This is a genomic window from Aquabacter cavernae, from assembly GCF_003993795.1.
Taxonomy (GTDB): Bacteria; Pseudomonadota; Alphaproteobacteria; order Rhizobiales; family Xanthobacteraceae; genus Aquabacter; species Aquabacter cavernae.
In genome coordinates, this window is sequence record NZ_RWKV01000010.1 from 1 (window position 1) to 57,671 (window position 57,671).

Sequence of the window (57,671 nt, forward strand, 5' to 3'; positions counted from 1 at the left end):
CGTCCTCGATCACCATCAGGCCATCGGGATGGAACCGGGCCGCATCCTGCTCACGGCCGACATGCTTCCACGGGTCGTCGATGAAATCGAAGAAGGAACCGCGGATACCGATGGTGCTCATGGGGAGCTTTCCCTTTTGGGATGAGGGGAGGGCGGGCCGGATGGCGGAGCAAAGCGGGACGGCATTCACCGGGCCCCTGCCCGCACGAAGCGCGGATCAGGACACGTTGCCATAGACTTACGTCGCAAGCCAGGAGGTAGCAGACCAAGGTGGATGCCGCCTATTCCCTCATTTGAGGGATAGGCCCCATGCCGACGCAGGCGGGGCAATGGGCGGCCCGGCCAAGCCGCAGCTTGATTGAATCCACACTTTTCAGGCTTGGACACATTTTTCCAAACCCATGGCTGGGCATGTTCCGGCCATCCACGCTGCCGCACCACTTCTCCCTCTCCTCCGAACTCGGCTGTTGCCAAGTTCGGATGGCTAACGTGCCGAAGTCGGAAACATCCGACTTCGGTGTGGGAGAGGGCAAGAACGCCTCGCGCTGCAATCAACCAAGGGCGCGCTCTAGCGGTCGCCGCCATCACCCATCTGGAAGCGCCGCAGCAGGGCCGTGTGGGAGTTGACGCCGAAATGGCCGTAAACGGCCCGCTGATATTGGGCGATGGTGTATTCCGAGAGCGCGAGGCTCTTGGCCATTTCCTTGCGCGTGCGCCCATCCAGCAGAAGGTTCAGGACAAGACGCAGCCGGGGCGACAGGCGCGGCACGGTCACGCCCCTGTCGGTGGGCCAGCCCTGTTCATGGAGCCAGGGCAGTTCGCTGAGCAGGATATGCGCGATGCGGGCCTCCCGATCCGAGAAGTCCGGCTGGTCCTTGCGGCGATAGATGCAGATGGTGCTCACGGCGCGCGTGTCGATGGGCCGGAGCGAGAAGATGAAGGGTCCGATATCCGCATTGCAGAGATAGGCATTCACGCCGGACGTGGAGAATGTCGCCTCGTCCACGATCTGCTGCCGCGCGCGCGTGACGTGGGCGGCCCTCTGCCGCATCTCGTCCAGGAGCTTCCGGGAGGTCCAGGCCATGTCGGGATGGGAGGCGGCAAGGACCAGTTGCTGGTAGCGCGCATCGTCGAAGCCGCCATGGGCCATGCCCAGATAGATGGGCTGCTCGCCCGGCTCCGCCACGCAGCCCAGGCTCCATGTCCAGGCATCGGCCTGCACGAGATGGCAGATGCCCTCAACCAGATGCCGCTTCGCCGTGGAGAAGTCGCTCCGCGCGACGATCACGTCGCCCAGCAGCTTCACGATATCGCGGACATCCGCTTCGGCCAGAGCGGCGGAGGAGGGGACGTGGATGTCCGTCATGGGGTGCCCACGGATTGAGATGCGGCCCGTGGCGCCTCGTACCGCGAGCCACCCGCACAGCTTCAGCGTGAGCGGCGAAACTGTGCGACAAACACGGGTCGGTCAAGCAGCGGAGCCTCTTTGAGGGCGCATTATCCCTCAAATGGGGGAATAGGCGCCGTTTGCGCTGCTCTGCTACCTGATCTGCACGCCCGCCGGGTGTTTCCCGGCTTCAATCGCTGCTTCGCACGGGATTGGCCAGGATATGCACATCGAGACCTTGAAGAACGCCTGCAAGGGGCCGGTTCACGCGGCTGGGGACGCGGATTTTCTGGACGCGCTCCATGGCCCGCTCTGGAACCGGCTGGTGCCCACCCGCGCGCCCTTGGCCATCGTGAAGGCGACGGACGAGGACGACATCATCGCGGCGGTGAAATTCGCCCGCGCCAACAGGCTGAAGGTGGCGGTGCGCGGGGGCGGCCACAATTGGTGCCAGCCTTCCCTGCGCAATGGCGGCCTGCTCATCGACATCGGTGCCTTCACGAAGGTCCTCTCCATCGACGTGGACAACCGCCGGGCGGTCATCCAGCCCATTATCAGCAACCGGGATGTGCAGGCGGCCCTCAATCCCCTGGGCCTCGCCTTTCCCACCGGCCATTGCCCGCAGGTGAAGGCCAGCGGCTATTTCCTGGGCGGCGGCATGGCCTGGAACCCCACCGTCTGGGGATCCGGCGCGGAAAGCCTGGAGGCCATCGAACTGGTGACCGCGCAGGGCGAACTGATCACGGCCAGCGAAACCGAGAACCCGGACTATTTCTGGGCCGCGCGCGGCGCGGGCTCGGGCTTCTTCGGCATCGTCACCAAATATTATCTGAAGCTCTATGCGCTGCCGAAGGCCATTCACGGCAGCACCTCTTATTATCGCCTGGAAGATGCGCCGGTCATCGGCACATGGCTCGGGCGCGCGGCTCCGGGCATGTCGCCGAGCGTGGAACTGAGCCAGTTCATCGTCCAGGCCCCGCCGCATCTGCGCGAGGCCACAGCCGACCGGAATGGCTGGCTCTGCATGGTGACGGGCGCGGCGTTCGACGACACGCCGGAGGCGGCGCGTGCTGCGCTCCAGCCGCTGGAAACCCCTCCCGTGGCGCCGCTGTCCCGCGAGGTCGCGACCCCGCTGAATTTCGAGATGCTCTTCGACGGCTCCGGCGCGCTCTGGCCCGAGGGCGTGCGCGCCCGCGTGGAGGCGACCTTCTCGAACCATGATCCCGGCGAGATGATGCAGGCGGTGCTGCCGCTTCTCTCGCAGGCACCTTCGCCCACTACGGTCTTCCTGTTCACCATTTTCTGCGGCCCGAACGTCCCCGCCCCGCAGAAAGACATGGCCCTGTCCATGCACGCCAAGGTCTATGGCGGCCCCTGGACCATGTGGTGGGACGCCAAGGATGACGCCGCCAATGCCGCCTGGCATCGCGACCTGATCACCACCTTGCGGCCCTTCAACCTCGGCTATTACCTGGGCGAATCCAACACGGTCGAGCGGCCCGCCAACGCCATCGAGGCCTTCACCCCGGAGAAGTGGCGCAAGCTGTGCGACCTGCGGGCCACGCACGATCCCGAGGGCGTTTTCTTCGATTATTTCGAGGGTTTGTCGGAGCCCTAGGGGGGCGGGCTCACGGGCCCGTCACACGCGGCGGCGCAAGGCGCGTCGAAGCGACCGTCGTATCCCAAGGGGAACGAAGGCTCGTCCAACTCTTTGATTTCAAAGGGATGAATGGTGCCCAGGGCCGGAATCGAACCAGCGACACTGCGATTTTCAGTCGCATGCTCTACCAACTGAGCTACCTGGGCGCCGGGCCGCTCCGAAAGAGCGTCCGGAGCGGCGTGTATAGAGAACTCGTTTCGGCCTGTCCAGACCCCGGAACAGCTTTCAACAGGGCAGGCGCATACCGCGTCCGTCGCCCGCTCAGCCGGTGCGGCGCAATCCCTGCGGGCCGTCCCGCAGGCGGGCGAGGGTGGCGGTCCAGGCGGTGCGGGCCGCCGCGTCCGGCCCCACCAAGGGCAGGCGGACGTCCGGGTGGGGCAGCAGGCCCATCCGGGAGAGGGCGAACTTCACCCCTGCCGGATCGGCCTCGCCGCCATGGTCCGCCAGGGCCCATGCGAGTTTTTCCTGGGCGGTGCGCAGATCGCACAGGCGCCAGGCGCGCCAGGCGTCCAAAAGGGCCAGGACGAGGTCCGCCGCGATCAGGCCGTAGGGGCTGACGATGCCCTGGCCGCCCGAGGCGAGATGCGCCGCCAGCAAGCGCGGGTCCGCGCACAGCCGCAGGAAGCACGGCCCGCAGCGCGCGGCCAGCAGGGTGGAGGCGCCCGGTTCGAACCGCACCTCCCGCAGGCCCACGATGCGCGGATGGCGCGCCAGCGCCTCCAAGGTCGCGGGGGCATAGGCGATGCCCGAGCGGTCGGGGTCCTGGTCGAGGAGAACCGGCAGGCCGCAACTCTCGGCCACCCGCTCCGCATGGGCGGCAAGGCCGCTCTGGGTGGGGCGGTTATAATAGGGCGTGCGCAGCAGCAGCATGTCCGCGCCCGCCTCCGCCACGCGCAGCGCCTCCGCCAATGTGGGCTCGGTGGCATTGGTGCCCATGGCGGCGATGACGCGCATCGAGGCGGGCAGGAGGCGACGGGCGAGATGCACGATCTGGATGCGTTCCTCGCGCCGCAGCGTCGCCGATTCGCCCATTTCGGAGGTGACCAGCACCCCGTCCGCCGGCAAGGCGGCATGGGCGGCCAGAAGACGGGAGAGAGCGGGCACATCCAGCTCTCCGTCCCGGAAGGGCGTGACGAGGCTGAGGACCGCCCAGGGCGCGCCCTTCTGCCCCCATGGGGAGGTGTCGGTGGCGGTCATCAGCGGGCCGCCGCGGCATTGTCGTTGGCGCTCGGGCGGTACCAGCTCGGGTCGAGCGTGTCGGAAATGAAGCGGATGGTCTGCGCGCTGCCGCCTTCGCTGAGCGCGAAGCGCACGGCGTCGCGCTGGGTGCGGAATACGCCTTCCGTGCTGCCGTCCTCCTCGCGCACCACCCAGAGCCCCTTGCGGGACGGGCCGACAAGGAAGCTGTGGAGCCGGGCGGTGGAGGTGGGACGCGATTGGGCGAGCATGGTCGTCTCCTGGGATGATCCGCGAGAACCGGCGGGTCGGCCGGTTCAGGACCGGCCCGCCATTCATCGCGTTCCTCACGCTAGGAGACGTGCCCGCAACGGGGCCATGTGAAAGGCGCGCTCACGCATAAACGCCGCGTAACGCGCAAGGGATCTCGCCTCAGGACGCCGTCCCCGCCAGGGTGAGCACCGTGTGCAGCAGCACGTTGGCGCCCGCCGCGCAGTCGGATTTTTCGGCGGATTCGGCCTCGTTGTGGCTCACCCCGTCCTTGCAGGGCACGAAGATCATGGCGGTGGGCACGATGCCCGCCATGGCGAAGGCGTCATGCCCCGCGCCGGAGACCATGGGACGGTTGGGCAAGCCCAGCCCCTCGGCCGCGCCGCGCACGGCCGCGATGACGGAGGGGGCGAAATGGGTGGGTTCCTTGCGCCAGTTGAGGTCGAGGGCGATCTCCACCTTCCGCCGCGCGGCAATCTCCGTCACCTTCGCCAGAAGTCCCTGGTGCAGGGCCTCCAGCGTGCCGGCGTCCGGGCTGCGGAATTCGGCGGTGAAGGCGATGGCGCCGGGGATCACGTTGCGCGAGGGATTGGCGATCACGCTCTCGCCCACCGTGCCCACCGCGTCGGGGCCATGGGCGGTGGCGAGCGCCTCGATGGCCAGCACCACTTCCGACAGGGTGGCGAGGGCGTCGCGGCGCAGCGGCATGGGCGTGGAGCCCGCATGGCTCTCGAAGCCCGTGATGCGCCCGTCATACCAGATGATGCCCTGGCCATGCTCCACCACGCCGATGGTCTTGCCCTCGGCCTCCAGGATCGGCCCCTGCTCGATATGCAGCTCCACGAAGCCGGAGAAGGGCTGCGCGCCCACTTTGGCGGGCCCGCGATAACCGATGGCGTCCAGGGCTTCGGCGACGCTCACGCCATCGATGTCCGTGCGGGAGAGGATGTCGGCCACCGTGAAGTCGCCCACGAAGGCCAGCGAGCCCATGAGGGCGGGGGCGAAGCGGGAGCCTTCCTCATTGGTCCAGTTGCACACGCACAAAGGCGTCTCGGTCTCGATGCCCGCATCGTTCAGCGTGCGCACCACTTCGAGCGCGGCCAGCGTGCCCACGATGCCGTCGAACTTGCCGCCCGTGGGCTGGGTGTCCAGATGGGAGCCGAAGCCCAGCGGCGCCTTGCTCATGTCCTTGCCGGGCCGGATGGCGAACATGTTGCCCAGTTCGTCCACCTGAACGGTCAGCCCCGCATCCTCGCAGGCGGCGCGGAACCAGTCGCGCACCTTTTTGTCTTCCTGGGACAACGTGAGGCGGCGCACGCCGCCCTTTTCCGTCGCCCCGAAGCGGGCGGTTTCCATCAGCGTGTCCCAGAAGCGGTCGGCGTCGATGCGAAGGTTCGGCAAGGCGGTCATGCGGGCTCCGGGACACTCTGTTCGGCGAGAATGCAGCGCGAGAAGCGGCCCGGCCCCAGGTCGATCCGGGGCGGCAGGGCTTCGCGGCATCGCGGCTGCACGGACGCGCAGCGGGGGGAAAAGGAGCAGTTCACGGGCGCCACGTCCAGGGAGGGCGGCGTGCCGGGAATGGTCTCCAGCCGCGCGCCGCGCTTGGCGCCGTGCACGGTGGCGGCCAGCAGGCCGCGCGGATAGGGGTGGATGGGGCGCCGCACGATGTCGGCCAGCGACCCGGTCTCCACGATCTGGCCCGCATACATGACGGCGACGCGGTCGCAGATCTCGATGGCGACGCCGATATCGTGGGTCACGAAGATCACCGACATGCCCATCTCGCGCTGAAGCTCGCGCAGCAGCAGCAGGATCTGGATCTGCACGGTGGCGTCCAGCGCGGTGGTGGGCTCGTCCGCCAGCAGCACCTTGGGCTTGCAGGCGAGCGCGAGCGCGATCATGGCGCGCTGGCGCATGCCGCCGGACATTTCGTGCGGATAGGCGGCAAGCCGCCGCTTGGCGGAGGGAATGCGCACGAGGTCCAGCATCTCCAGCGCGCGGGCCATGCCCTCCGTGCGGGACTTGCCCTCGTGGCGCATGACGCTCTCGGCGATCTGGTCGCCGATCGTATAGACCGGGTCGAGCGCGAGGGCCGGCTCCTGGAAGATCATGGAGACCACCTTGCCCCGGAAGTCGGACAAGGCGGTGTCGGAGAGGGCGAGCACATCCTGCCCGGCCACGCTCACGCGGCCGGAAATCTGCGCCTTCTTGCGGGGCAGCAAGCGCATGAGCGCGCGCATGGTCACGCTCTTGCCGGAGCCGGATTCCCCGAGAAGCCCCAGCACCTCGCCCTGGCCGAGCGAGAGGGAGACATTGTTCACCGCATGCACCGTGCGTTCGCCGGTGAAGCGGATGGTGAGGTCCTCCACGCTGACGACAGGCGCGGCGGCTGAGGGGAGACGCTCCGTCATGGCAGCTCCGGCATCTTGGTGTGGAAGTCGGTTTCGCGCTGGAAGGCGGCGCCCAGCGCGAGCAGGGTCGCTTCGTCGAACGGCTTGCCCATGAGCTGCAGGCCCACGGGCAGGCCGGTTTTGGTAAAGCCGGCGGGGATGCTCACGGCGGGCAGGCCCAGATAGTTCACCGGCCGCGTGAAGCGGGTGAGCCGCTGGATCATGGCTTCCGCGTTGGGGGCGCCGCCGAGATCGGTCTCGGCGAGCGTGGGCGCGGGCATGGGCGCGCCGGGGGCGAGCACGGCGTCGAGCCCCTTGATCGCCTCCAGATGGGCGGCCAGCGCCGGCCCGCGCCAGCGCAGCGCTTCCAGATAGGTGACGGCGGGAAGGACGAAGCCGTTCTCGATGCGCGCGCGCACCTGGTCGCCATAGTCCTGCGGCCGCCGTGCCAGCCCTTCAGCATGGAAGGCGGCCGCCTCGGACAGGAGGATCACCGTGGAGGCGGCGGACAGGCGCGACTGGTCCGGCAGGTCCACCGGCACAAGGCGGGCCCCGGCGCGGGCGAAGGTGACGATGGCCTCGTCCAGGGCCTCCGCCACGTCGGCGTCGAGATCGTCCACATAGAAGCGGGTGGGAATGCCGATGACGCGGCCTGCCAAAGGCTGGGCGGTGGCCGCCAGATAGTCCGGCACCGGCCGGTCGGCGCAGGTGGGGTCGGCCGGGTCCGCCCCCGCCATGAGGCCGGCGAGCAGCGCGCAGTCCTCCACCGTGCGGGCCATGGGCCCCACCGTGTCCAGCGACTGGGAAAGCGGCATGGCCCCGGCGCGGCTGATGAGGCCCACCGTGGTCTTCAGGCCCGATATGCCGCAGAAATGCGCGGGCAGGCGAATGGAGCCGCCCGTGTCGGAACCCAGGGCCGCATAGGTGAGGCGCGCGGCCACCGCCGTGCCGGAGCCGGAGGAGGAGCCGCCCGTCACATGGTCCGGGTTCCAGGCGTTGCGGGCGGGGCCATAGTGCGGATTGTGCCCGGTGGGGCCGAAGGCGAACTCCACCATGTGCAGGGCGCCAAGGCGCACCGTGCCCGCATCCTTCAGCCGCTGGAGGGCGGTGGCGGTGAGGGGCGCGACCCAATCCCGCCGCACCTTGGAGCCGCAGGTCACCACATGGCCGGCGTCGTAATACATGTCCTTGTGGGCGAGGGGCACGCCGTGCAGCGGCCCCTTCACGTCGCCCCGCGCCAGGGCGGCATCGGCCGCGTCGGCGGCCTTGAGCGCCGCCTCGGCCTCGATGGAGATGAAGGCGTTGAGGCGCGGCTGGGCGATCTCGATGCGCGCGAGGCAGGCCAGCGTCGCCTCGCGGGAGGAGAGGCGGCCCGAACGGATGGCGGCGGCGGCCTGCGTGAGGGTGAGGAGCGCGGGGTCGTCGATCCGCGCGGAGGCGGGCGTTGCGGCATGGGCGTTCATTCGCCGTCTCCCTGCCGCTGCACACGCAGGAAGGTGGCGGGCTCCAGATCCAGCGGCAGCGTGCCGGAAACCGGCGCGAACGCATCCAGCGCGGGCGCCACGGCGGTGGCGATGCGCAAGGCGGTCTCCGGCGTGAGGTCGAGACCGGCGGTGCGGGCCGTGACGATGACGGCCTCGGCGGTGAGGGATGAGGTCATGGCGTGAGGTTCCGATTCCCGCACCGACGAGGAAAGTGTTGCGATGTGAGGCTCATCCAGGCCCGGTTGAGCGCGCGCCTCGCCCCCCGTTGGGGTGTTGCGATGTTTGGAGACGGCATGGCCATCGGTGCGGCCTGCCCCCTCTCCCCTCGCGGGAGAGGGGTGGGGTGAGGGGGCTTTTCCAATTGCGCCGGTGCGTGAATGCCTGCCCCAAGCGGTGCCCAACCCCTCACCCGCCTCGCTGTCGCTCGGCACCCTCTCCCGCAAGGGGAGAGGGGCGCGAACGGCTGGGGCAGAAAGAACTGGATATCGCAACACCTCCGGGGCGGGAGTGTCGCGCTGTCCGGGCGGCACATGGTCCCTGGTGCCCCCTGTCCCCTCTCCCGCTTGCGGGGGAGGGCGAGGGAGGGGGCCATCAAGCAGGGGGACGATGGCGCATCCAGGACCGAACGCCCTTTCCCCCTCCCAACCCTCCCCCGCAAGCGGGGGAGGGCTTTTTGAACTGCGGGTGTTCTCATGCGGCCTGGGATGACCTGATGGCAGGCGGCCGGTGTGACCGGACAGGCAGCTTCGCCCGGTGCTGCTTCCATATGGCGGGCGTTGCCCTGTCCCCTCTCCCGCTTGCGGGGGAGGGCTAGGGAGGGGGCCATCAAGCAGGGCGACGATGGCGCATCCAGACCCGAACGCCCTTTCCCCCTCCCAACCCTCCCCCGCAAGCGGGAGAGGGCTTTATTGACTGAGGCCGTTCTCATGCGGCCTCCAGAACGGGCGCGCGGCTGTGGCCGGAGCCGGGGATGACCTGATGGCAGGCGGCGAGATGGCCGCTTTCGTCCACGGGCGACAGCGCGGGCACCACCTTGCTGCACACCTCCTCTGCGAACGGGCAGCGGGTGTGGAAGCGGCAGCCGGAGGGCGGGTCGATGGGATTGGGCGGGTCGCCGGAAATGGGCGGGGTCATGGTGCGCTCGTCCGGGTCCATGGCGGGCATGGCGGCCAGGAGCGCGCGCGTATAGGGGTGGGCGGGGCCGTCATAGACCGCATCAACCGGCCCCAGCTCCACCACCTGGCCCAGATACATCACGAGCACCCGGTCTGAGATGTAGCGGACCACGTTGAGGTCGTGGCTGATGAACAGATAGGTGAGGCCGAGGTCGCGCTTCAGGTCGGTGAGCAGGTTCAGCACCTGCGCCTCCACCGACTTGTCCAGCGCGGACACAGCCTCGTCCAGGATGACGAGGCGCGGCTTCAAGGCGAGGGCGCGGGCGATGTTCACGCGCTGGCGCTGGCCGCCGGAGACCTCGTGGGGATAGCGGTTGGCGAACACTTCCGGCCGCAGGCCCACCTTGGTGAGCAGGTCGCGGGCCAGTTCCCGGGCGGCCTTGTCGGAGATGCCGTGCACCTTCGGGCCGAAGGCGATGCTGTCCTCGATGGTGAGGCGGGGATTGAGCGAGGCGTAGCTGTCCTGGAACACCATCTGCATGCCGCGCCGCAGCTCGCGCAGGGAGAAGGTGGCCCCCACCAATTGGCCGTCGAAGAGGATCTCGCCGGAATTGCGCTCCATGAGATGCATGAGCAGGCGCGCGGTGGTGGACTTGCCGCACCCGCTCTCGCCAACGATGCCCACGGTCTCGCCCTTGCCCACCTGGAAGGAGACGTCGTCCACGGCACGGACGATCTTCTTCTCGGCGAACAGGCCGCCGCCGATGGGGAAGTGCTTGGTCAGCCCCTTCACGTCGAGCAAAGGCTGTGCGGCGCCGCCGATATCGGCGATGGGTTCCAGGGGCGTCGTCAATTGCGGATATCCATGGCGCTGCGCAGCCCGTCGCTGAGCATGTTGAAGCAGATGGAGACGGCGAAGATCATCACGCCCGGCAGGGCCGCGACGCCGGGATTGACGTAGATGGCGGTGCGCAGCGTGTTGAGCATGAGGCCCCATTCGGGCTCCGGCGGCTTGGTGCCGAGGCCGAGGAAGGACAGGCCCGCCGCCAGGATCATGGAGACCGAGATGAGGCCGGTCGCATAGACGAAGATGGGGCCGAGCACGTTGCCCAGCATGTGCACGCGCATGATGGTGAGCGGCCCCGCTCCCGAGGCGCGGGCGGCGTCCACGAAGTCGAGATTGCGCACGCTGGTGGTGACACTCTCTGCCACGCGGGTGATCTGCGGGATGAAGACCACGGTCAGCGAGACGATGGAATTCACGATGCCCGCGCCCAGCACGCCGGAAATGGCGATGGCCAGCAGCACGGAAGGGAAGGCGTAGAACACATCCACCGTGCGCATGATGGCGGTGTTCACCTTGCCCCCCGCATAGCCCGCCACGAGGCCGAGCGAGGTGCCGATGCAGAAGGCGAGGATGACCGGCAAAATGCCGATGAGCAGCGACAGGCGCCCGCCATAGACGAGCCGCGAGAGCATGTCGCGACCCAGCTCGTCCGTGCCCAGGGGATAGCCCGGCGTGCCGATGGGGCGCAGGCGGCGGATCATGGAGCCCTGGTAGGGATCCGCCAGATGCAGGAAGGGCGCGAAGATGGCGGCGAGGACGATGAGGAGCAGGATGAACCCGCACACCACCGCCACCTTGTCGCGCAGGAGGCGGCGGCCCACCGTGGCCCAATAGCCGCGGGCCTTGTGGACGGGGGCGGCCTGGAGGGCGGCGTCGCTGGCTGCGGTCATGGCCTCAGCTCCGCTTGATGCGCGGATCGATGGCCGCCTGGGCCACGTCCACGATGAGGTTGAGGAACACGAAGAACAGCGCCAGAACAAGAATAGTACCCTGGAGCAAAGGCAGGTCTCGCTGAAAGATCGCGGAGTTCAGGAGGAACCCGGTACCGGGCCAGGAGAAAACCGTCTCGATGAGGATGGATCCGCCCAGCAAATAGCCCAGCTGCAGGCCCATGACGGCGATGGCGGTGGGGGCGGCGTTCTTGACGATGTGCCGGAACACCTGCCGCTCCTTCAAACCCTTGGAACGCAAGGCTTCCACGAAGTCCTGGGAGAGGATGTCGCCGGTGAGCGCCCGCACCGTGCGGGTGACGATGCCCATGGGGATCACCGACATGGTGACGGCGGGCAGGATGAGGAAGCGGATATGCTCCCAGTCCCACGCCCATCCCCCCGGACCCGCCCCGACTGCCGGTAACCAATTGAGGGTAACGGAGAAAATGATCACCAGCACCATGCCGAGCCAGTAGTGCGGCACGGACACGCCGGTGACCGCGATGCCGGTGGCGACCTTGTCCACCCAGGTGTTGCGGAAGTATCCGGCGATCAGGCCGAAGAAGACCCCGAGCACGAAGCCGATGATGGAGGCGGTAACGGCCAGGATGAAGGTGTTTCCCACCGCCCGCATCACCTCGGTGAAGACCGGGCGGCCGGTGGCGATGGACGTGCCGAGGTTTCCGTGCAGCGCGTTCCAGAACCAGATCGCGAACTGCACCGGCAATGGCCGGTCGAAACCATAGGCAGCCCGCAATTGCGCGGCCAGTTCCTGGGAAGCATCGGGCGGGAGCACCGCCACCAGGGGATCACCGGGCGTCATGTGCACCAGCAGGAAGCACACGAGCGCCACCGAGATCACGATGGGGATCACATAGATGATGCGGCGGAGCACATAGAGCAGCACGGCGCGGAACCTCGGCGCGGAAGAGGCACGGGGCGCGCACGCCCCGTGCCGTCAGGGTCAGGGCGTGATGGTGATGGGGGAGAAGTCGATGAACCAGCTCTTGGGCTGGATCACGCCCTTCACCTTCGGCGACATGGCGCGCGGCCCCACGTCGTGGGCCACATAGAGGAAGGCGGCATCGTTCACCGAGGCCGCATGAAGCGCGGCCAGGGCCTTGTCACGCTCGGCGGGATCGAAGGTGGAACGGGCGGTCTTCACCAGGGTGTCGAACTCGGGATTGTTGTTGAACCCCCAGTTGTTGGAGACCGGCGGCGCCATGCCCGACTGGAGGAAGCGCACCAGGGCGAAGAACGGGTCCATCGCCGCATAGGTCACGTTGATGGAATTGGAGCCGTTGGCGGTGGGATCCTTCGCGCCGCGTCGCCAATTGGTGAACAGCGTGTTCCACTCCACCACGTCCAGCGCCACGTCGAAATAGCATTCGGCGAGGGCCTGCTGGAGATACTCGTTCATGGGCAGGGGCATCATCTGCCCGGAGCCGGAAGCCGAGGTCTGGTTCTTCACCTTCAGCTTCTTGTCGGGGCCGTAGCCGGCCTCCTTCATCAGCTTCTGGGCTTCCTTCACGTCGTGCTTGATCTTGAACGTCACGTCGCCGCGCCAGGGATGGCCGGGCTCGAACGTACCGGTGGCGGGCACCATGAGGCCGCCCAGCAGGCCGTCCTTCATGCCTTCCCGGTCGATGCACAGGTTCGCGGCCTTGCGCACCCGGATGTCGTTCCAGGGCGAGCCCTCGACGCGCGAGAACTGCCAGGGCCACACATGCGGCTGCTCGTTCTTGTAGATCTGGAAGCCGCGCGACTGGAGCTGGGGCAGGGCGTCCGGCGCGGGCGCCTCGATCCAGTCCACCTGGCCGGCGAGGAGCGCAGCGGTGCGGGCATTGGCCTCCGGCATGGGCAGGAGGACCATCCTGTCGGTCTTGGGAACGCGCGCCTTGTCCCAATAGGCGTCGTTCTTCGCCAGTTCCAGGCGCTCGCGCGGCACGAACTTGGTCATCTTCCACGGGCCGGTGCCGGAGGCGTCGGCGGCGAAGGCGGTCCAGGCCGCGGCGGCCTTGGCCTTGGCGTCGGCGCCTTCGGCCTTGTCATAGAGCGCCTGCCACTTGGCGGGGCTCACCACGAACAGGTTGGTGAGGTTGTAGGGCAGGAAGCTGTCCGGCTCCTTGGTGGTGAATTCCACCGTCAGGTCGTCGATCTTCTTGGCCGAGACCAAAGTGGGCATGCGCGAGGCGGTGACGCCCACCTGGCTGGCGTCGAACTGGGGGGCCTCCTTGTTGAGGACCTTGTTCACGTTCCACACCACGGCGTCGGCGGTGAAGGGCGAGCCGTCATGGAAGGTCACGCCGGGGCGCAGCTTGAAGACCCATTTGGTCTTGTCGGCGTCATCCACCTTCCATTCGGTGGCGAGGCCAGGAGTGAGGGTGCTGGCCTTCTCGGCGGAGGACAGGTCCCAGTTCACCAGCCCGTCATACATGGTGAGGCCGGTGAAGCGGTTGCCCTCGAAGCCCTGGTCGGGCTGGCCCAGCGTGCGCGGGATGTCGGCGGCGGTCATGCCGATGCGCAGGGTGGTTTGCGCGGCGGCGATGGACGGAGCCGCGATAGCGGCGGCGGTGGCCAGGAGCAGCGCCGCGCCGATCTGGCGTCCACTGCGGCGGGAAAGAGCAAGAATGGGCATCACTTGGGTCCCCTCGGTGAGCACGGGGGGTGAACTAGCAACCGGCGTGCCATGTGCGCCGGTTGAGCGGGCGCGGGGCTCGCCGGGCATGACCTAAGGGGAATGGAGCGATGAAATGTTGCCGTTTCGTCGGTGAAATGTCGGGCATGCTCAATTTGTATGCAAATGATTTGGGCCGCCGCTCCTGCAAGCGCTTTCCTTGCCGGGGCCGGGCATGCTTCCCTTGCCGTCCGCGCCCCGCCGCAGGAGGTTCGACGCGCCGTGAAGATCTTGCTGCTGAATGGAAACACTACAGAGAGCGTCACCGCGCGCATGCTGTCCGCCGTCGCGAAGCGGTGCCCGCAGGATGTGCAACTTGTCGGCGCGACCGCCCCGTTCGGCGCGCCCTACGTCTCCAGCCGCGCGGCCGCAGCGGTGGCGGCGCACGGCGCGCTGGAAGCCGTGCGGGCGGCGGTGGCGGTGGAGGCGGCGGCCGGGCGGGCGCCCTTTGATGCCTGCTATTACGCCTGTTTCGGCGAGCCGGGCATCGAGGCGATCCGGGCGGAGACCGGGCTTCCCGTGGCGGGAATGGCGGAAGGCGCGGTGCTCACCGCGCTGCAACTGGGCGAGCGTTTCGCCATCCTCACCATGGGGGCCGCGTGGCCGGGCATGATCCGCGAGCTTTTGCGCAGGCTGGCCCTGCAGGAGCGGTGCGCGGGCATCGGCGTGGTGGAGGGGGACGGGCTCGCTTTGTCCGGCGATCATGAAGCCGGGCGGCCGGTGGTGGCGGCGGCGGCGCGGGATCTTCTGGCGCGCACGCCCGCCGATGTGCTCATCGTCGCGGGCGCAGCCCTGGCGGGCTATGCGGGGGAGATCAGGGGCGAGGTGCCGGTCCCGGCTCTGGATTCCCTGGCGGCGGGTTTCGAGCAGACATTGGCGCTGGCGCGGCTTTCCGCAGGTTCGCGCGCTTCGGCCTGAGGGCGTACTCTGCCCATCTGGAGATCAAGCCTGCGCTTCCGCTTTCATTTGGGCTTTCCGCCGTGTCCGGGCGGGAGGCGAGGGCGGCTCCATGAATTCGGCGATGACGTCTTCCAATGGCGGCCCGGCATCCACGCAGGCGAGGGGGCGCAGGCGCGTCTCGATGAGCGCCAGATGGGCGGACATGGCCTTGCCCGCCCGCGCCCGCTCGCCGGAGGCCAGCGCCCGGAAGATGGTGCGATGCTCGGCGCAGCCGCATTGGGCGCCCGCATTGTTCTCGTAGAAAGCCACCAGCATGGTGGTGCGCCCCACCAGTTCACGGGCCTGCTGCACGATGACGGGATTCCCCGTCATGGCCGCCAGCAGGAAATGGAACTCGGCGGAGAGGCGCAGCCAGGTGCGGCGGTCGCCGGTCTTCAGGGCCTCGCTCTCGCGGTCCACATGGGCGCGCAGTGTCTCCACCTGGTCGGGGGAGAGGGTGTCCGCCAGATGGGCCGCGATGCCGCCCTCCAGGATGCGGCGGGCCTCGAACACCACATGAACCTCGGACGGGTCCGGAGCGAGCGTGAAGGCGCCCCGGTTCTTCACCACCTCGATCAGCCGCTCATGTCCCAGGCGGTGCAGCACCTTGCGGATACGCTCCCGGCTGACGCCGAAAATATCGGCGAGCCGGTGCTCGCCCAGCTTCGTTCCGCCCGGCAGGCGCCCGGCCAGAAGCATGCGGGAGAGGGTGGCGTGGATCTGGTCTTCATCCATGGGCAGGCTCATGCGCGGTCACGCCCGCGTCGTGGTGCAACCATCCCCCATGCGGGGCGGGTCCGTCAAAGGGGGTGACGATCGTGCATAAAATTGGATCAATTGTGCACAATTTTAGCGGACTGGTTTCAAGCTGGAATTTCGACGCGAGGGTGTGGCTGTTTCAGTAGTCATATGATTTTTAATGAAATTTCATGAATTTTCGATGTTGGAGCGGCCTTGGCACGCTCGTTGCGAGACGGGGCACACGGCTCGCGCCGGAACCCATCGGAAAGAGGTTCGGTCATGTCCTTCTCGAACTCGGGCGTCCCCTCGCGGCGCACCATCCTCAAGGCCGGCATCGCGCTCACCGGCCTTGTCGCGGCGCCTTCGGTCCTGCGCGCCCAGACCAAGGAACTGGTGGTGGGCGGCGCCGCCAGTCACAAGCCCTGGGTGGAGAGCATCGTCGCTCCGGCCTTCGAGAAGAAATACAAGTGCAAGATCATCTTCGAGGGCACCAAGTCGCTGGTGAACCTGGAGAAGATGCAGAAGAACAAGGGCTCGCAATATCTCTCGGTGGTCCAGATGGACGACCCGGTGATGATCCTCGCCGTGCGCGAGGGCCTGCTGGAGCCGCTCACCACCGCAGCCGTGCCGAACCTCGCCGACCTCGTTCCCGGCGCCGTGCACATGGACGGCGCATGGGCCAACTATCTCCAGCCCTGGCTCGGCATCGCCTATGCCAATTCCATGAAGGCCCCGCCGACCTCCTGGGCGGATCTGTTCGACCCCAAATATAAGGGCCGGATCATCATCCCCTCGCCGCAGAATACCGAGGGGCTGCCGCTGATCTTCGCCGCCGCCGCTTTGGCCAAGGGGGCGCCCCTCGCGGCCGGGCAGAAGGACGTGGATGCGGGCTTCGCCAAGCTCGCGACGCTCAAGCCCAACCTGCTCACCATCTACACCCAGATGCCCCAGGCCTATAATCTGCTGGAGCAGGGCGAGGCGCTGATGATCGGCCCGGCCATGTCCTCCTATGCCAGCGAGCGCAAGGCGGCAGGCGCGCCCATCAGCCTCGCGGCACCGAAGGAAGGCGTGTTCGCCATGCCCTCCGGCATCGCGGTGGTGAAGGGCGCCCCGCAGGCGGAACTGGCCTTCGCCTATGTGAACGAGCTGTTGAGCGCCCCGCTTCAGGCCGAACTGGTGGGCCCCACCAATTCGCTGGGCGCCAACAAGGCGACGCCCAAGCCCGCCGGCCTGCCCGCGGACCTCAAGGTGGTGCAGATCGACTGGGCGGACGTGGCGGCCGAGCGGACCAAATGGGTGTCCCGCTGGGACCGCGACATGGCGCTGTGAGCCATGGGCGAGGCACCCACCGGCGCGGCCGGCTTCCTGAACGTCTCGGCGGCGGAGAAGACCTTCGGCGCCGCGCGGGTCCTCGACGGAGTGGATCTCAGCGTGGCGCGGGGCGAGTTCATCTCGCTCCTCGGTCCCTCCGGCTGCGGGAAGACCACGCTTCTGCGCATCGTCGCGGGGCTCATGCGGCCCGACCGGGGCCGGGTGGTGCTGGACGGGCAGGACATCACCACCCGCCCGCCCCACAAGAGGGACGTGGGCGTGGTGTTCCAGAACTACGCCCTGTTCCCCCATCTCGACGTGCGCGCCAATGTGGCCTTCGGCCTGAAGGCGCGCGGCGCCCCCGCCGACACCATCGCCTCCGCCGTGTCGCGCCAGCTGGAGCTGGTGCGCATGAGCGCCTTGGCGGATCGCTCCATCAAGGCGCTCTCCGGCGGGCAGCAGCAGCGCGTGGCGGTGGCGCGGGCGCTTGCCGTGGAGCCGAAGCTCCTGTTGCTGGACGAGCCCTTCTCGGCGCTGGATCGCAAGCTGCGCGAGGCCATGCAGGTGGATTTGAAGCGCATCCTGCGCGACGTGGGCACCACCGCCATTTTCGTCACCCACGACCAGGATGAGGCGCTCGCCATGTCCGATCGCATCGCGGTCATGTCCGGCGGGCGCATCGAGCAATTGGGCACGCCGGCGGAGATCTATGACCGGCCCGCCACCGCCTTCGCGCTGGGTTTCGTCGGCCTCTCCACCCGCCTGCCGGGCCGGGTGACGCAGGCGGACGGGGATGAGGTGGTGGTCTCCACCGCTTTCGGCCCGGTGCGCGGGCTCGGCCGCTTCCTGCCGGGCAGTCCCGTTCTCGTGGGTGTGCGGCCCGAGCGCATGGCGCTGGACGGGCGCGGAGAGAATGTGGTGCGCGCGACCCTCGTCGATGCGGTGTTCAAGGGCGCGCGCGTTCAGCTCCATTTCCACGCCCCCGAGGGCGCGGAGGTGCAGGTGGAGGCGCCGAGCCTTCCGGCCGGCGTCGCGCCGGGAGGGGAAATGACCCTCTCCTTCGCCGCGGCGGACACCCGCGTCTATCCCCTGCCGGGCGACATGGAGGCCGCCTTGGCGGCGCAGGTGGCGGCATGACGCGCTTCGCTCGCCTCGATCCCGTGGCGCTTCTGGCGCTGCCCGCCATTCTCTATCTGGCGGTCGTCTATGGCGTGCCGCTCGCGGGCCTGCTGGCCCGCAGCTTTGTGGTGGACGGGGCCTTTTCGCTGTCCGCCTTCGTGGCTTTCTTCTCGGACGGCTTCAGCTGGACGGTGATCGGCAACACCATCCGCATCGCCGCCGGTGTCACTCTGGTGTGCCTGCTCATCGGCTATCCCACGGCGCTCGCTTTGGCGCGAGCCAAGGGGGCGGCGCAGGCGCTGATCCTGGTGGCCATCATCCTGCCGCTCTCGGTGGGCGTGGTGGTGAAGGCCTTCGCCTGGCAGATCGTGCTGCGGCGGGACGGCGTCATCTCCCAGGCCCTCATCTTCCTCGGCATCTGGGACGAGCCCCAGCGCCTGCTCTTCACGGAGGCGGGCCTCGTTCTGGGCGCGGCCAACGTGTTCGTGCCCTTCATGATCCTGCCCATCTATTCGGTGCTGAAGCTCATCGATCCGCGCCTGACGGAGGCCGCCGCCACGCTGGGTGCCTCTCCGCTCCAGCGCTTCTTCACGGTGGCGCTGCCCCTCACTTTGCCGGGCCTCGTCACGGGCGTCGCGTTCGTCTTCTCCATGGCCACGTCCATGTATGTGGTGCCCAGCCTGCTCATCGGCGACCGCTTCCAGACGCTGGCGACCCTCACCGGCCGCTCCTTCCTGTTCATGCGCAATGAGCAACTGGGCTCCACCACGGCGGTGGTGCTGCTGGTCCTTTCGGTGGCGGTGGTGGTGGCAAGCGCCGCGCTCTCGCGCCGGTTCGGAGGCGAGACATGACGCTGATCGAGCGCTTCGCCTCCGTTCTCGTCTGGACGCTCGCCGCCTTCACCGTGGTGTTCCTGCTCACGCCCTTGGCGGTGACGGTGGCGGTGTCGTTCGGCTCCAGCGCGGTCTTCACGCTCCCGGCGCCGTCCTTCTCGCTGCGCTGGTACGAGGCCATGGGCCGCTCGCGGGATTTGTGGCCGGCGGTGGCCACCTCGCTTCAGCTGGCGGTGGTCTCCACTCTCATCGCGCTGGTGCTGGGCACGCTGGCGGCCATCGGCCTGCTGCGCGGGCGCTTTCCGGGGCGGGGCGCGGCGGTGACTTTCCTGGTGTCGCCGCTCATGCTGCCCGGCCTCGTTCTGGGCATCGCCATGCTGGAGGCGTTCCGGGGGGCGGGGCTGCGCTCGGTGTGGGCGAGCCTCATCCTCGCCCATGTGGTGATCACGCTGCCTTATGTGGTGCGCACCGTCTATGCGTCCCTCAGCCTGTTCGACTTCACGCTGATCGATGCCGCGCGCATCCTCGGCCTGTCCTATCCCAAAGCGGTGGTGAAGGTGATGGTGCCGTCTTTGGCGCCTGCCTTCGTCACCTCCGGCATGTTCGCCTTCCTGGCGTCCATGGACAATTACCCCATCTCCATCTTCTTCACGAACGCCTGGACCAAGACCTTGCCCATCCAGATGCTGCAATATGTGGAGGAGAGCCCCGATCCCATGATCGCCGCCGTCTCCTCCCTGCTCATCCTCCTCGCCATGCTGGTGCTGCTCGTGGGCGACCGGCTGGTGGGCCTGCGCCGGATGGCGGACCTGTGATGCCCGCCTCCCTTTCGAGCGATCGGGATTTCCTGGGCTATGGCGGCAAGCCCCCCAATGTGCGCTGGCCGGGCGGGGCGCGGCTGGCCGTGTCCCTGGTGGTGAATGTGGAGGAGGGGGCGGAACTGTCCCTCGGCCAGGGCGATGAGCGCAACGAGGCTGTCTATGAGGTGCGCGAGGAGGTAGTGGGCGCCCGTGACCTGTGCATGGAATCCCACTTCGAATACGGCCCCCGCGCAGGCTGGCCACGGGTGCGGGCGCTTCTCGTAAAGTACGGGGTCGAGGCGACGCTGAACGCCAATGGCCGCGCTTTGGCGCACACGCCCTGGATCGCCCGCGAGGCGGTGGCGGACGGGCACGAAGTGGCCGCCCATGGCTGGCGCTGGGAGACCCATGCCCATATGGCCGAGGCCGAGGAGCGCACGGCCATCGCCCGCGCGGTGGAGGCCATCACCACGGCGGCGGGCCGCGCGCCACGCGGCTGGCATACGCGCTCGGCCACCTCGCCCAACACCCGCCGCCTGCTGCTGGAGCAAGGCGGGTTCCTCTATGATTCCAACGCCTATAATGACGATCTGCCCTATCTGGTGCGCGAGGCCGGGCACGATTGTCTCGTCCTGCCTTATGCCTTCGACACCAACGACATGCGCTTCCAGCCGGGCGGTGGGTTCGTGTTCGCGGAGGATTTCTCGCGCTATTGCATCGAGGCGTTCGACCGCCTCTATGAGGAGGGCGCGCAGGCGCCGCGCATGCTGTCCGTGGGGCTGCATCTACGCCTCATCGGGCGGCCCGGCCGCATCGGCGGGCTGGAGCGTTTCCTGCGCCACGCCACCTCCCGGCCGGGCGTCTGGTTCGCCCGCCGCGACGCCATCGCGCTCCACTGGCTGGAGGCGGTGGGACGGGGCGACCTGATCCGCCGCGCGCTCGGCCCGGATGCGGCATGAGGCGGCTGGTCCTCCTCAATCCCAACACCAATGCGGCGACCACCGAAAGCATGTGCGCCATCGCCCGGCAGGCGGTGCCCGGCGTCGGGGTGGACGGGCTGACCGCCCCGCGCGGGGTCTCGATGATCACGACGCCCGGCGCCCTGGTCGAGGCGGGGGACGTGGTGGCCGGGATGGCGCTGGAGATGTCGTCCTCGCCGCCGGACGGCCTCATCATCGGCGCCTTCGGTGATCCGGGACTGGAGCGGGCGGCGCGGGTGCTGGCCTGTCCCGTCACGGGGCTTGGCGAAGCCGCCATGCGGGAGGCGGGGGCAGGGGGGCGCAGCTTTGCCGTGGTGACGGTAACGCCGGACCTCGTCGCCTCCATCACCCACATGGCGCACCGGCTGGGCCTTGCCGCACAGTTTCGGGGCGTGGTGCTGACGGACGGCGATCTTGGCCCCTTGATGGGGAATGCAGATGCCCTGCTGGCCGCATTGCAGGCGGCGTGCGAACGGGCGCTGGCGCCGGGCGGCTTGGCGGCGCTGGTGATCGGCGGCGGGCCGCTCGGGGCGGCGGCGGATGCGCTGGCGGCGCGCTTCCGTGTGCCGCTCATCAATCCGGTGGCCGCTGCGGCGCGCCTCGCCGTTGCGCGCATGGCAAGCCTTGGCGCGACCTGTCATTCCTAGGCGCGCGCCAGCCCGATATCCATCGCAGGAGCCATGCAGGGACGAGGTGGCCCCCCGGTTGCGTCTCGTGTATAAGCGCCCGTTCCGGCGCAAGGAATGACGCCGCCAGGATATCCCTTTGGCCGCCCCTTGCGGTCCCGGAAGGACCGATGGAGAGAGTTATGCCGACCCGTCCCGTATCCGATCGCATCCCGAGCGCCGAGACCGTTTCTCGCCGCGCCGAAGGCTGGCGTCCGGATTCGTGGCGATTTTATCCCTCCGTCCAGATGCCGTCCTATCCGGACGCCGCCGAACTGACGGAAGTGGAGCGCAAGCTCGGCACCTATCCTCCGCTCGTGTTTGCAGGTGAGGCGCGCCGCCTGAAGGCGGACCTCGCCAAGGTCGCGCGCGGCGAAGCCTTCCTGCTCCAGGGCGGCGACTGCGCCGAGAGCTTCGACGAGCACAGCGCCGACAATATTCGCGATTTCTTCCGCGTCTTCCTGCAGATGGCGGTGGTCCTCACCTTCTCCGGCGGTTCGCCGGTGGTGAAGGTGGGCCGCATTGCGGGCCAGTTCGCCAAGCCCCGCTCGGCGGACTTCGAGACCGTGGACGGCGTGGAGCTGCCCAGCTATCGCGGCGACATCGTCAACGACATCGCCTTCACGCCGGAAGCCCGCGTGCCCGATCCGCGCCGCCAGATCGAGGCGTACCGCCAGTCGGCGGCGACGCTCAACCTGCTGCGCGCGTTCGCGAACGGCGGCTATGCCAACCTGTCCAACGCGCACCAGTGGATGCTGGGCTTCGTGAAGGACAGTCCGCAGTCGCATCGCTACCAGGAACTGGCGAACCGCATCACCGAGGCGCTCGACTTCATGCGCGCCTGCGGCATCGATCCCCAGTCCCATCCCGAGATGCGGATCACGGATTTCTTCACCAGCCACGAGGCGCTGCTGCTCGGCTACGAGCAGGCGCTGACGCGGGTGGATTCCACGTCCGGCGATTGGTACGCCACCTCCGGCCACCTGCTGTGGATCGGCGACCGCACCCGCCAGCCGGACCACGGGCATGTGGAATATTTCCGCGGCATCCGTAATCCCATCGGCATCAAGTGCGGCCCCTCGCTCTCGGGCGACGGCCTCATCCGCCTGCTGGACACGCTCCAGCCGGACAATGAGGCCGGCCGCATCACCCTCATCTGCCGCTTCGGTGCCGACAAGGTGGGCGACCACCTGCCGGGCCTCATCCGGGCGGTGGAGCGGGAAGGCCGCACCGTCGTGTGGTCGTGCGATCCCATGCACGGCAATACCGTCAAGGCGGGCTCCGGCTACAAGACGCGCCCGTTCGAGCGCATCCAGTTGGAGATCCAGTCCTTCTTCGACATCCATGCGGCCGAGGGCACCTATGCCGGCGGCGTGCATCTGGAGATGACCGGCAAGAACGTCACCGAATGCACCGGCGGCGCGCGGGCCATCACGGACGAAGACCTGCGGGACCGCTACCACACCTATTGCGACCCGCGCCTCAATGCGGACCAGGCCATCGAGATCGCTTTCCTGGTGGCCGAACTGCTGAAGCGCGAGCGTCTCGCCCGTGGCCGCACCGTGGTTGCCGCCGCCGAGTGAGGTCTCCCCTTCCCGAAAGGGAGTGGGTTCAAGGATTGAAATACCCCGGCTTCCCGCCGGGGTATTTTTTTGGCCAACGGCCTCCGGGGCAGTGGACAGCAGGGACAAGCCGCCCATGACGCGCGGCGGGCCGGGCATGGCGGGCCGCTCTGGCCTATAATCGCGGCGCCCATTCCCGAGTCGCGCCTTCATGACCATTCGCCGCCTGCCTCCCGTGCTCATCGACCGCATCGCCGCCGGCGAAGTGGTGGAGCGGCCGGCTGCCGTGGTGAAGGAACTGGTGGAGAACGCCATCGACGCGGGCGCGCGCGCCGTGGAGGTGGTCATCGACGGCGGCGGGCGGCGGCTCATCCGGGTGTCGGACGATGGCGGCGGCATGGGGCCGGACGATCTCGCTCTGGCCGTGGAGCGCCACGCCACTTCCAAGCTGCCGGACGAGGATCTGCTGGCCATTTCCACTCTGGGCTTCCGGGGGGAGGCGCTGCCTTCCATCGGCTCGGTGGCGCGGCTCGCCATCACCAGCCGCCCCGAGGGTGCGGACCATGCCTTCGAGATTCGCGTGGAGGGCGGAACGGTGTTCGAGCCCCGCCCGGCGGCGCTGAAGGGCGGCACGCGGGTGGAGGTACGCGACCTGTTCTTCGCCACCCCCGCGCGGCTGAAATTTCTGAAATCCGACCGGGCCGAGGGCACCGCCGCCTTGGATGTGGTGCGCCGCCTCGCTCTGGCGCGGCCCGACATCGCCTTCACTTTGGTGCATGAGGAGCGCGGCCCGCTCACCTATCCCGCGCAGGAGCCAACCCCGGAAGGCCGCGCCCGGCGCATCGCGGACGTGCTGGGCGCCGAGGCGGGGCGCAATCTGGTGCCCGTGGACGGCGAGCGGGGCGGCGTGCGCCTCACGGGGCTGGCGGGCCTGCCCACCTTCTCCAAGGCCAATTCGCTCTCCCAATATCTGTTCGTGAACGGCCGCCCGGTGCGCGACAAGCTGCTCATGGGCGCCATCCGGGCCGCCTATTCGGACCTTCTGCCCTCCGATCGCCATCCGCTGCTGGCCCTGTTCCTCACGCTGGACCCGCGCGAGGTGGATGTGAACGTGCATCCGGCCAAGACCGAGGTACGCTTCCGCGACGGGGGCAATGTGCGAGCCCTCATCGTGCGGACCCTCACCGACACGCTGGCCGAGCGCGTGCCCCGCACCGCCGCTTCCATCGCCGACCGGCTGGTGGCGCTGGCGCGCCCTGAGGGCGCTGTCCTCGCCCCGCCCGCCGCCGCGCCCTTCATGGCGCCGTCCTCCGGCGGCGGATACCGCGCGGCGGAGGCGCGGCCTGCCGGCTTCTATGACTGGAGGGCCTCGCCCGCGCGTCCGCTGGGCCTCGATGCCCTGGCCGTGGACGAGGCGGCGGACGGGGACTTTCTCCCCGCCACGGGCCTCGCCCAGTCCCGCTTCGATCTGGGCGCCCCCGCCGCCGATTCGCGGGCGGGGGAGGCGGCACCGAGCGCGGTGGACCTCGACCGGCCGCTTGGCGCCGCGCGGGCGCAATTGCACGAGACCTATATCGTCGCGCAGACCCGCGATGGCCTTGTCCTGGTGGACCAGCACGCGGCCCATGAGCGGCTGGTCTATGAGAAGCTCAAGGCGGCGTTGGAACGGGACGGAATCGCCCGCCAGGGCCTTCTGGTGCCCGCCGTGGTGGATCTCGACCCCGCCGAGGCGGACCGGCTGGCGGAGCGCGCGGGCGATTTCGCACAGCTCGGCCTCGTGCTGGAGCCGTTCGGCCACGGCGCGGTGCTGGTGCGCGAGGTGCCCGCTTTGCTGAAGGACGCGGACGTGACCAAGCTGGTGCGCGACGTGGCCGAGCATGCGGCGGAATGGGACGATGCCCTGCCGCTGGAGCGTCGCCTGCTGCATGTGGCCGCCACCATGGCCTGCCACGGCTCCGTGCGCGCCGGGCGGCGTCTGCGGGTGGAGGAGATGAACGCCCTGCTGCGCGAGATGGAGGCGACCCCCAATGCGGGGGAGTGCAATCACGGCCGCCCCACCTTCATTTCTCTCTCTCTGGGTGATGTGGAGAAACTGTTCGCGCGGCGGTAGTGCCGCCTGTGTGCATCTGTGGATGACGTGCATAAGTCGGTTTGCCGCCTCAGCGTCGCGCAAGTCCGCCATGGGCGGGAAATCCGTTCAGCCGCAACGCGGTTAAGGGATTGTTCACCTCCGTGGCGCCACTATATGTAGTGGGCTGACGGCTTGAGAGCCCCAAATCTGTGCAAATCTGCGTTTGACGGGACTGCCAGACTCACACTAGCGTTCGGGTCATAGGCGGTGGGCACGGCTTGGTCCTGAGGACCGGGCATGCCTTCGTCCTTTCCAAACACAGCAGCCCAGGTCCCGGGGCGGCGCGAGCCGCTGTACCCGTCGCGTTGCGTCGCGGCTGCCGCCATTTTGAGCCATCATTGCCCTTGGGGGGCTGAGGAGTTTCGGAACATGCGCGTCGAACGCCGCTACACCACGGCCGGCCAGTCGCCCTATGCCGCCATCGCCTTCCGCGAGACGGTGAGCGAAATCCGCAACCCCGACGGCTCGGTGGTCTTCCGCCAGGAGGGTATCGAGGTCCCCGCGCACTTCTCGCAGGTGGCCAGCGATATCCTCGCCCAGAAGTATTTCCGCCGCGCGGGCGTTCCCGCGCGCCTGAAGAAGGTGGAGGAGAATTCCGTCCCCTCCTTCCTGTGGCGCTCCGTGCCTGACGAGGCGGCCCTTGCCGACCTCTCCAAGGAGCAGCGCTCCGGCGGCGAGATGTCCGCCAAGCAGGTGTTTGATCGTCTGGCCGGCACCTGGACCTATTGGGGCTGGAAGGGCGGCTATTTCGACACGGAAGAGGACGCGCAGGCCTTCTTCGACGAGCACCGCTACATGCTCGCCATGCAGATGGTGGCGCCCAATTCCCCCCAGTGGTTCAACACCGGCCTGCACTGGGCCTACGGCATCGACGGGCCCGGCCAGGGCCATTTCTATGTGGACTACAAGACCGGCGAGCTGACATCCTCCACGTCCGCCTATGAGCATCCCCAGCCCCACGCCTGCTTCATCCAGTCGGTGGCCGACGACCTCGTGAACGAGGGCGGCATCATGGATCTGTGGGTGCGCGAGGCGCGCCTGTTCAAGTACGGCTCCGGCACCGGCTCCAATTTCTCGTCCCTGCGCGGCGAGGGCGAGAAGCTCTCCGGCGGCGGGCGCTCCTCCGGCCTCATGAGCTTCCTGAAGATCGGCGACCGCGCGGCGGGCGCCATCAAGTCCGGCGGCACCACCCGCCGCGCCGCCAAGATGGTGGTGGTGGATGCCGACCATCCGGATATCGAGGCCTATGTGGACTGGAAGGTGACCGAGGAGCAGAAGGTCGCTTCCCTCGTCACCGGCTCCAAGATCAATGCCCGCCACCTCAAGGCGGTGCTCAAGGCCTGCGTGAATTGCGAGGGCGACGGCGATTCCTGCTTCGACCCGGAGAAGAACCCGGCGCTCAAGCGCGAGATCAAGGCCGCCCGCAAGGCGGGTGTGGTGGATGCCGCCATCCGCCGCGTCATCCAGTATGGCCGCCAGGGCTATAGCGACATCGACGTCGCCATCTACGACACCGACTGGGACGGCGAGGCCTACATCACGGTCGCGGGCCAGAACTCCAACAATTCCGTGCGCGTCACCGACGACTTCCTGCGCGCGGTGGAGGCGGATGCCGACTGGAACTTGATGCGCCGCATCGACGGCAAGGTGCACAAGACCATCAAGGCCCGTGACCTGTGGGAGAAGATCGGCTCGGCCGCCTGGCACTGCGCCGATCCCGGCATCCAGTTCCACACGGCGGTCAATGACTGGCACACCTGCCCGGCGGGTGGCGAGATCCGGGCGTCCAACCCGTGCTCGGAATACATGTTCCTGGACGACACGGCCTGCAACCTCGCCTCGCTCAACCTGCTGCAGTTCCGCGACGCCGAGAAGCGCTTCGACGTGGAGAGCTTCGAGCATGCGGTGCGGCTGTGGACCGTGGTGCTGGAAATCTCCGTGCTCATGGCGCAGTTCCCCTCGCGCCAGATTGCCGAGCTGTCCTTCCAGTACCGCACGCTCGGTCTCGGCTACGCCAATATCGGCGGCCTGCTCATGTCGTCGGGCATTCCCTATGACTCGGAGGAAGGCCGCGCCATCTGCGGCGCCATCTCCTCGATCATGACCGGCATCTGCTACGCCACCTCCGCCGAGATGGCGAAGGAGCTGGGCACTTTCCCTGAATATTCCAAGAACACGGACTCCATGCTGCGGGTCATCCGCAACCATCGCCGCGCGGCCTATGGCGAGGCGGCGGGCTATGAGGACCTGTCCGTGGCGCCCGTGCCGCTGGACCTCGCCTCCCTGAAGGACGCGCGCCTCGCGGCCCATGCCAAGAGCGCCTGGGACAAGGCGCTGGAGGGCGGCATCGCCCACGGCTACCGCAACGCCCAGGTCTCGGTGATCGCCCCCACGGGCACCATCGGCCTCGTGATGGATTGCGACACCACCGGCATCGAGCCCGACTTCGCGCTGGTGAAGTTCAAGAAGCTGGCCGGCGGCGGCTATTTCAAGATCATCAACCGCGCCGTTCCCGAGGCGCTGCGCGCGCTCGGCTATGGCGAGGCGCAGATCGCCGAGATCGAGGCCTATGCGGTGGGTCACGGCTCGCTCGCCCAGGCGCCCGGCATCAACCACACCACGCTGCGCGCCAAGGGCTTTGACGACGCGGCCATCCAGAAGGCGGAAGCGGCGGTGAAGACCGCCTTCGACATCAAGTTCGCCTTTAATCGCTGGACCTTCGGCGAGGAGTTCCTGGTGAGGACGCTCCACGTCTCCGTCGCCCAGCTCGCCGACCCGAAGTTCGACCTGCTCGCGCATCTCGGCTTCTCCAAGGCTGAGATCGACGCCGCGAACGTCCATGTCTGCGGCGCCATGACCCTGGAGGGCGCGCCCTTCCTGAAGGCCGAGCATCTGCCGGTGTTCGACTGCGCCTCGCCCTGCGGGCGCATCGGCAAGCGCTTCCTCTCGGTGGAGAGCCACATCCGCATGATGGCGGCGGCGCAGCCCTTCATTTCGGGCGCCATCTCCAAGACCATCAACATGCCCAACGACGCCACCGTCGAGGATTGCAAGTCCGCCTACCTGCTTTCCTGGCGCCTGGCGCTGAAAGCCAACGCGCTCTATCGCGACGGCTCCAAGCTCTCCCAGCCCCTCAACGCCCAGCTGGTGGCGGACGAGGAGGACGAGGACGATGCGATCGAGGCCCTGGTGGCCCAGCCCAACGCCGCCCGTGCCGCCGCCGTCACCGAGAAGATCGTGGAACGGGTGGTGGAGCGCATCGTCGAGCACCGCGTCCGCGAGCGCGAGAAGATGCCCGACCGCCGCAAGGGCTACACCCAGAAGGCGGTGGTGGGCGGCCACAAGGTCTATCTGCGCACCGGCGAATATGATGACGGCCGCATCGGCGAGATCTTCATCGACATGCACAAGGAGGGCGCCGCCCTCCGGTCGCTGCTGAACAATTTCGCCATCGCCATCTCGCTCGGCCTGCAGTACGGCGTGCCGCTCGAGGAATATGTGGACGCCTTCACCTTCACCCGCTTCGAGCCCGCGGGCCCGGTGCAGGGCAACGACACCATCAAGTACGCCACCTCCATCCTGGACTATGTGTTCCGCGAACTGGCCGTGTCCTATCTGGCGCGCAACGATCTCGGCCATGTGGACCCGAGCGACACCGGCTTCGACGCCCTCGGCAAGGGCGTTGACGAGGGCAAGGCGCCTTCCGCTGCCTCGCGCATCGTCTCCAAGGGCCTGGTGCGCGGCAAGACCGTGAATCTCGTCGCGCCCACCGCCGAGCCGCGTGCTGCGGCCGACAATGTCACCCTGCTTCGCCGCACCGATGGGGCCACGGCCCTGAAGGCGCAGCCCGAGGAGGAGGAAGCGGCGCTGGGCGAGGTGGAGGAGCTGGAGGCGGCGGCTGAGACGCTGCTGGACAAGGCCCTTCCCTGGGGTGCCGCGGCCCGCAAGGCCGAGCGCCGCGCCGAAGCCCGCGCCCGCGGCTATGAGGGCGAAGCCTGCCCCGAATGCATGAACTTCACGCTGGTGCGCAACGGCACCTGCATGAAGTGCGACACCTGCGGCTCCACCACGGGCTGCAGCTGAGTTTTCGATAGGTGCTTGCAGAGAGGGCCGTCGCGTTTCGCGGCGGCCCTTTCGTCATGATGGGCTGTCCGAAGCGGCGTCCGTGCGACTGTGTTTTACCATAAGGCCAGAGGATGTTGCCGGGCTCTCGCAGTGGCCGATCCTTGACGCTGGAACGTAGCCACGGATAGACGCCGCGCGGGCGTGGGCCCTCTCCATTCATGGCTTTGGCGCCGTTTTCTTGCTGGTCGAACCGAAACAAGTTCGGAACATGCGCCCATGGCGAAATCGTCGTTTGATTTCTTGAAGTCACACTGGGCCATGATCGCGATGGGTGGCGCGATCCTCACGCTGGCCGCACATGCGCTTCATATCTTCAGCGCAGAGTCCGGGATCTTCGTGACGCTGGCGGCGGTCTTCCTGATCGGGTCCGTTTTTGCCGCCGTCGATCATGCGGAAGTCGTCTCGCACCGCATTGGAGAGCCGTTCGGCTCCATCATCCTGGCTGCCGCGGTCACCGTGATAGAGGTGTCGCTGATCGTCTCGGTCATGCTTTCGGGGTCACCCGAGGGCAGCGAAATTGCGCGCGACACGGTGTTCGCGACCGTGATGATCGTGCTGAACGGGGTGATCGGCGTGTGCCTCTTCGTGGGTGGCCTGCTGCATCGTGAGCAGGAGTTCCAATATACGGGCGCAGCAGCGGAACTGGCCGTGCTCGGCACATTGACGACGCTCACGCTCATCCTGCCGAACTATACGTCCTCGGTGCCCGGTCCTTTTTATTCGCCTCTGCAACTCGGCTTCGTCGCCGTCGTTTCATTGATGCTCTACGGGCTTTTCCTGTTTGTGCAGACGGTCCGCCACCGCAATTATTTCCTGGATGTGAACGCCGCGCCCGCCGAGGATCGGCCATCGCAGCGGGCCGCCATCATCAGCGCCGTCATGCTGTTCGTGGCGCTGCTCATCGTCATCTTCGTTGCCGAGGAACTGACGCCCACCATCAGCACGGCGGTCACGTCGGCAGGGCTCAATCCGCAGCTTATCGGCGTGCTCGTCGCGGCGGTCGTGCTGTTGCCGGAGGGCACGACGGCCTTTCGCGCCGCCAGGGCCGATAAGATCCAGAAGAGCCTGAACCTCGCCCTCGGCTCCGCCCTCGCCAGTATCGGGCTCACCATTCCGACGATCGCGATCGTGTCGCTGCTGCTCGACCGGTCGATCACCATGGGCCTGGAGGCCGACCATATCGTTCAGATCGTCCTGACCCTGATCATGGCGACCATCACGCTCGCGACGGGCCGGACGACCATTCTGCAGGGTGGCGTGCACCTCGTCATATTCGCGGCCTTCCTGTTCATCGCCGCTTCGCCATAGAGGCCGAGGGCGTTTCGCCCCCGGTCGCACGGGACTGCCGGCGTGATGAAGCCGGGACTCACAAAAAGGCCCGCCCCGTTTTCGCGGCGGGCCTTTTTTATGGGTGTCGCTTCGGCCCGCAGGTCTCGCGGCGTTCCCTCACGAGGGGCGATAGCCGAGCAGCCGCAGGGCGTTGATTGTCACCAGGACGGTCGCGCCCGTGTCGGCCAGGATGGCGGGCCACAGGCCGGTGATGCCGATCACCGTGGTGACGAGGAACACCGCCTTCAGCCCCAGGGCGATGGTGATGTTCTGCCGGATATTGCCCATGGTGCGCTTGGAAAGGTCCACCATGGCCGCAACGTCCGTCACCCGCCCGTGCAGCACGGCGGCGTCGGCGGTCTCCAGGGCCACATCGGTGCCGCCGCCCATGGCGATGCCCACGTCCGCCGCCGCCAGCGCAGGGGCATCGTTGATGCCGTCGCCGACCTTGGCGACGACAAGGCCCTGGGACCGCAATTCGCCGACGATGCGCTGCTTGTCCTCCGGCAGCAGTTCCGCCCGCACCTCAATGCCGAGTTGGCGCCCGATGGCCTCAGCCGTGCGGCGGTTGTCGCCGGTGAGCATCACCGTGCGGATGCCCGCATCGGCCAGTGCGCGCAGGCCCTTCAGGGCATCGGGGCGCGGCTCGTCGCGCATGGCGATGGCGCCCGCGACCTGCCCGTCAACGATCAGCACCGACACCGTCTTGCCTTCGTCGTTCAGGGCGGTGATCCGCGCCGTCGCTTCCGGCGAAAGCGCGACACGCTCGTCCGCAGCCCGGGGGGAGCCCAAGAACACCAGGAGCCCTTCGACGGCCGCCGTCACGCCCTTGCCGCCCAGTGCCTTGGCCTCGTCCGCCGGGGGCACCCCGATATCGCCCGCATCCGCCGCGTCCAGGATCGCCTTGGCGAGAGGATGGCTGGAGCCGGTTTCGAGGGCGGCGGCGAACCGGAGCACCTCGCGCTCGGGACGGCCGAAGCCGATCACATCGGTAACCTTCGGCTGGCCCTCGGTGAGGGTGCCGGTCTTGTCGAAGCAGGCGGCGGTGATCTTGCCGATCCCCTCAAGCACCGCGCCGCCCTTCATCAACAGACCCCGGCGGGCACCCGTGGAGAGCCCGGCCGCGATGGCGGCGGGCGTGGAGATGACCAGGGCGCACGGGCAGCCGATCAGGAGGATGGCGAGGCCCTTATAGATCCATTCGTCCCACCCCCCGCCGAACAGGAGCGGGGGGATGAGCGCCACAAGGGCGGCCACCACCACGACGCCGGGCGTGTAATAGCGGGAGAAGCGGTCGATAAAGCGCTCTGTGGGCGCCTTGGATTCCTGCGCCTCCTCCACCAGCTTCACCACGCGGGCGATGGTGTTGTCCTGGGCGGCCGCGGTCACGCGGACCCGAAGGGCGGCATCGCCGTTCACGGTGCCCGCGAAGACAGTGGCATCCACCCCCTTGCGCACGGGCGTGCTTTCGCCGGTCACGGGCGCTTCGTCGATGGGGCTTTCGCCGGAGATGATGATGCCGTCCGCCGGGATGCGGTCGCCGGGACGCACGAGGATGACGTCGCCCACGGCGAGGTTGTCCGCCTGAACCTCCCGCGTGCCGCCGTCCCGCTCCAGAAGCGCGGTCTTGGGAACGAGGGCGGTGAGCGACTGGATGCTCGCGCGGGCACGGCCTGCGGCGACGCCTTCCAGCAATTCGCCCACCAGGAACAGGAAGACCACCGCCGCCGCCTCCTCGGACGCGCCGATGATGACGGCGCCGATGGCTGCGATGGTCATCAGCATCTCGATGGTGAAGGGCAGGCCGTTGAAGGCGGCCATGACGGCGCGGCGGGCGATGGGGATCAGGCCCACCAGCATGGCGACGATGTAAGCCGGGCCTTCGATGGAGGGCATCAGCTTTCCGACCGCAAAGGCGGCCACCAGCGCCGCCCCGCTGAGCAAGGTCAGGCGGGCCTTGCCGGATTTCCACCAGGGCCCGTTCGTCGGGCCATGGTCATGTCCATGAAGCCCTGAAGCGCCCCCTTCATGGGTGTGCTCGCCCCCCGCAGGCCCATGATCATGGGGAGTGGAATGGGCGCCATGGTCGTGTCCATGGTGATGATCACCGCAGCAGGTGTCCTGCGCCGGTGTATCGTGGCCCTGAGGGGCGGCGTGAGAGCGGCCTTCGATGGGAACCACATCGTAGCCCATGGTCGCCACCCGCTTGCGCAGGGCCGCGAGATCGCTTTCGGGCGTGTGGCGAACCGACATGGTCCCCGCCGTCACGGAGATCGTCACGTCTTCGATGCCCGGAATCCGGCTCGCCGCCGCGTCGATCTTCGCCGCGCAGGAGGCGCAGTCCATCCCGCTGACCCGAAAGCGGGTCTGGATCAGAGGAGCGTTCATCGGAGTGCCCTTTCACATCGTACAGGGCGAACCTACATTCTCTAGTGACTAGAGGAGCAAGCGGAATGTCGCGGGATGTTTCAATCGGTGCGGCGGCGAAGGCGAGCGGCGTAAAAGTGCCCACGATCCGCTTCTACGAGCAGATCGGCTTGATGCCGGAGCTTCCGCGAACCGACGGCAATCGCCGGCTTTACGGGCCCGAGGAGCTGCGGCGCCTGACCTTCATCCGGCATGCGCGGGAGCTTGGCTTCGAGATCGATTCCATCCGCACGCTGCTCGTGCTCCAGGATGACCCCGGCCAATCCTGCGGGACGGCCGATGAGATCGCGCGCGCCCGGCTCGCCGAGGTGGAATTGCGCATCGCGAGCCTTACCGCCCTGAAGGAGGAGCTGGTGCGGATGATCTCAGAGTGCTCGCACGGTCAGGTGGGTCAATGCCGCGTGATCGAAATCTTGGCCGATCACGGCGAATGCCAGCACCATGGCGGGGCCGCGCACGCGGCAATTTGATACCAACGGCCCCGGTCTTTGACCGGCGCCGAGTGGGTTTCGCTCAAGCGTCGCGCGGGCTTGACCAAGGGTCCGTGAGCAACGCTCACGGACCCTTGGTATGAGATCAGTGTCGCCGCGTTATGCGGCGGTCGCGGCGATGGATGTGGGCCGATGCCCGGCATCCACAGCCACCATGACGAACCGGCCCCGCCCGCAGGCCCGGCGTTCGCCGGAATGCAGGTTCTCGGCCCACAACTCCACATCCACCGTCATGGATGTCCGTCCCGTCTCCACCACGCGGGGCGCCAGTTCCACCACCTCGCCGGTCTGGATCTGGTGCGCGAAGTCCACGCGGTGGGAGGAAGCCATCACCACCGCCTTGCGGCAATGGCGGGTGGCGACCACGAAGGCGGCCTTGCCCATGGCGGCGAGCGCGTTACCGCCATAGAGGCTACCGTAATGGCTGGTCTTCTCCGGGAAGACCATTTCCACCATCCGCAGCTCCTCTTCCGCCCCGCGTTCCGGCGGGGAAGCGAGCGGCGGCAGGCGCCCGCCGAGGCGGGCCAGCCCTTCGCCCACGGCCACCATGTTGAACATGCCCACCCCGCAGCGCCGCCGTTCGCCGGAGACGGGAGCTTCGGCAACAAGCTCCACCTCCACGCCCAGGGACCGGTTGCCGACACGCAGGATGCGGCCGGTCAGCTCGATGATGTCGCCGAGATGGGCGGGCGCCTCGAAATCGATGCGCTCGCAGGAGGCCGTGACGAAATCGGCGGGGGCATGCCGCGCGGCGGCGATGAAGGCGACCTTGTCCATCTGGGCGAGGCCGATGCCGCCGAACAGGGTCCCGTGGTGGTTGGTATCGCCCGGAAAGACGATGTCGATGAGGCGGGTGAGGCGGGGCTGGGAGAGGGTGGTCATTCCGCCGCCTCCTGAACCGAGGAGCGGAGTGCGCGGGCCGCGGCCACCATGTTCGCCAGGGCCGGGCGGACTTTTTCCCATTTGCGGGTCTTCAGTCCGCAATCCGGATTCACCCAGAGCTGGCCATCCGCCAGCCGCTGGCGGGCAAGCGCCATCAGTTCGGTCATCTCGCCGATCTCGGGCACGCGGGGCGAGTGGATGTCGTAGACGCCGGGGCCGATCTCGTTGGGATATTTGTAGGTCCGGAAGGCGTCCAGCAGTTCCATCTTCGAGCGGGAGGTCTCGATGGAGATGACGTCGGCATCCATGGCCGCGATGGCGTCGATGATGTCGTTGAATTCAGAGTAGCACATATGGGTGTGGATCTGCGTCTCGTCGGCGACCCCGGAGGCGCAGATGCGGAAGCATTCCACGGCCCAGTCGAGATAGGTCTTCCAGTCCGATTTGCGCAGCGGCAGGCCCTCGCGCAGCGCCGCCTCGTCGATCTGGATTATGGCCGCCCCGGCGGCTTCCAGGTCCTCCACCTCGTCGCGGATGGCGAAGGCGATCTGGCGGCAGGCGTCGCTTCTGGGAATGTCATTCCGCACGAAGGACCAGTTGAGGATGGTGACCGGCCCGGTCAGCATGCCCTTCATGGGCTTGCTCGTGAGCGACTGGGCATAAGCCCACCACGAGACGGTCATGGCGCTCGGGCGGGAGACATCGCCGAACAGGATGGGCGGGCGCACATAGCGCGAGCCATAGCTCTGCACCCAGGCATGCTTGGTGAAGGCGAAGCCGGAGAGTTGCTCGCCGAAATACTGCACCATGTCGTTGCGCTCGAACTCGCCATGGACGAGCACGTCGAGGCCGATCTCCTCCTGCCAGCGCACGGTGCGCTCCGTCTCCTCCCGCAAAAAACGCTCATAGGCGGCATCGTCCAGCGTGCCCTTGGCATAAGCGGAGCGGGCCTTGCGGACGTCCGAGGTCTGCGGGAAGGAGCCGATGGTCGTGGTGGGGAAGGCGGGCAGGCCGAAGCGCCGTCGCTGAACCTGCGCGCGCAGCGGGAAGGCGCTGTCACGCTGCTTCAGGGTGGAGGCGATGGATGCGGTACGGGCCGCGACGGCCGGGTTGTGAACCTTCGGAGACGCCTTGCGCGCAGCGGCGGCTTGCGAGGATGCGGCCAGCTTGTCCGCCACGCGCTCCCTTTCACCGGACAGGGCCGCGCTCAAGGTCGCCAGTTCGTCCATCTTCTGGAGCGAGAAGGCGAGCCAGGACTTCACATCCGGGTCGAGGTCGGTCTCCAGCTCCAGGTCGATGGGCACATGCAGGAGCGAGCAGGACGGGGCAAGCTGGAGATGGTCGGTGCCGCGACGGGTGACGACCGGCCCGAGCCGGTCCAGCAGGGCGGAAAGATCGGCCCGCCAGACATTGCGTCCGTCAATGACGCCCAGCGACAGGACGAGGCCGCGCGGCGCCTTGGCCAGGACGGCGTCGAGCTGGTCCGGCGCGCGCACGAGGTCGAGATGAAGGCCCGCCACGGGGAGGGCGAGCGCGGTGTCGAGATTGTCGCCGAGGCCGCCGAAATAGGTGGCCAGCATGATCTTCAGATGCGGCAGGGCATAGGCGATCATGCCGTAGGCATCCCGCAGGGCGAGCTGGGTGGCGGTGTCCAGATCGAGCACGAGGCAAGGCTCGTCCATCTGCACCCAGTCCGCGCCATTGGCGGACAGGCGCCGCAGGATGTCGATATAGACCGGCATCAGGCGGTGAAGCAGGGAGAGGGGATCGAGGCTCGGATCCTTGCTCTTGCCGAGCTTGAGGAAGGTGACCGGGCCGAGCAGCACGGGACGGGTGTGATGGCCCAGCGCCTTCGCCTCAAGGAACTCGTCCACGGCCTTGAGCGAGGCCAGGGTGAAGGCTTGGTCCGCCGTGAATTCCGGCACCATGTAGTGGTAGTTCGTATCGAACCACTTCGTCATTTCCTGCGCGGGAACACCATGACCGTGGCCGGCATGGCCATGGGCGCAGGCATGGTCCGGGTCGGCGCCCTGCGCGCCGCGAGCCATGGCGAAATAGGTGGCGAGCGGCACTTTTCCGCCCCGCCAGCCATAGGCCGCCGGGATGGCGCCGACCATCACGCTGGTGTCCAGAACCTGATCGTAAAGCGAGAAGTCGTTGGAGGGGATGACGCGGATGCCCAGCGCCTTCTGCCGCTCCCAGTTCGCGGCGCGCAGACCGGCGGCGGTCTTGAGCAGCGCGGCTTCGTCGGATTGGCCCGACCAGAAGCTTTCGAGGGCGGTCTTGAGTTCGCGGCGCGGGCCGATGCGCGGCGTGCCGAGCGTTGCGATGGGGATGGAGGACCAGGTCACGGCAGAATTCCCTTCATGAGGGCAGGCCGTGACGGAAGGCGTTCGGGTCTTCGGACAGGCGTGCACGCGCGGAGGAGGACCTGGCGAAGCCAAAGCGCACCACCGGGACACCCCGCCCGAGGACGTTCATGGTGCCGGGGCAGGTCTCCTGGCTCGCGGGTCGTCGCCTCTTGTCCGGCCTTCCCGGGATCACTCCCAGTGACACTGATGGACGTGGGCTCGCCGCTTACAGTTGCGGGGGCAGCTCCGGCCTTGGCGCATTCCTCACGGAAATTGCCGCACCGGCTTCCCTCTTAGCCCTGGCGCCTGTGACGGCCCAGGGAACCTCGACGGCATCAATCTGACCGAGGATTGGTTTATCGTCAAGAGAATATAAGGACATCCTTATATCATCATGTGGTTTGATGGATTGCCTCGTCCCGTAGGGCCGAGCGGATGGCATCGAGCCCATCGGTGAGGGCCGCCGGGCCCGGCTGGAGGATGATGGGCGACTTGATCTCGACGATGCGGCCGGTGCGCACCGCCGGGATCGCATTCCAGCCCGGCCGTTGCCGGATGCGGTCCGGGACCACCTTCTTCCCGCACCAGGAGGCGAGGATGATGTCGGGCGCTGCCGCGATGACGGCTTCAGGAGGGACGATTCGATCCTTGGCTGCCTTGCAGGTTCGCAGGCCCGGGAAGACATCCTCGCCGCCGGCGATCTCGATCAACTCGGAGACCCAGCCGATCCCGGAGATGAGGGGCGCGTCCCATTCCTCGAAATAGACCTTCGGCCGTATCGGAGGACAGATGGCGGCGATCCCGGCGAGACGCGCCTCGTAGCCCGTAGCCAGGGCTTCGGCCTTCTCGGCAGCGCCCACCAGGGCGCCCAGCGTGCGGATCATGGCCAGGATGCCCGCAACGTCCCGCTGGTTGAAGGCGTGGACCGTGATGCCTTCGCGGATGAGCTGGGCGACGATGTCCGCCTGGAGGTCGGAGAAGGTGAGCACAAGGTCGGGGTCGAGGGCGAGGATCTTGGGGATGTCCGCCGAGGTGAACGCGGAGACGCGCGGCTTCTCCTTGCGGACGCGCGGCGGGCGCACCGCATAGCCGGAAACGCCCACGATGCGATGGTCCTCGCCCAGCAGATAGAGCGTTTCCACCGTCTCCTCTGTGAGACAGACGATCCGTGTGGGCGGGAATTGCCGCATCCTTCGCTCTCCTCGCCGGGCCGCACGTCCGAAGCGGCCGGTTGCCAACTCGGCGTTCGGACGTTAAATGATACATTATATCATTTATAACGATGCGCCCTGACGCATCGCTTCCATGGAGGCGCACCATGCGCGATGCCCGACTTCCCGTCACCGTCCTGTCCGGCTTCCTCGGCGCGGGGAAGACGACGTTGCTCAACCATGTCCTCGCCAATCGCGAGGGCCTGCGGGTGGCGGTGATCGTCAACGACATGTCGGAGGTGAATATCGACGCGGAACTGGTCCGCGCGGGGGGCGCCAACCTCTCCCACACCGAGGAGAAGCTGGTGGAAATGACCAATGGCTGCATCTGCTGCACCCTGCGGGACGATCTCCTGTCCGAGGTGCGCCGGCTCGCGGGGGAGGGACGGTTCGATTATCTGCTCATCGAATCCACCGGCATCGCCGAGCCGCTGCCCGTGGCCGCCACGTTCGATTTCCGGGACGAGGAGGGCTTCTCCCTCTCCGACATCGCCCGGCTCGACACCATGGTGACGGTGGTGGATGCCGCGAGCCTGCTGAAGGATTTCGGCAGCCAGGATTTTCTGCGCGACCGGGGTGAGACCGCGGGGGAGGAGGATGCCCGCACGCTGGTGGACCTGCTCACCGACCAGATCGAGTTCGCCGACGTCATCGTGCTCAACAAGGTCTCCGAGCTCGCTCCGGAGCGCCTCAGGGAGGTGCGCGGCGTGGTGAAGGCCCTGAACCCCGATGCCCGCCTCATCGAGACCGACCGTGCCAAGGTGGCGCTCACGGAGGTGCTGGGCACCGGCCGTTTCGATTTCGAGACGGCGAGCCAGCATCCGATCTGGTTCAAGGAGCTGAACGGTTTCCGTGACCATGTGCCGGAGACCGAGGAATATGGCGTCGGCAGCTTCGTCTACCGCGCCCGGCGCCCCTTTCATCCCGAGAAGTTCAACGCCTTCCTCGCCCGCACCTGGCCCGGCCTCGTGCGGGCCAAGGGCTTGTTCTGGCTGGCCACGCGGCCGAACGGCGTCGGCGAGATGAGCCTCGCCGGCGCCATCTGCCAGACCGGTTCCATCGGCCGATGGTGGGCGAGCGTGCCGCCCGAGCATTGGCCGACGCAGCCGGACTGGCGGTCCTGGCTGCGCTCGCACTGGATGCCGGGCTATGGGGACCGGCGCCAGGAACTGGTCTTCATCGGCATGGGCCTGGACGAAGCCGCAATGCGCGCGGAACTGGACGCCTGCCTTGTGGGCCCCACCGATCCGAAGCGGTTCGACGCATCCGCGCTGAAGCATCTGCCGGACCCGTTCCCGGTCTGGGAAGCCGCCTGAGGGGGCTTGAGCGAAACCCAATCGGCTCCCGGTCCAGGACCGGGGCCGTTGGTCTCAGTCCCAGGCCAGCGCACCGCCATTCTGGTACTCGATGACGCGGGTCTCGAAGAAGTTCTTCTCCTTCTTCAGGTCCATGGCCTCGCTCATCCAGGGGAAGGGATTCTCGGCCTCGGCGAACACCGGGGCGAGGCCCAATTGCGCGCAGCGGCGGTTGGCGATGAAGTGCATGTATTGCTCGCACAGGGCCGCGTTCAGGCCCAGGAAGCCCCTGGGCATGGTGTCCCGGCCATAGGAGGCTTCCAATTCGGCCGCATCCTTCAGCATGCCGCGCACCTCGTCCTGGAGCGCTCTGGTCCAGAGGTGCGGGTTCTCGATCTTGATCTGGTTGATGACGTCGATGCCGAAGTTCAGGTGAATGCTCTCATCGCGCAGGATGTATTGGTACTGCTCGGCGATGCCGACCATCTTGTTGCGGCGGCCCAGCGACAGGATCTGCGCGAAGCCGGTATAGAACCACATGCCCTCGAAGATGACGTAGAAGGCCACGAGGTCGCGCAGGAAGGACTGGTCCGCCTCCAGCGTGCCGGTCCTGAACTCGGGGTCGTCGAGGCTCTGGGTGTGCTTCAGCGCCCAGGCCGCCTTGTCGGTGATAGCCGGCACTTCCCGATACATGTTGAACAGCTCGCCCTCGTCCAGGGCAAGGCTCTCCACGATGTATTGGAAGGTGTGGGTGTGCACCGCCTCCTCGAAGGCCTGCCGCAGCAGATACTGGCGGCATTCCGGGTTGGTGAGGTGGCGGTAGATGGCCAGCACGATGTTGTTGGCGACCAGGCTCTCGGAGGCGGCGAAGAAGCCGAGATTGCGCTTCACCATGCGCCGTTCATCCTCCGTGAGGCCGTCGCGTGACTTCCACAGCGCGATGTCCGCCTGCATGGAGACCTCGGTGGGCATCCAGTGATTGTTGCAGCCGGACAGATACTTCTCCCATGCCCATTTGTATTTGAGGGGCAGGAGCTGGTTCACGTCCGCGCGGCAATTGATCATCCGCTTCTCGTCCACCGAGACCCGGCCGCCCGCGCGGTCGATGGTGCCGAGGCCGGTGGCGTCTCCGGCGGCCCCGGCGCCCATGGCGCCGGGAATGAAGGTGGGCTGTGCCTTGGTTTCAGACCAGTCGAGCATGGTGGTGTGTCCTTGTCCTCTGCTCACTGGCAGGCTTCGCAGGTGGGATCGTTGATGGAGCAGGCATTGCCCCAGGCTTCGGCGGGCGCGACCGCGATGGGCGCGGCGGCGGACGGGACCGTGGCGGAGACGGCGTTGAGCTTGCCGTCCGTGCCCTTCAGGGTGGATTTCTCCACATGGGTGGCCGAGCGGGAGCGCAGGTAATAGGTGGTCTTCAGACCCCGCTTCCAGGCGAGCCGATAGAGCGCGTCCAGCGCCTTGCCCGAGGGATTGGCGATGTAGAGGTTCAGCGACTGGGCCTGGTCGATCCACTTCTGGCGCCGCGCCGCCGCCTCGATGAGCCAGGATGTGTCGATCTCGAAGGCGGTGGCATAAAGCGCCTTCAGGTCGTCCGGGATGCGGTCGATCTGCCCCAGGCTCCCGTCGAAATATTTGAGGTCCGACACCATCACCTCGTCCCACAGGCCGAGGGCTTTCAGGTCATGGACAAGGGCGGCGTTCACCACCGTGAAGTCGCCCGACATGTTCGATTTCACATAGAGGTTCTGGTAGCCGGGCTCGATGGACTGGCTGACCCCGCAGATGTTGGAGATGGTGGCGGTGGGGGCGATGGCCATGGTGTTGGAATTGCGCATGCCCGTGGTCTTCACCCGCGCGCGCAGGCCTTCCCAGTCCAGTGTCGTCGAGCGGTCGAGATCGAGCCCGCCGCGCGCCGCCGCCAGCAGGTCCACGCTGTCGATGGGGAGCACGCCCTTGGACCAGAGCGAGCCCTCGAAGCTGGGATAGCGGCCCCGCTCGGCGGCAAGGTCCACCGAGGCGGAGATGGCGTGGAAGGACAGCGCCTCCATGCTCTCGTCGGCGAAGCGCACGGCGGCCTGCGAGGCATAGGGCAGGCGCAGGGCCTGAAGCGCATCCTGGAAGCCCATGAGGCCGAGGCCCACGGGGCGGTGCCGCAGGTTGGAACGGCGCGCCTCCGGGATGGTGTAGAAATTGATGTCGATGACATTGTCCAGCATGCGCATGGCGGTCTTCACCGTCCGCGCCAGCCGCGCATGGTCGAGGCCATCCGCGTTCACATGGGCCAGCAGGTTCACGGAGCCCAGATTGCACACCGCCACCTCGTCGTCGGAGGTGTTGAGCGTGATCTCGGTGCACAGGTTCGAGGAATGCACCACGCCCGCATGCTGCTGGGGCGAGCGGATGTTGCAGGGATCCTTGAAGGTGATCCAGGGATGTCCGGTCTCGAACAGCATGGTGAGCATGCGCCGCCACAAATCCACGGCGCGCACCTGCTTGAACACCGTCATCTGGCCGCGTGCGGCCTTCGCCTCATAGCCCTCATAGGCGGCCTTGAAGGCGGGGCCGAAGAGGTCATGCAGGTCGCTCGCCTCGTCGGGTGAGAACAGCGTCCAGGGGCCGTCCGCCTCCACGCGCTCCATGAACAGGTCCGGCACCCAGTTGGCGGTGTTCATGTCGTGGGTGCGGCGGCGCTCGTCGCCGGTATTCTTCCGCAGATCGAGGAAGTCCTCGATGTCCACATGCCAGGTTTCCAGATACGCGCAGACCGCGCCCTTGCGCTTGCCGCCCTGGTTCACGGCGATGGCCGTGTCGTTCGCCACCTTCAGGAACGGGACCACGCCCTGGCTCTCGCCGTTGGTGCCCTTGATATGCGCGCCGAGCCCGCGCACCCGCGTCCAGTCATTGCCGAGGCCGCCGGAATATTTGGCGAGCAGGGCATTGTCCTTCACCGCCTTGAAGATGCCGTCGAGATCATCCGCCACCGTGGTGAGGAAGCAGGAGGAGAGTTGTGGGCGCAGGGTGCCGGAATTGAACAGAGTGGGCGTGGAGGCCATGAAATCGAAGGAGGAGAGCAGGCCGTAGAATTCGATGGCCTTCGCCTCCCGGTCGATTTCGCGCACCGCGAGCCCCATGGCGACGCGCATGAAGAAGGCCTGCGGCAGCTCGAACCGCGTGCCGCGCACATGCAGGAAGTAGCGGTCATAGAGGGTCTGGAGGCCGAGGAAGTCGAACTGCAGATCGCGCTCCGGCTTCAGGGCGGCGGCGAGGCGGGGCAGATCGAAGCGGGCGAGTTCGGGGTCGAGCAGTTCGGCGGCGATGCCGGTCTTCACGAATCCGAGGAAATAGTCGCCATAGCGCTCCGCCATTTCCCCCTGCGTCGCCTGCTCGGCACGGCCGGAGACAAAGGTGAGGGCTTCCCGGCGCAGCTTGTCCAGCAGCAGGCGGGCGCTGACCTTGGTGTAGTTGGGCTCGGTCTCGATGAGCGTGCGGGCGGCGAGGATGGGCGCGAGGCCAAGCTCGTCCGTGGAGATGCCGTCATAGAGATTGCGGCGGGTTTCGCCGAGGATGGCCGCCTGGGAGACCCCCTCCAGCCCCTCGCAGGCCTCCCGCACCACCGCGTCGAGGCGCGCCGTGTCCAGGGCAATGAGGCTGCCGTCTGCCGCCTTCATGCGCAGCGAAGGGGCGGCGGGAGCGGCCACGGCCTTCGCCCGCTCGCGGGTCCGCTCCTCGCGATACAGCACATAGGCGCGCCACCTTGTGGTGCTCGCTGCGCATCAGGGCCAGTTCCGCCTGGTCCTGGATATCCTCGATATGGAAGGTCCGTCCGCCCCGCCGCGTCAGGCCGGAGACGATCTGGGCGGTGAGTTCGGCCACCGCCTCATGAATGCGCCGCGAGGCGGCGGCGGTGCCGCCCTCCACCGCGAGGAAGGCCTTGGTGAGGGCGACGGAGATCTTGGAGGCATCGAAGGGGGAGACCGCGCCGTTGCGGCGGATCACCTGGAAGCCCGGCTCGGAGGCCGTCGCCGGTTCGGACAGGGACCGCTCCGGGATGATGGTCGGCGCGGGCTTGGTGGTTTCGATCTGGAGAGACATCGGCTTGGACCCCAAAATTTGGGGCAAAGGCCGAGCGGATGCGCGAGGAAGAATCACACACGGCATGGAGAGCCTGCGCGACCGCCAAGCGTTCCACCGGGACACCCCGCCCGAGGACGATTCTGCTGTCGCGGCAGGTCTCCTGGCTCGCGGGTCGTCGCCTGACATCCGGCCTTCCCGGGATCGCTCCCAGTGACACTGATGGATATTGGCTCGCCGCTTACAGTTGCGGGGGCAGCTCCGGCCTTGGCACTCCCTTTCAGGAGGCGCCGCACCGGCTTCCCTCTTAGCTCTCGCTCTTTCGAGTCGAGAGACCGTGACCACCATATTTGGGATCAGATGGCGGGTCGGTGTCAATATATGGTGTGATATAAGCTGTGGCCTGATGCTGGCTGAACGTCTCGCATCCGGCTCTCCTCTTCGCCACAAGCGTTGCCGCGCCTGGGTCGAGGCCCCCCGTGGACGCCGGCGCGTGCCGTGGGCGGAGGACGGACTTGTCCTCTCTGCGACGCAGTGGGCGAGAGCGGCATCCGCAGGCATGCGGGGCCGCGTCGAAGCGCGGCCCAAAAGACCGATGAACCCTAGCTGTGCTCCAGGCCCATCATGGCGGCGCGTAGGTCTTCGGGGTCGATCTGCTCCACCGCGCGGTCGATGGCGCGGATGATGTGGCCGTGCGAGAGCACGTAGGCGCGGGACGCAAGGTCCACGGCCTGGAAGAAGCTCTGCTCCGCCATGAGGATGGTCAGCTTCTGCGTGGTCTGAAGCTCGCGCACCGCCTCGAAGACCTGGCCCACCACGATGGGCGCGAGGCCCACGGACGGCTCGTCGATGAGCATGATGCGCGGCGAGGTCATGAGCGCCCGCGCGATGGCGAGAAGCTGCTGCTGCCCGCCGCTCATGGTGGACGCCTGCTGCGCGCGCCGCTCCTTCAGCAGGGGAAAGGTCGTGTAGCAGAAGTCGAGATTTCGCGAGATCTGGTCCTTCGCCCGCGGGCAGCTGCCCGCGAGGATGAGGTTTTCCTCGACCGTCAGGTTGGGCACCAGCCGGCGTCCCTCGGGCACCAGGGCGACGCCCGCATTGACGATCTCATGGGGCTGGAGGCGCGCAAGGTCGATGGTCTGCCCGTCCCAGTCCAGCAGGATGCGCCCGCCTTGAGGGCGCACGAAGCCGAGAATGGTGTTGAGGAGCGTGCTCTTGCCGTTGCCGTTGGTGCCCAGCAGGGCGACGAACTCGCTCTCGCGCACCTCCATGCAGACATCGTGCAGCACGGCCACGCTGCCGTACCCGGCATTGAGGTTTTCAATGACGAGTCTGTTCACCGAAATACACCTTCTGCACGATGGGGTCGTTGGCCACGGCATCGGGCGTGCCGTCGGCGATCAGCTTGCCCGTCTCCAGGCAGATGATGCGATGGGAGAAGCGCATCACCGCATGCATGATGTGCTCAATCATGATGACCGCGACGCCGCTCTCGTTGAGCCGCTCCAGGATCTCCAGGACATCGTCGATCTCGCGCTCGGAGAGGCCCGCCATGGCTTCGTCCGCGATGAGCACCTTCGGCCGCCCGGCCAAGGCACGCGCCAGTTCCAGCTTGCGCAGTTCGAGCTGGGTGAGCCCGCCCGCCTCATACGCCGCCCGGCTTGCGAGCCCCACGGAGGCGAGCACCTCCATGGCCCGCCCGTGGGGATCGGGCACGTCATGCAGGTGGTCCATGGGCACCAGCAGGTTTTCCAGCACGGTCATGCCTGTGAAGGGCTTGGGGATCTGGAAGCTGCGGGCAAGGCCCATGCGTGCGCGCCGGTGGGGCGCGAGCTTGGTCACCTTCTGGCCCATGAACCACACGTCTCCCGCGCTCGGGATGAGCGTGCCGGACAGGCAGTTGATGAGGGTGGTCTTGCCGGAGCCGTTGGGGCCGATCACCCCGAGCCGCTCCCCGGCCTTCAGGGACACGGTGACGGGCCCCAGCGCCCGCAGGGTGCCGAACGTCTTCTCGACGCCGGCCACATGGAGAATGGGGTCGCTCATGCGCGGTTTCCCTTCTTGAAGCGGTCCAGCAGGCCGAGGATGCCGTCCGGCGCCACGGCCACGACGGCGATCAGCACCACGCCCACGAGCAGGATGTTCAGTTCCGAGGAAATGGTGATGGTGGCGCCCTGCTGCACCGTTCCCAGCAGGATCGCGCCGATGACCGGGCCGGGCCAGGACTTCTTGCCGCCGATGAGCGGCATGGCGATGGCATTCAGCGCCAGGGCGAGGCCGAACACGGTCTCCGGCTCGATGAAGGAGGCGTAGAAGACCAGCGGCGCGCCGGTCATGGAGAGGATGGCGCCGCTGATGGCGCAGGCGGCGAGCTTCAGGCGGAAGGTGGGCACGCCCGCGCATTCGGCGGCCTCTTCCGAGGCCCGCAGGGCGCGGAAACCGCGGCCCACCCAGGACACCTCGATCCACCGCGCGACCGCCACGGCGAAGATGGCGGTTCCCAGCATGACCAGGAACAGGAACTGGACCTGGCCGCCGGCCCAGGCGGGAGCCTCGGGCGGCATCAAGGCGAGGCCGCTGGCGCCGCCCAGATAGTCGGTGTTCAGCACCAGCGTATGGGCCATCACCACCAGCGCAATGGTGGCGATGGCGAAATAGACGCCCTGCACCCGCAACGTCATATAGCCCATGAGCAGGCCAAGCACCCCGCCCACCGCCGCCGCCACAGGCAGGCAGAGCAGGACGGGGGCATCGAACGCCTTCAGCAGCAGCGCGCCCGTATAGGCGCCCACCCCATAGAAGGCGGCCGCGCCGAAATTGATGTAGCCCGCATAGCCGCCGAGCACGTTCCAGCCTGTCGCCAGCGCCACATATTGGATGATGATGTAGGAGGCGAAGAAGAAGAACGGGTTCTCCACCGCCCGGGTCAGAAACACCCCGACGGCGAAGATGGCCAGCGCGCCCAGGATGAAGGCGAGGCTGCGGACATTGGTGAGGCGGCTACCCGCGGGGCGCGCGGGCCGCACGGCCGGGAGGGTGGAGGTCTTCGAGGTCATCGACGGGCTCCGAACAGTCCCTGCGGCCGCAGCGCCAGCGTGGCGAGGAGGATGGAGAAGGCCACCGCCGGGGCCCAGGACGGGCTGGCGAAGGCGGAGACCAGCGCCTCGGACACGCCGATGAGGATGCCGGCGGCGATGGTGCCGGGAATGGAGCCCATGCCCGCCAGAACCACCACGGCGAAGGCCCGGCCGATCTGGAGGCGCCCGCCGAAGGGATCCACCGGGCCGATGATGATGAGTGCCGCGCCCGCCACCACCGCCGTGGCGGCGGCGATGCCGAAGGCGTGCCGCTTGATCCAGCGCGGATCAATGCCGCTCACGCTCAGCGCCCGTTCGTCATGAGCCACCGCGCGCACGGCGATGCCCGTGTGGGTGTGGCGCAGATAGAGCCAGAGCGCGGCCACCATGACGGGGGCGAGGAGCGCGGGAACCAGCAGGCGATAGGGCAGGGACAGGAGGCCGATGGTGAGGCTCTGGCCCACATAGCCCACGGAAACCGACTGCTGATTGGTGCCGAAGCGCATCAGCAGCAGGGTTTCCAGCACCAGCGAGACGCCGAAGAACAAGGTCAGCGCGTTCATGGTGTCGGCCGAGCCCCTGCGCTCGAAGACGCGCGCATAGAATTCGTAGAAGCCGAGGCCCGCCACGTAGAAGGGCGCGAGGGCGAGAAGCGCCACCAGCAGCGGGTCGAGGCCATAGGAATTGCCCATGGCCACCACATAGGCGCCCGCGATGACGAACGCCGGGTGGGCGATGTTCGGGATGTGGAGCAGCCCGAACGTCACGGCGAGGCCCAGCGCCAGCGCGGCATAGATGCTGCCGAGCATGACGCCGGTGCCGATGGCGTTGATGAACTGGTCAGCGAACATGGGCGGCGCCCCCCCGGTTCCCGAGAGCCTGCGGCCGCTGAGCGGACCTCTTGGATGTCTGGGTCAAGCCGCGCGCGCCTTCATGAAGGGTTGGATGAGATCCCCCGACTTCAGCGCGGAGGGATCGAGGATCACCTGGCGGCCGGGCTGGCGGAACTGTTCGATGTCGTTGCCCTTGATGCCCTGGAACTGGGTCATCAGCACCCGCCGCTCGGTCCAGTCGCCCATCTCGTTGAACTGGGCGTTGCCCACCAGGGTGGGCGTGGGATTGGCGTGCAGATAGGCGGCCATGGCGGCGCTGTCCGTGGAGCCCGCGCCCTTCACCGCCTGGGCGATGAGCTGGCCGGCCACGTAGTAGAAGGGCGGAATGTAGAAGCCCAGCGGGTCCAGCTTCTCCGGCACCGCGATGGCCGTGTACCGCTCCAGGAAGCTCGTGACCTGCGGCGTCACCATGGTGGGCTCAGGCACGAACAGGTTGAAGTTCACGATGCCGTTCAGCGCCGGGCCCAGCGCCTGGAGGTTGGCCGCATATTGCGGACCCACCATGCCGCCGCCGAACAGCTTCACGCTGTCGCCGACACCCACTTCCGACAGGCCGCGCACCAGCGCGCTGCTGTCCGGCGGATAGGAGCAGACGAACACCGCGTCGGGCGTCGCGGCGCGCAAATTGCGCAGGATGGCCGAGAAGTCGGACGTGTTCGGCGGATAGCTCTGCTCGAACACGACTTCCTGGCCCAGCTCCTTGGCGGCGGCCTTGCCGCCGGCGGCCGAGACCTTCGCGAACTCCACGTCCGCGTTCAGGATGGCGATGCGCTTGCAGCCATTGGCCTTGCCGATCTCGAAGAAGCCGCGCGCCCAGTTCACCTTGGCGTCCGGTCCCCAGGGGGCGCTATGGAAGTAGCGGTCGCTCTTCACGCCATCATTTCCCGCCAGCGCGAACATGCCCACCATGAAGCGGCCGCGCTGCTTGATGAAGGGCATGACCGGCGCGGAGAGCACGGCGCCGTAGGGGGAGATGAGGACATCCACTTTGTCGATGTCCACGAGCTTCGAATAGATGCTGGGAATCTGCGCGACGGTGCTCTGGTCGTCATAGGTGACCAGCTCGACCTGACGGCCCAGCAGGCCGCCTGCCGCATTCACGTCGTCGCGCCAGATTTGCAGGCCCACGAGGCCCGCTTTGGTGGCCGAGAGCGGCCCCGTGAGGGAGAAGCTGGCGCCGACGCGCAGCGGGCGGCTCTGAGCCTGCCCCTGCGTCCAGACGGCGGGCGCTGCCACGGCCAGACCGGCGGTGGAGGCCAGCTGGACGAATTTCCTGCGAGAAATGGTCATGGTTTCCTCCCGATCGAATGTTGTTTTTTGGCTTTGCGCGTGCCGACCGCCTCATGCCGCATGAAGACCGGCGCCGTGCGGCGCCGGCGCTTCAGAGCGCGATGGTCGGATACTCCCGCCCCCTCCAGTGCTGGAGCTTGGCGGCGAACTCCCGCTGGAACGACAGCGGGCCGTGCTTGTGCATGTAGTCTTCATCATAGATGGCGATGAAGATGGTCAGCGACAGGAAGAAATGGGCGCCCATCTCGAACAGCGCGACATAGTCGTGATTGATCAGTGCCTCGCGCTCGGCATCCGTGAAGCCGGTCACGGTGGTGACCTCGGACTCGTTCAGGCGCGGGCCGATGGACTGTTCCCATGTCGTGACGAAGGCGCGGGGCTCTTCCTTGTAGCGCCGCAGGAACTCGGGATCGCGATCCACGGTGTACAGGAATTTATTGACGTAATACTTGCTCATGGCGTTTCCTCTCCCGGATACCAGGTGAAATACGCTTCCATGGTGTGGTAGAGATCGAGGCAATCCACGTAGGCGGCCTTCTCCGGGCCGGCGATCCCCATCATCAGGATGAGATCCATGAAGCCATGGGTGGCGTTGCCGCTCTGGGTCATGCTCTCGTGGGTCACATTCTCCAGAATGGCTTCGATGTCGCCGTTGGAGAGCCACTCGATGGCCTTGCGGTCGAAGTCCGGATCGGGGCCGTGCTCGCCGAACTGGCGCGGGCCGCCCAGTTCGAGCGACAGGTGGCCCGATCCCACGGCGGCGATGCGCTTGTCCGAGGGATAGGCATCGATCACCTCGCGGATCGCCCGTCCCAGGTCCCAGAACCGCTTGGGCTTGGGCAGAGGCGGCGCGAAGATGTTCGTGTAGATGGGCACCACCGGCAGGTCGGCTTGCGGCCGCGTGGTGATGATGGGGCAGATGATGGAATGGTCGATCTTCAGCTCATGGCTGAAGGCGAAGTCGAAGCCGCGGTCCATCAGCCCTTCATGCATGAAGCGCGACAGGTCCTCGTGGCCTTCCAGCACATATTTGGGAATGCCGAATTCCCGCTCCTCATTGTAGAAGGTCGCGTCGTAACGCGGGGCCTTGCCGATGAGGAAGGTGGGGTAATTGTCCAGGAAGAATTGATGAAAATGATCCGCCCCCACCATCACGAGGATGTCGGGTTGCGCGCGGGTCAAGGTTGCGCGATAGGCCTCGACCTTTCGCTTCCACTCGGCCGCCTGGGGGATCTGCTCCTCCACGGGGGCCGTGGTGGCCTTGAGATAAAACGGATGATGTGTGGTGGCTAAAACCGCCGCCAAAGTCGCCATGATGTCCTCCCCAAAATGCCCGTGCCGCTCAGGCGGTCTTTTCGAGCGCGTCCTCTCTCGATGAATCAGAGGCTGATAGCCCGATCATGTTGCTTCTCCATGATCGGGTCAGCCTGACGGCGTTCCGGCCAGGCATCGCGATCGCGCACCAGCGCCTTCCGGATCGTGTCGCCGTCCTCATTGACGGTGGGCGCCGCCTTCACGGCGTCGGCCCGCTGCCGGTCGAAGCTGAAGGCCGGGCGCACGGAGAGGGACGCCCCTTCGGAGCGCTCCTTCACCGGCACGATCATGCCGAGATGGGAGACCTGCGGGTCATCGACCACTTCGGGGATGGAATTGATGGGCGCGAACGGCACGTCGAACTTGGAGAAGCGCTCCACCCAGTCCTTCCGGTCGCGGGTGCCGAACAGCTCGTTCAGCGCGTCCGACAGGTCCAGATAATTGTCGATGCGCTTCTGGCGGATCGCGAAGCGCGGGTCGGCGGCGAGATGGTGGGCGCCCGTGGCCTCCACCAGCGCGTCCCAGAACTTGTCCAGCGACGAGAGATGGAAGGCGAACAGCTTCCCATCCCGGCAGCGCACGATATAGGCCTGGGCGAGGCGCGGGCGATCGACGCCGGTGGGCAATTCGCCGAGGGCGAAATACCCCATGAAGGGCTCCACCGCGAAGTGCATCATGGCTTCCAACATGGAGATTTCCACGAGGCGGCCCTTGCCGGTCCGGCCCCGTTCCACCAGCGCCCCGGCAATGCCCAGGGAGGCATAGATGCCGGTGATGGCGTCGGCCAGCGCCGGGCCGATGAAGCGCGGCTGCTCGGGGTCGATGGCGACGCCGAGGAAGCCGCTCACCGCCTGCGCCACGGAATCATAGACCGGCCGCTTGGCATCGGGGCCATCGGGGCCGAAGCCGCTGATGGAGCAATAGATGAGGCGGGGATTGATCTTGTGCAGCGTCTCCACGTCCGCGCCGATGCGGGCCGCCGCGCCGGGCCGGAAGTTCTGGATATAGACATCCGCCTGACGGATCAGGTCATAGAACACCTCCTGGTCGTCGGAGGCTTTCATGTCCAGGCAGATGGAGCGCTTGTTGCGGTTATAGGCCTGGAAATGTGCGCTGTAGAAGCCGGTCTTGAAGCTGCGATAGGGATCGCCGTTGCCGGCGCTTTCCACCTTGATCACGTCCGCGCCGAGATCGGCCAGCATCATGCCCGCGCAGGGGCCCGTGATGAACGTGCCCTGTTCGACGATGCGCACGCCATTGAGAACGCCGTACATGCCTTGATCCTCAGTTCTCGTTGGCCACGAAGCCCTCGGGGGCGGGGCCGTCATAGGTGATGGCGGACGCGGCGGCGTGGGACATGAGGAAGCCGATGGGGTGCGTCTGCTCTTCCAGCAGATGGCCCACGAGGCCCGCCGTGCGCGCCAGGAGCGGCACGCCGCGCAGCGCGAGCAGGGGATAGCCGGCATCCAGCAGCACGCAGGGAATGGCGCTGGAGATGTTCATCACCAGTGACTTCCCGACGATGCCGGGAATGACCGTCTCCACCATGCGGGCCACTTCGCAATGCCGCCCGTAGAGACCGAGTTCGCGGGCGAGGTCCAGAAGCCGGAGCGCGCGGGGATCGGCGCCCTTGTGCAGCGGGTGGCCATAGCCCGGAATGGCGCGCTTGGCGGCGCGATAGCGGCCCACCACGTCGGCGGCGGCCTGTTCCATGGACAGTCCGGCCTTGTCCTGCTCCGCGATGATTTCCGCGAACAGCTGCCCCGCCGTGGCGGAGGCGCCCAGGATCACCGAGCCGCAGCCCAGCAGCCCCGCCGCCACGGCGCCCTGAAGCGCCTCGGGGGCCGAAGCGAGGGTCATGCGCGCCGTCTGCACGCTGGGCACGAGCCCATGCTCGGCGATGGCCACCAGCGTCGCATCCAGCATGCGGCGCTGGGCGTCGGAGGGCAGGGTGCCGGCGATCAGCAGCCAGATGTGGTCGGTGAAGGAGATGCGTCCGATCAGTTCGCCGACGAGGTCATGCCCGCGAACGATGATGGTGTCGGGATTGGACCCCGAAATGCGCGTGGTGGGGGACGTGTCGGCACCGATCTTCAAGGCTTCTCTCCCCGGCCGCCGCATGGCGCCGCATTCATTGTCCGGCTTCCGGGGCCCGTTTTTGGGGCGTTGGAAACACGAATATTTCGTCTAGCGAAATTTTGTTCGATTATGCTCGTCACTCGAGCGTCCGTTGTCAAGCGGGCTCGCATGCTGTCTTACGTTGCGGTGCAGCAATAGTGGGGCGGTCCGAAGCGGATTTCGAATGCGGCGTCATTGATTGCGCGCCTCCAGCATCATCTTGCCAGAATGCTATTTTCTGAAATAATTTTCGCTGTACGAATATTCGGGTGGTTCGAGGCCGTCAGGCCGCCGGGCGCGCGGACGGCGAGGCGCATGGACAGCGTGCCGCCATCGGATGCATTGAGGGGCTATGACACAAGAGACACCGGCCGACACGGACGAGCAGCCCGGCGCCGCGCAGGCGCCGCGTCAGGATGCACCGGCCGGCGAGCGGCCGCAGACCGAGTTCGTGGAGGCGCTTGCCCGTGGCCTCGCGGTGCTTCAGGCGTTCGACGAGACCCATCCGGAAATGGCCCTCACAGAGGTCGCGCGCCGCACCGGCTTGCGGCCCGCCACGGCCCGGCGCAGCCTCCATACGCTCGAAGCGCTCGGCTATGTCCGCCAGTACAACAAGCGCTATGTGCTGGCGGCGCGTGTGCTCACATTGGGCGCGGCCTATCTGCGCGCCGCCCATGTGGATGAAGCCCTGATGCCGGAACTGCGCCGCCTCGTGTCGCAGTTCGGAGACGCCTCCTCGGTCGCGGTGCTGGATGGGACCAACATCCTCTACGTGGCCCATTGCTCGGAACAGCGCGCCGCGCGGCCCACGGCTGCCATCGGGGCGACCTATCCCGGCTATGTCACCTCCATGGGGCGCGTGCTGCTGTCCCGCCTGCCGCCGGAAGCCATCGAGATCTATCTGGCCCAGCTGCGCCCGGTGAAGCTCACCGACCATACCGAGACCGATATCGGCAAGCTGCGGCAGATTCTCGCCGAGGTCCGCCAGCAGGGCTATGCGGTGGTGGTGGACCAGCTGGACTATGGGGTGACCTCCCTGGCGGTGCCCATCAAGGACCAGTCGGGGCGCGTGGTGGCGGCGGTCAACAGCTCCGGCTATTCCGGCAAGCTGAATGCTGAGCGCCTCGTCCAGGAACGGCTCGTCGAACTCCAGCGCACCGCCGGCCGCATCAGCCAGGTCTTCGCCCGCTATCCCGCGCTCCTGCACTCCATCCGCTGACGGGGGCGGGCGGCACGGGACGCCTGCACACCCGCGTCACGGTTTCGCAGCTTGAGGCTGTCGAGCGCCCTTCTTCCCGGCCCTCGTCGCAGGCCAAATCCGCGCACGTCCAAACCTGAACCTTGGCCGCTCCAGCGGGCCCCGGCCGCGACTGCGGATTGATAGCTATTGTGTATCGCTGCTGCTGCGAAAAATATTGGATGCGCCCTGGCTTTGCTGCCACCACGGATTGAGCGCGTCTGCGGGCACATCAAGATGCCGTCGCAAAATGCAGGTCGCGCTGGTGAAGGTGCACCCGGTCAACCGGGGCACAAAAAACCAAGACGAGGGAACGCCAAAATGAAGTTCAGGGCCTTAACGGTGGCCGGAGCCTTGCTCCTGGCCCAGCAATCACCTGTGCTCGCTGCAGATATCGACGTGAAGATCGGCGTTCTCGCCGACATGTCGGGTCTCTATTCCGACATTGGCGGCCAGGGCGCGCTCGTCGCTGCCCAGCTTGCCGTCGAGGAGTTCAACCCTGCCGCGAAGGGCATGAAGGTGGAGGTGCTCTCCGCCGACAGCCAGAACAAGCCCGACATCGCCGTCTCCATCGCCCGCAAATGGTTCGACACGGACGGCGTGGACATGGTGGTGGACCTGCCCACCAGCGCCATCTCGCTGGCCATGGCGCCGCTGGTGTCGGAGAAGAACAAGGTGGCGCTGTTCACCGCCTCCGGCAGCTCGGACCTCACCGGAAAGTCCTGCACCGCCAACGGTGTCCACTGGACCTACGATACCTGGGCGCTCTCCCACGGCACCGCCTCGGCGGTGACCAAGGCCGGCGGCAAGACCTGGTTCTTCATCACCGCCGATTATGCCTTCGGCCATGCCATGGAGCGCGATGCCAGTGCGGTCGTGGTGGAGAATGGCGGCAAGGTGCTGGGCGTCGTGCGCCATCCGCTGGACAGCAAGGACCTCTCCTCCTTCATCCTCCAGGCGCAGTCCTCCAAGGCGCAGGTGGTCGGCCTCGCCAATGCGGGCGGCGACCTCATCAATTCCATCAAGCAGGCGGCCGAGTTCGGCGTGGTGCAGGGCGGCCAGAAGCTCGCCGGCATGCTGCTCTTCATCTCCGACGTGCATTCGCTGGGCCTCAAGAACGCCCAGGGCCTGATGCTCACCACCGCCTTCTATTGGGACCTCAACGACAAGACGCGCGCCTTCGCCGAGAAGTTCGCCAAGCGCAATGGCGGGCGCTATCCCACCATGACCCAGGCGGGCACCTATTCCTCCACCATCGCCTATCTCGACGCGGTGAAGCGCGTGGGCAGCCCCGATGACGGGCGCGCCGTGGTGAAGGCCATGCGCGATATCGGCACCTTCGACGATCCGTTGTTCGGCAAGACCTTCGTGCGCGCCGACGGCCGCGCGGTGCATGACATGCTGCTGGTGGAAGTGAAGAAGCCCGAGGATTCCAAGAAGCCGTACGATTACTACAAGATCGTCTCGGTCATCCCCGCCGAGCAGGCATTCCGCCCCCTGGCGGACGGCAACTGCCCGCTGGTGAAGTGAGCATCGGCCGGGCAATGGCCCGGCCGTCATTCCCCACAGCACAGCCCGCCGACACGGCCGCGCCCCGCAAGCGGGGGCGGCGATGGGAGAGGCCAAGAATGACGATCATCTCCGAAGACATGATGGACGCGCGCATCGCCGCGGCCCCCGCCAATCTGCGGGACACCAAGCCGTTCGTGACGGCGGGCCTGCGCGCACCCAACTGCTTCCTCGTGGGCCTCGGCGCCAGCCGCCGGACCGGCGCGGTGGCGGGCGGGCTCACCAGCGGACGCCGGGCTCTCCTCATCAGCGATCATGTGATCGCCGGGACGGGCGCGGTGGGCCTGCTGGAGCGGTCGCTGTCGTCGGCGGGCTTTGCGGTTTCGATCTTCCTGGAGGTGGAGCCGGAGCCCCATCTGGCCACCATTGAGGCGGTGGAGGCCCTGGCGGCGGAGGCCGGTGCGGATGTCGTGGTGGGCATTGGCGGCGGCTCGGTGATGGACGTGGCGAAGCTCGCCGCCCTCGCCATCGGCTCCGGCGCGACGGCGGGCGACCATCTGCGCCGCCCCCAGGAGACGCCGCGCGCCGGCGCCCTGCCGCTCATCCTGCTGCCCACTACCTCCGGCACCGGCAGCGAAGTGAGCATGTATGTGGTGGCGACCGTGGACGGGCACAAGCGCTTCCTGATGGGCCAGGAGCTGATCCCGCACGCGGCCATTCTCGACCCGCTGCTCACGCTCTCCATGCCCCGCAGCGTCACAGCGGCCACCGGCCTCGACGCGCTGACCCACGCCACCGAGGCGCTCATGGGCCGGGCCTCCAACGCGCTGAACGAGACGGTGTCGCTGGGCGCCATCGCCACCATCCTGCGCGCGCTGCCCGCCGCCTGCGATGACGGGCAGGATCTGGAGGCGCGCTACGCCATGGCGGTGGCCTCAAGCCTTGCCATGATGAGCTTCAACCTCTCCGGCGGGTTGTGGGCGCACAGCGTGTCCTATGTGCTGACGGGTCATTTCAAGACACCCCACGGCATCGGCTGCGGCCTCGCCTTGCCCGGCCTCGTGGAGTTCAACGGCGCGGCGTCCGCATCCCTCATGGAGCGCCTCGTGCCGGTGCTCGGCGATGCGCCGGGCGAGCGGATCCGCGCCCTCATGGCGCGCGTCGGCGTCTCGCCGCGCCTTGCGGACCACGGCGTGCAGGAGGATCGCCTCGGCGCGCTGGCTCGCGAGATGGTGGAACAGTATCCGCGCCCGGGAAATCCCGTGCCCATGGGCCTGCCCGAGGCGGAGCGCTATTGGCTCGGCATGTATCGGGGCGAGGCGGCCTGAGGCCAAAAGCCCGCGCGGCGCTTGAGCGAGCCCGTTCGGAACCGGTCAAAGACCGGGGCCGATGGTATGAGCCGATGCCTTCAGTCCGCCGGGCTCGGCTCGGCGGGCGTGCCGGCGGCATTGGGGTCGCCGGGCTCGGTCTCCCAGGCGAGGCCCGGAATGGCCACGATGCGGCGGCCCCGCCCGTCCAGGCGGCACACGATCACCTGCCGCTCTTCCATGTAAGCCAGCAGCCGCCGCGCGCGGCCCGGCGAGCGGCTGCCATAGGCGCGCGCCACGTCCGCGTCGGACGGGCAGGGGCGGCGGTCGAAGGCGGCGCGGGCGAGAGACAGGAACACGCCCTGCATGTCCTCGGGCAGCGCCCCGGCCATGCCCAGCACCTCGTTCCAGGGCGAATCCTCGGCCTCCGCTTCCGCCAGGTCGATGCCCGCATGGGCCACCGCCAGGCGACGGCGGAAGGCGGAGAGGCTGAGCGGCTGGCCCCCGACGCGCCGGATGCGGCAGCGCACGAGAAAGTCCTGATAGAGCACCGAGATGGTGCGGAATCCCGCCTCGCTCTCCGCGAGAATGTCGCGGAGCGCCGCGTCGATGGCGGCCTGGCGCATTTCGGGCGAGAGGGTGGGGGCGGGCTCGGCGGCGGGGGGCGGCGCGGGCGGCGTGGAACGGGCGAGTTGCGCCATCACGTCTGACGTAGACGGCACGGCGGGCGCCACGGGGCGGCGCGGCACGAAGGGGCGGGCCTCTTCCGCGCCGGGCGTGAAAATGAGGTCGTGGGCGTCCTCGGCGGCGGCGGGCTCGGGCAGGGGCACGAGGCGCGGGCTGGTGGAGCGGGCGCCCGTTTCCACCGTGCCGATGCGCACGGGCAGGGGGCGGCGCGACAAAGCCGGGCCCAGCGCGATGAAATTGCCGCTCTGCAGGTCCCGGAACATCTCCGCCTGCCGCCGCTCCATGCCCAGGAGGTCGGCGGCGCGGGCCATGTCGATGTCGAGGAAGGTGCGGCCCATGAGGAAGTTGGAGGCTTCCGCCGCCACGTTCTTGGCGAGCTTGGCGAGGCGCTGCGTGGCGATGACGCCCGCAAGGCCACGCTTGCGCCCCCGGCACATGAGGTTGGTCATGGCGCCCAGCGACACGCGCCGGGCCTCGTCCGACACTTCGCCTGCGGCGGCGGGGGCGAAGAGCTGCGCCTCGTCCACCACCACCAGCATGGGGTACCAGAGGTCCCGCTCCGCATCGAACAGGCCGCCCAGGAAGGCGGCGGCGGCGCGCATCTGCTGCTCGCTGTCCAGGCCTTCCAGATTCAGGACCACCGAGACCCGGTGCTGGCGCACGCGGGCGGCGATGGATTGCAGGTCGTTTTCGCCCCGCTGCGCGTCCACCACCACATGGCCGTAGCGTTCCGCCAGGGAGACGAAGTCGCCTTCCGGGTCGATCACCGCCTGCTGCACCCATGGCGCGCTCTGTTCCAGCAGGCGGCGCAGCAGGTGCGACTTGCCGGAGCCGGAATTGCCCTGCACCAACAGGCGCGTCGCCAGCAATTCCTCAAGGTCGAGCGCGGCCATGTCCCCGCCGGTGCGGGTGCCGAGATCGATGGACACCTTGGCCTGCGCGCTCATCGGGGCGCGCGTCCAAAGGCAGGGAGCGAGGAGATCATGGGGCGACTCATATCGATTCGCGCGGGGGGTTCAACTACGCAAACCCGGCCCC

Annotated in this window: 44 protein-coding genes, 1 tRNA gene, 1 pseudogene and 2 riboswitches; of the genes and pseudogenes, 17 read left to right on the forward strand and 29 right to left on the reverse strand. The window is 67.6% G+C overall.

From position 1 onward, the window contains the following. Nucleotides 1-568: 568 nt before the first annotated feature. Nucleotides 569-1,366: a LuxR C-terminal-related transcriptional regulator gene (locus tag EJJ38_RS12480; protein ID WP_127090485.1), complete on the reverse strand. Its 798-nt coding sequence runs from the start codon at nt 1,364-1,366 to the stop codon at nt 569-571. A 244-nt stretch (nt 1,367-1,610) separates the two neighbouring features. Here EJJ38_RS12480 and EJJ38_RS12485 point away from each other — a divergent pair, with 244 nt between their 5' ends. Then, complete coding sequence (locus EJJ38_RS12485; protein ID WP_127090486.1) at nt 1,611-3,005, forward strand: FAD-binding oxidoreductase; 1,395 nt, start codon at nt 1,611-1,613, stop codon at nt 3,003-3,005. A gap of 112 nt (nt 3,006-3,117) precedes the next feature. On the opposite strand, the gene EJJ38_RS12490 is transcribed toward EJJ38_RS12485, so the two are convergent. From EJJ38_RS12490 to EJJ38_RS12535, 11 genes are all read right to left on the reverse strand, one after another. Next, nucleotides 3,118-3,193, reverse strand: a tRNA-Phe gene (locus tag EJJ38_RS12490). Nucleotides 3,194-3,308: 115 nt separating this feature from the next. Next, a complete protein-coding gene (locus EJJ38_RS12495) occupies nt 3,309-4,244 on the reverse strand; it encodes a dihydrodipicolinate synthase family protein (protein ID WP_164738490.1) in 936 nt (311 codons plus the stop codon). Continuing rightward, nucleotides 4,244-4,495 (reverse strand): hypothetical protein, encoded by a 252-nt coding sequence (locus tag EJJ38_RS20305; protein WP_164738491.1) that lies wholly within the window; start codon nt 4,493-4,495, stop codon nt 4,244-4,246. The genes EJJ38_RS12495 and EJJ38_RS20305 overlap by 1 nt, the downstream gene beginning before the upstream one ends. Before the next feature lie 160 nt (nt 4,496-4,655). After that, nucleotides 4,656-5,903, reverse strand: coding sequence for a Zn-dependent hydrolase (locus EJJ38_RS12500; RefSeq protein WP_127090488.1), 1,248 nt, complete (start codon nt 5,901-5,903; stop codon nt 4,656-4,658). Beyond that, nucleotides 5,900-6,904 (reverse strand): ABC transporter ATP-binding protein, encoded by a 1,005-nt coding sequence (locus EJJ38_RS12505; RefSeq protein ID WP_127090489.1) that lies wholly within the window; start codon nt 6,902-6,904, stop codon nt 5,900-5,902. Before EJJ38_RS12505 ends, EJJ38_RS12500 begins: the two co-directional genes overlap by 4 nt. Further along, a complete protein-coding gene (locus tag EJJ38_RS12510; protein ID WP_127090490.1) occupies nt 6,901-8,346 on the reverse strand; it encodes an amidase in 1,446 nt (481 codons plus the stop codon). The genes EJJ38_RS12505 and EJJ38_RS12510 overlap by 4 nt, the downstream gene beginning before the upstream one ends. Next, nucleotides 8,343-8,543 carry a hypothetical protein gene (locus EJJ38_RS12515; RefSeq protein WP_127090491.1) on the reverse strand — a complete coding sequence of 67 codons (201 nt, stop codon included), beginning with the start codon at nt 8,541-8,543 and terminating at the stop codon, nt 8,343-8,345. Before EJJ38_RS12515 ends, EJJ38_RS12510 begins: the two co-directional genes overlap by 4 nt. 748 nt (nt 8,544-9,291) lie before the next feature. Then, nucleotides 9,292-10,335 carry an ABC transporter ATP-binding protein gene (locus EJJ38_RS12520; RefSeq protein WP_205666167.1) on the reverse strand — a complete coding sequence of 348 codons (1,044 nt, stop codon included), beginning with the start codon at nt 10,333-10,335 and terminating at the stop codon, nt 9,292-9,294. Then, complete coding sequence (locus EJJ38_RS12525) at nt 10,332-11,219, reverse strand: ABC transporter permease (protein ID WP_127090493.1); 888 nt, start codon at nt 11,217-11,219, stop codon at nt 10,332-10,334. Before EJJ38_RS12525 ends, EJJ38_RS12520 begins: the two co-directional genes overlap by 4 nt. A gap of 4 nt (nt 11,220-11,223) precedes the next feature. Next, a complete protein-coding gene (locus EJJ38_RS12530; protein ID WP_127090494.1) occupies nt 11,224-12,168 on the reverse strand; it encodes an ABC transporter permease in 945 nt (314 codons plus the stop codon). 57 nt (nt 12,169-12,225) lie between these two features. Further along, complete coding sequence (locus EJJ38_RS12535) at nt 12,226-13,899, reverse strand: ABC transporter substrate-binding protein (RefSeq protein ID WP_164738492.1); 1,674 nt, start codon at nt 13,897-13,899, stop codon at nt 12,226-12,228. A gap of 261 nt (nt 13,900-14,160) precedes the next feature. Here EJJ38_RS12535 and EJJ38_RS12540 point away from each other — a divergent pair, with 261 nt between their 5' ends. After that, complete coding sequence (locus EJJ38_RS12540; protein ID WP_127090496.1) at nt 14,161-14,856, forward strand: aspartate/glutamate racemase family protein; 696 nt, start codon at nt 14,161-14,163, stop codon at nt 14,854-14,856. A 24-nt stretch (nt 14,857-14,880) separates the two neighbouring features. Here EJJ38_RS12540 and EJJ38_RS12545 read toward each other — a convergent pair whose 3' ends face one another. Continuing rightward, complete coding sequence (locus EJJ38_RS12545) at nt 14,881-15,612, reverse strand: GntR family transcriptional regulator (protein ID WP_164738493.1); 732 nt, start codon at nt 15,610-15,612, stop codon at nt 14,881-14,883. Between the two features lie 285 nt (nt 15,613-15,897). Between EJJ38_RS12545 and EJJ38_RS12550 the strand changes: the two genes are divergently transcribed. The 10 genes from EJJ38_RS12550 to EJJ38_RS12595 all read left to right on the forward strand — a co-directional run bounded on the left by EJJ38_RS12550 (nt 15,898) and on the right by EJJ38_RS12595 (nt 30,452). Continuing rightward, entirely contained in the window at nt 15,898-16,947 is a 1,050-nt protein-coding gene (locus EJJ38_RS12550; RefSeq protein WP_127090498.1) for an extracellular solute-binding protein, read from the forward strand. Between the two features lie 3 nt (nt 16,948-16,950). After that, nucleotides 16,951-18,066, forward strand: coding sequence for an ABC transporter ATP-binding protein (locus tag EJJ38_RS12555; protein WP_127090499.1), 1,116 nt, complete (start codon nt 16,951-16,953; stop codon nt 18,064-18,066). Beyond that, on the forward strand, nt 18,063-18,899 hold the full coding sequence (locus EJJ38_RS12560) for an ABC transporter permease (protein ID WP_127090500.1): 837 nt from the start codon (nt 18,063-18,065) through the stop codon (nt 18,897-18,899). The genes EJJ38_RS12555 and EJJ38_RS12560 overlap by 4 nt, the downstream gene beginning before the upstream one ends. After that, a complete protein-coding gene (locus tag EJJ38_RS12565) occupies nt 18,896-19,696 on the forward strand; it encodes an ABC transporter permease (protein ID WP_127090501.1) in 801 nt (266 codons plus the stop codon). Before EJJ38_RS12560 ends, EJJ38_RS12565 begins: the two co-directional genes overlap by 4 nt. Further along, the gene (locus EJJ38_RS12570) at nt 19,696-20,640 is read left to right on the forward strand and encodes a polysaccharide deacetylase family protein (protein WP_127090502.1); all 945 of its coding nucleotides are present in this window, start codon (nt 19,696-19,698) and stop codon (nt 20,638-20,640) included. Before EJJ38_RS12565 ends, EJJ38_RS12570 begins: the two co-directional genes overlap by 1 nt. Next, nucleotides 20,637-21,308, forward strand: coding sequence for an aspartate/glutamate racemase family protein (locus EJJ38_RS12575; RefSeq protein ID WP_127090503.1), 672 nt, complete (start codon nt 20,637-20,639; stop codon nt 21,306-21,308). Before EJJ38_RS12570 ends, EJJ38_RS12575 begins: the two co-directional genes overlap by 4 nt. A 161-nt stretch (nt 21,309-21,469) precedes the next feature. Next, nucleotides 21,470-22,909, forward strand: a complete 1,440-nt coding sequence (locus tag EJJ38_RS12580) for a class II 3-deoxy-7-phosphoheptulonate synthase (RefSeq protein WP_127090504.1) — start codon at nt 21,470-21,472, stop codon at nt 22,907-22,909. A 190-nt stretch (nt 22,910-23,099) separates the two neighbouring features. After that, nucleotides 23,100-24,998: a DNA mismatch repair endonuclease MutL gene (gene mutL / locus EJJ38_RS12585; protein WP_127090505.1), complete on the forward strand. Its 1,899-nt coding sequence runs from the start codon at nt 23,100-23,102 to the stop codon at nt 24,996-24,998. Between the two features lie 390 nt (nt 24,999-25,388). Further along, entirely contained in the window at nt 25,389-29,102 is a 3,714-nt protein-coding gene (locus EJJ38_RS12590; protein WP_127090506.1) for a vitamin B12-dependent ribonucleotide reductase, read from the forward strand. 258 nt (nt 29,103-29,360) lie between these two features. Continuing rightward, on the forward strand, nt 29,361-30,452 hold the full coding sequence (locus EJJ38_RS12595; RefSeq protein WP_245454228.1) for a calcium:cation antiporter: 1,092 nt from the start codon (nt 29,361-29,363) through the stop codon (nt 30,450-30,452). A gap of 138 nt (nt 30,453-30,590) precedes the next feature. Here the strand turns inward: EJJ38_RS12595 and EJJ38_RS12600 are convergent, their stop codons facing one another. Further along, complete coding sequence (locus EJJ38_RS12600; RefSeq protein ID WP_127090507.1) at nt 30,591-32,861, reverse strand: heavy metal translocating P-type ATPase; 2,271 nt, start codon at nt 32,859-32,861, stop codon at nt 30,591-30,593. Between the two features lie 65 nt (nt 32,862-32,926). On the opposite strand from EJJ38_RS12600, the gene EJJ38_RS12605 reads away from it, so the two are divergent. Further along, entirely contained in the window at nt 32,927-33,370 is a 444-nt protein-coding gene (locus tag EJJ38_RS12605; RefSeq protein ID WP_127090508.1) for a MerR family transcriptional regulator, read from the forward strand. Between the two features lie 120 nt (nt 33,371-33,490). Here the strand turns inward: EJJ38_RS12605 and EJJ38_RS12610 are convergent, their stop codons facing one another. The 3 genes from EJJ38_RS12610 to EJJ38_RS12620 form a co-directional block, all read right to left on the reverse strand. Then, the gene (locus EJJ38_RS12610) at nt 33,491-34,273 is read right to left on the reverse strand and encodes an acyl-CoA thioesterase (protein WP_127090509.1); all 783 of its coding nucleotides are present in this window, start codon (nt 34,271-34,273) and stop codon (nt 33,491-33,493) included. After that, the gene (metE, locus tag EJJ38_RS12615) at nt 34,270-36,624 is read right to left on the reverse strand and encodes a 5-methyltetrahydropteroyltriglutamate--homocysteine S-methyltransferase (RefSeq protein WP_245454229.1); all 2,355 of its coding nucleotides are present in this window, start codon (nt 36,622-36,624) and stop codon (nt 34,270-34,272) included. Before metE ends, EJJ38_RS12610 begins: the two co-directional genes overlap by 4 nt. Nucleotides 36,625-36,745: 121 nt before the next feature. After that, nucleotides 36,746-36,968: riboswitch (cobalamin riboswitch) on the reverse strand. A gap of 48 nt (nt 36,969-37,016) precedes the next feature. Continuing rightward, nucleotides 37,017-37,814 (reverse strand): cobalamin-binding protein, encoded by a 798-nt coding sequence (locus EJJ38_RS12620; protein WP_127090510.1) that lies wholly within the window; start codon nt 37,812-37,814, stop codon nt 37,017-37,019. A 128-nt stretch (nt 37,815-37,942) separates the two neighbouring features. Between EJJ38_RS12620 and zigA the strand changes: the two genes are divergently transcribed. Continuing rightward, the gene (gene zigA, locus EJJ38_RS12625; protein ID WP_127090511.1) at nt 37,943-39,151 is read left to right on the forward strand and encodes a zinc metallochaperone GTPase ZigA; all 1,209 of its coding nucleotides are present in this window, start codon (nt 37,943-37,945) and stop codon (nt 39,149-39,151) included. A gap of 54 nt (nt 39,152-39,205) precedes the next feature. Here the strand turns inward: zigA and EJJ38_RS12630 are convergent, their stop codons facing one another. The 11 genes and pseudogenes from EJJ38_RS12630 to EJJ38_RS12680 form a co-directional block, all read right to left on the reverse strand. Then, a complete protein-coding gene (locus EJJ38_RS12630; RefSeq protein ID WP_127090512.1) occupies nt 39,206-40,330 on the reverse strand; it encodes a ribonucleotide-diphosphate reductase subunit beta in 1,125 nt (374 codons plus the stop codon). Between the two features lie 23 nt (nt 40,331-40,353). Next, nucleotides 40,354-43,222 (reverse strand): annotated as a pseudogene (locus tag EJJ38_RS12635) (ribonucleoside-diphosphate reductase subunit alpha). 115 nt (nt 43,223-43,337) lie between these two features. Further along, nucleotides 43,338-43,556, reverse strand: a riboswitch (cobalamin riboswitch). 247 nt (nt 43,557-43,803) lie between these two features. Then, a complete protein-coding gene (locus EJJ38_RS12640) occupies nt 43,804-44,541 on the reverse strand; it encodes an ABC transporter ATP-binding protein (RefSeq protein WP_245454230.1) in 738 nt (245 codons plus the stop codon). Further along, the gene (locus tag EJJ38_RS12645) at nt 44,522-45,247 is read right to left on the reverse strand and encodes an ABC transporter ATP-binding protein (RefSeq protein ID WP_127090513.1); all 726 of its coding nucleotides are present in this window, start codon (nt 45,245-45,247) and stop codon (nt 44,522-44,524) included. The genes EJJ38_RS12640 and EJJ38_RS12645 overlap by 20 nt, the downstream gene beginning before the upstream one ends. After that, nucleotides 45,244-46,257, reverse strand: a complete 1,014-nt coding sequence (locus EJJ38_RS12650; RefSeq protein WP_127090514.1) for a branched-chain amino acid ABC transporter permease — start codon at nt 46,255-46,257, stop codon at nt 45,244-45,246. Before EJJ38_RS12650 ends, EJJ38_RS12645 begins: the two co-directional genes overlap by 4 nt. Then, on the reverse strand, nt 46,254-47,129 hold the full coding sequence (locus EJJ38_RS12655; protein WP_127090515.1) for a branched-chain amino acid ABC transporter permease: 876 nt from the start codon (nt 47,127-47,129) through the stop codon (nt 46,254-46,256). The genes EJJ38_RS12650 and EJJ38_RS12655 overlap by 4 nt, the downstream gene beginning before the upstream one ends. A gap of 63 nt (nt 47,130-47,192) precedes the next feature. Continuing rightward, the gene (locus EJJ38_RS12660) at nt 47,193-48,461 is read right to left on the reverse strand and encodes an amino acid ABC transporter substrate-binding protein (RefSeq protein ID WP_127090516.1); all 1,269 of its coding nucleotides are present in this window, start codon (nt 48,459-48,461) and stop codon (nt 47,193-47,195) included. A 91-nt stretch (nt 48,462-48,552) separates the two neighbouring features. Continuing rightward, complete coding sequence (locus tag EJJ38_RS12665; protein WP_127090517.1) at nt 48,553-48,918, reverse strand: hypothetical protein; 366 nt, start codon at nt 48,916-48,918, stop codon at nt 48,553-48,555. Beyond that, the gene (locus EJJ38_RS12670; RefSeq protein WP_127090518.1) at nt 48,915-49,775 is read right to left on the reverse strand and encodes a DODA-type extradiol aromatic ring-opening family dioxygenase; all 861 of its coding nucleotides are present in this window, start codon (nt 49,773-49,775) and stop codon (nt 48,915-48,917) included. The genes EJJ38_RS12665 and EJJ38_RS12670 overlap by 4 nt, the downstream gene beginning before the upstream one ends. Before the next feature lie 65 nt (nt 49,776-49,840). Continuing rightward, complete coding sequence (locus tag EJJ38_RS12675; protein ID WP_127090519.1) at nt 49,841-51,049, reverse strand: CaiB/BaiF CoA transferase family protein; 1,209 nt, start codon at nt 51,047-51,049, stop codon at nt 49,841-49,843. A gap of 10 nt (nt 51,050-51,059) precedes the next feature. Continuing rightward, nucleotides 51,060-51,872: a citryl-CoA lyase gene (locus tag EJJ38_RS12680; RefSeq protein WP_127090520.1), complete on the reverse strand. Its 813-nt coding sequence runs from the start codon at nt 51,870-51,872 to the stop codon at nt 51,060-51,062. A gap of 373 nt (nt 51,873-52,245) precedes the next feature. On the opposite strand from EJJ38_RS12680, the gene EJJ38_RS12685 reads away from it, so the two are divergent. The 3 genes from EJJ38_RS12685 to EJJ38_RS12695 all read left to right on the forward strand — a co-directional run bounded on the left by EJJ38_RS12685 (nt 52,246) and on the right by EJJ38_RS12695 (nt 55,967). Continuing rightward, entirely contained in the window at nt 52,246-53,112 is an 867-nt protein-coding gene (locus tag EJJ38_RS12685) for an IclR family transcriptional regulator domain-containing protein (protein WP_127090521.1), read from the forward strand. A gap of 339 nt (nt 53,113-53,451) precedes the next feature. Beyond that, entirely contained in the window at nt 53,452-54,660 is a 1,209-nt protein-coding gene (locus EJJ38_RS12690) for an ABC transporter substrate-binding protein (protein ID WP_127090522.1), read from the forward strand. Between the two features lie 98 nt (nt 54,661-54,758). Further along, nucleotides 54,759-55,967: an iron-containing alcohol dehydrogenase gene (locus EJJ38_RS12695; RefSeq protein WP_164738494.1), complete on the forward strand. Its 1,209-nt coding sequence runs from the start codon at nt 54,759-54,761 to the stop codon at nt 55,965-55,967. Between the two features lie 80 nt (nt 55,968-56,047). Here the strand turns inward: EJJ38_RS12695 and EJJ38_RS12700 are convergent, their stop codons facing one another. Beyond that, a complete protein-coding gene (locus EJJ38_RS12700; protein WP_127090524.1) occupies nt 56,048-57,580 on the reverse strand; it encodes a helicase HerA domain-containing protein in 1,533 nt (510 codons plus the stop codon). Between the last annotated feature and the right edge of the window lie 91 nt (nt 57,581-57,671).

Coding starts and splice junctions, on each gene's coding strand:
- EJJ38_RS12485 (WP_127090486.1), top strand. CDS start 1,611: ATGCACATCGAGACCTTGAAGAACGCCTGCAAGGGGCCGGTTCACGCG.
- EJJ38_RS12595 (WP_245454228.1), top strand. CDS start 29,361: ATGGCGAAATCGTCGTTTGATTTCTTGAAGTCACACTGGGCCATGATC.
- EJJ38_RS12525 (WP_127090493.1), bottom strand. CDS start 11,219: ATGACCGCAGCCAGCGACGCCGCCCTCCAGGCCGCCCCCGTCCACAAG.
- EJJ38_RS12665 (WP_127090517.1), bottom strand. CDS start 48,918: ATGAGCAAGTATTACGTCAATAAATTCCTGTACACCGTGGATCGCGAT.
- EJJ38_RS12560 (WP_127090500.1), top strand. CDS start 18,063: ATGACGCGCTTCGCTCGCCTCGATCCCGTGGCGCTTCTGGCGCTGCCC.
- EJJ38_RS12515 (WP_127090491.1), bottom strand. CDS start 8,543: ATGACCTCATCCCTCACCGCCGAGGCCGTCATCGTCACGGCCCGCACC.
- EJJ38_RS12570 (WP_127090502.1), top strand. CDS start 19,696: ATGCCCGCCTCCCTTTCGAGCGATCGGGATTTCCTGGGCTATGGCGGC.
- EJJ38_RS12555 (WP_127090499.1), top strand. CDS start 16,951: ATGGGCGAGGCACCCACCGGCGCGGCCGGCTTCCTGAACGTCTCGGCG.
- EJJ38_RS12565 (WP_127090501.1), top strand. CDS start 18,896: ATGACGCTGATCGAGCGCTTCGCCTCCGTTCTCGTCTGGACGCTCGCC.
- EJJ38_RS12605 (WP_127090508.1), top strand. CDS start 32,927: ATGTCGCGGGATGTTTCAATCGGTGCGGCGGCGAAGGCGAGCGGCGTA.
- EJJ38_RS12620 (WP_127090510.1), bottom strand. CDS start 37,814: ATGCGGCAATTCCCGCCCACACGGATCGTCTGTCTCACAGAGGAGACG.
- EJJ38_RS12535 (WP_164738492.1), bottom strand. CDS start 13,899: ATGCCCATTCTTGCTCTTTCCCGCCGCAGTGGACGCCAGATCGGCGCG.
- EJJ38_RS12675 (WP_127090519.1), bottom strand. CDS start 51,049: ATGTACGGCGTTCTCAATGGCGTGCGCATCGTCGAACAGGGCACGTTC.
- EJJ38_RS20305 (WP_164738491.1), bottom strand. CDS start 4,495: ATGCTCGCCCAATCGCGTCCCACCTCCACCGCCCGGCTCCACAGCTTC.
- EJJ38_RS12545 (WP_164738493.1), bottom strand. CDS start 15,612: ATGGATGAAGACCAGATCCACGCCACCCTCTCCCGCATGCTTCTGGCC.
- EJJ38_RS12685 (WP_127090521.1), top strand. CDS start 52,246: ATGACACAAGAGACACCGGCCGACACGGACGAGCAGCCCGGCGCCGCG.
- mutL (WP_127090505.1), top strand. CDS start 23,100: ATGACCATTCGCCGCCTGCCTCCCGTGCTCATCGACCGCATCGCCGCC.
- EJJ38_RS12660 (WP_127090516.1), bottom strand. CDS start 48,461: ATGACCATTTCTCGCAGGAAATTCGTCCAGCTGGCCTCCACCGCCGGT.
- EJJ38_RS12495 (WP_164738490.1), bottom strand. CDS start 4,244: ATGACCGCCACCGACACCTCCCCATGGGGGCAGAAGGGCGCGCCCTGG.
- EJJ38_RS12695 (WP_164738494.1), top strand. CDS start 54,759: ATGACGATCATCTCCGAAGACATGATGGACGCGCGCATCGCCGCGGCC.
- EJJ38_RS12580 (WP_127090504.1), top strand. CDS start 21,470: ATGCCGACCCGTCCCGTATCCGATCGCATCCCGAGCGCCGAGACCGTT.
- EJJ38_RS12645 (WP_127090513.1), bottom strand. CDS start 45,247: ATGAGCGACCCCATTCTCCATGTGGCCGGCGTCGAGAAGACGTTCGGC.
- EJJ38_RS12550 (WP_127090498.1), top strand. CDS start 15,898: ATGTCCTTCTCGAACTCGGGCGTCCCCTCGCGGCGCACCATCCTCAAG.
- EJJ38_RS12500 (WP_127090488.1), bottom strand. CDS start 5,903: ATGACCGCCTTGCCGAACCTTCGCATCGACGCCGACCGCTTCTGGGAC.
- EJJ38_RS12505 (WP_127090489.1), bottom strand. CDS start 6,904: ATGACGGAGCGTCTCCCCTCAGCCGCCGCGCCTGTCGTCAGCGTGGAG.
- EJJ38_RS12610 (WP_127090509.1), bottom strand. CDS start 34,273: ATGACCACCCTCTCCCAGCCCCGCCTCACCCGCCTCATCGACATCGTC.
- EJJ38_RS12670 (WP_127090518.1), bottom strand. CDS start 49,775: ATGGCGACTTTGGCGGCGGTTTTAGCCACCACACATCATCCGTTTTAT.
- EJJ38_RS12650 (WP_127090514.1), bottom strand. CDS start 46,257: ATGACCTCGAAGACCTCCACCCTCCCGGCCGTGCGGCCCGCGCGCCCC.
- EJJ38_RS12700 (WP_127090524.1), bottom strand. CDS start 57,580: ATGAGCGCGCAGGCCAAGGTGTCCATCGATCTCGGCACCCGCACCGGC.
- EJJ38_RS12630 (WP_127090512.1), bottom strand. CDS start 40,330: ATGCTCGACTGGTCTGAAACCAAGGCACAGCCCACCTTCATTCCCGGC.
- EJJ38_RS12510 (WP_127090490.1), bottom strand. CDS start 8,346: ATGAACGCCCATGCCGCAACGCCCGCCTCCGCGCGGATCGACGACCCC.
- EJJ38_RS12480 (WP_127090485.1), bottom strand. CDS start 1,366: ATGACGGACATCCACGTCCCCTCCTCCGCCGCTCTGGCCGAAGCGGAT.
- EJJ38_RS12690 (WP_127090522.1), top strand. CDS start 53,452: ATGAAGTTCAGGGCCTTAACGGTGGCCGGAGCCTTGCTCCTGGCCCAG.
- zigA (WP_127090511.1), top strand. CDS start 37,943: ATGCGCGATGCCCGACTTCCCGTCACCGTCCTGTCCGGCTTCCTCGGC.
- EJJ38_RS12575 (WP_127090503.1), top strand. CDS start 20,637: ATGAGGCGGCTGGTCCTCCTCAATCCCAACACCAATGCGGCGACCACC.
- EJJ38_RS12600 (WP_127090507.1), bottom strand. CDS start 32,861: ATGAACGCTCCTCTGATCCAGACCCGCTTTCGGGTCAGCGGGATGGAC.
- EJJ38_RS12590 (WP_127090506.1), top strand. CDS start 25,389: ATGCGCGTCGAACGCCGCTACACCACGGCCGGCCAGTCGCCCTATGCC.
- EJJ38_RS12655 (WP_127090515.1), bottom strand. CDS start 47,129: ATGTTCGCTGACCAGTTCATCAACGCCATCGGCACCGGCGTCATGCTC.